We start from the raw sequence: 57,671 nt of genomic DNA on the forward strand, positions 1-57,671 counted from the left end.
GAAAGCCAAGCCCCCTGCGCCGCCAGCCAGCAAGCCGACTGCACCGGCGGCTAAAAAGCCACCGGCGCCGAAGAAGCCCAAACCTTAGGCGGTCACGCCTGTTGAGCCCCCTTGCGATGCCGTCGCAAGGGGGCTATTTCATGACTCATCTCTTCAGCTGAACCTTCATCAGCACGGCCGCGTTCGGCCCGGAAAAAGACCTTTGCAGGAGCAGCACCATGAGCAAACCGGATAAAACCCCATCGACGCCGAGCCACGAGCCGTCGCGGATACGTGAAGGTTTGCCCTTCCCCCTCGGCGCTACCTGGGATGGCCTGGGGGTCAACTTTGCGTTGTTTTCGGCCAACGCCACCAAGGTAGAACTGTGCCTGTTCGATGACGCCGGCGAAGTGGAGCTCGAACGCATCGAACTGCCCGAATACACCGACGAAACCTTCCACGGCTACCTGCCCGACGCCCATCCCGGCCTGATCTATGGCTATCGCGTCTACGGTGCTTACGACCCGGCCAATGGTCATCGTTTCAACCACAACAAGCTGCTGATCGACCCCTATGCCAAGCAACTGGTGGGCGAGCTCAAATGGTCGGAAGCGTTGTTTGGCTACACCATCGGCCACCCCGATGATGACCTCAGCTTCGACGAGCGCGACAGCGCCCCGTTCGTGCCCAAATGCAAGGTGATCGACCCGGCCCACACCTGGGGCAACGACCAGCCAGTGCGCGTGCCCTGGGACCGTACGATCATTTACGAAACCCACCTGCGCGGCATCAGCATGCGTCACCCTTCGGTCGGCGAGTCGGTGCGCGGTACCTGTGCCGGGTTGATGGAGGACGATGTGCTCAAGCACATTCGCCAGTTGGGTATTTCATCGGTGGAACTGCTGCCGGTGCACGCCTTCGTCAACGACCAGCATCTGCTGGAAAAGGGCATGACCAACTACTGGGGCTACAACAGCATCGCGTTTTTCGCCCCCGACCCTCGTTACTTGGCCAGCGGCAAGATCGCCGAATTCAAGGAAATGGTCGCGCACCTGCATGAGCAGAAACTCGAAGTGATCCTCGATGTGGTCTACAACCACACCGCCGAGGGCAACGAGCGCGGCCCTACCCTGTCGATGCGCGGCATCGACAACGCCTCCTACTATCGGCTGATGCCTGACGACAAGCGCTTCTATATCAACGATTCGGGCACCGGCAATACGCTGGATCTGAGCCACCCGTGCGTGCTGCAGATGGTCACCGACTCCCTGCGCTACTGGGCCACGGAAATGCACGTCGATGGGTTCCGCTTCGACCTGGCGACCATCCTGGGGCGTTACCGTGACGGCTTTGATGAGCGCCACAGCTTCCTCGTGGCCTGCCGCCAGGACCCGGTGCTGCGCCAGCTCAAGCTCATCGCCGAGCCCTGGGACTGCGGCCCCGGCGGCTATCAGGTGGGCAACTTTCCGCCGGGCTGGGTGGAATGGAACGACCGCTTCCGCGATACCGTACGTGCCTTCTGGAAAGGCGACGACGGGCAGTTGGCAGACTTTGCCGCACGCATGACCGCCTCGGGCGAGATGTTCAACCACCGTGGGCGCAGGCCCTACAGCTCGGTGAACTTCATCACCGCCCACGACGGTTTCACCTTGCACGACCTGGTGTCGTACAACGACAAGCACAACGAAGCCAACGACGAGAACAATCAGGACGGCAGCAACAACAACCTGTCCTGGAACCATGGCGTCGAAGGCCCCACTGACGACCCGGAAATCAATGCGCTGCGCCTGCGCCAGATGCGCAACTTCTTCGCCACCCTGTTGCTGGCCCAGGGCACGCCCATGCTGGTGGCAGGTGACGAATTCGCCCGCACCCAGCACGGCAACAACAACGCTTACTGCCAGGACAGCGAAATCGGTTGGGTCAACTGGGACCTGGATGAGGACGGCAAGGCCCTGCTCAAGTTTGTAAAGCGCCTGATCAAGCTACGCTTGGCCTATCCGATCCTGCGCCGTGGCCGCTTCCTGGTGGGCGACTACAACGAGGACATCGGGGTTAAAGACGTGACGTGGCTGGCGCCAGACGGCAACGAAATGACCACCGAACAGTGGCAGGACAGCCATGGGCGCTGCCTGGGCATGCTGATGGATGGCCGCGCGCAGGAAACCGGGATCCGCCGACCTGGGGCGGATGCCACCCTGTTGCTGGTGGTGAATGCGCACCACGACATGGTCAATTTCCGTCTGCCACCGGTACCTGAGGGTGGGTTCTGGACCTGCATGGTCGACACCAATCAAACCTCGGTGCGCGGCCAGGAACGGTTTGAATTCGATCACGAATACGCCGTCACCGGCCGTTCACTGTTGCTGTTCGAGTTGCAATACGAGGAAGAGGTGTGACATGGCACTGCATGGATTCCTTCAAGGCTACCGGGGTTACGCGGACACGCAGGCCTTGGGCGCGGCCCTGAGGGCACTTCAGGAAGAAGGCCTGGACCAACTGCCATTGCCAGGTAGCGGCCAGACGCTGGAGCGGTTCAGCGGGCTGGCCCAAGTTGCCGGCCATGACCTGCGCCTGTGCAAGCTGTTCGAGGGGCACACGGACGCCTTGGCGATCATTGCTGAGCTTGATCATGCCTTGCCGCCCCACGGCAGTACGTGGGGCATGTGGGCCGCTGAACCGCCCCAAGCCAAAGTGCGCGTGCGCCACGACGGTGAGTGGTTGGTGGTGGAGGGTCGCAAGGCATGGTGCTCCGGCGCGGCGGTGGTGAGCCACGGATTGTTGACCGCCTGGGACGAGGAGGATCGCCAGCAACTGGTGGCAGTGCAGATGCAGCAGCCGGGTATCAAGGTCACGAGCGAGGGCTGGAATGCCGTGGGAATGGCGGCTACCGGCAGTGTCGAGGTGGTGTTCAAAGAGGCACGCGGGCTGGCGGTGGGTGGGCCAGGGGATTACCTGTCCCGCCCAGGCTTCTGGCACGGCGGGATCGGTATTGCCGCCTGCTGGTACGGCGGGGCGCAACGCCTGGGGGAAATGCTGCGCGCGCAGTGCAGCAAGCGGCCGGAGCCCCACGCGCTGGCGCATCTGGGTGCAGTGGACAGTGCCTTGAACAGCGCCGCGTGCGTGCTGCGCGCCAGTGCGCAGCGAGTTGATCGCGAGCCTTTCGCCGATGCCCGGCAGTGGGCCCAACAAGCGCGCGCCTGCATTGAGGATACGGTGGAACAGGTGATTCATCACGTGGGCCGGGCTGTGGGTGCGGGGCCGTTTTGCAAGGACCCGCACTTTGCCCAGTTGATGGCCGACCTGCCGGTGTATGTGCGCCAAAGCCACGCCGAACGTGACCTTGCGGCCCTCGGCGAGCAGGTGGCGAGCCAGCCTAACGGGAGGTGGCAGTTATGAAACCCAACCCGATCATTGGCCAAGGCACGCCGGTACAGCATTGGCAGTCCTCGACCCGACTGGCCGAAATGGAGCAGGTAAGCGTCGCGCAGTTGGTGCCCGAAGGGTGTCGCGCGGTGATTATCGCGCCGCACCCGGACGATGAAGTGCTCGGTTGCGGTGGCCTGCTGCAAGGCCTGGCAGCGTTGGGCCGGGCCGTCCAGCTGATCTCCGTCACCGATGGCAGCGCCAGTCACCCAGGCTCGCGACGCTGGCCGGTCGAGCGCCTGAGCGTGGTGCGTCCGCAGGAGTCGGCCCAGGCCCTGCACCGCCTGGGCTTGCCATTGCACAGCCTGAAGTGGTTACGCGCAGGCTTCGCCGACAGCCAAGTGGCTGCGCGGGAGGCTGAACTTGCAGCGTTTATCCAGCGTCACCTCAAACCCACCGACAAGGTGTTCACCACCTGGCGCGAAGACGGCCATTGCGACCATGAAGCCGTCGGCCGTGCTAGTGCCAAAGCCGCAGAAGCCGTGGGCGCAACGCTGTATGAGCTACCCGTGTGGACCTGGCATTGGGCAACCGCCGAAGACAGCCAGGTGCCCTGGCACCGTGCGCGCAAAATCCCGCTTAACTGCGCTGCCATCGCACGCAAGCGTCATGCGATTCATGCCTTCGCCAGCCAGCTGGAAGGCGACCCGCAGATTGGCCTGCCCCCGGTACTGGCGCCCTATGTCGTGGAGCGCTTGTTGCTGCCGTTTGAAGTGGTGTTTGTATGAGTGTGAGCACGCCGTATTTCGATGAACTGTTTGCCGGCAACGATGACCCCTGGGCTTTTCGTCAGCGCTGGTATGAACGGCGTAAACGCGCGCTGACCCTGGCTTTGCTGACCCGCCCGCGCTATGCCTCGGTGTTCGAACCCGGCTGTGCCAACGGTGAGTTGAGCGCAGAATTGGCCCCCCGCTGTGACCGTCTGCTGTGCTGTGACACCGCCAGCGCCGCCGTCTCCCTGGCCAAGACGCGTTTAGTCGGGTTTACCCATGCCCAGGTCCAGCAATGGCGGTTGCCTGAACAATGGCCTGCGGGGCCCTTCGACCTGATTGTCTTGAGCGAGTTGTGTTACTACCTCGACGCCAATGACTTCAACCGCCTGATCGACCTGGCCCTCGCCTCCTTGAGCGATGACGGCCAACTGCTCGCCTGCCACTGGCGCCCCACCATCGAGGGCTGCCCGCAAAACGCCGAGCAGATACACGCGTTGCTCCAGCAGCGTCTGGAGATGCCACGCGTGGCAAGCCTTCATGAACACGACTTTCTTCTCGACCTGTGGAGCCGTGACGGCACCTCGGTTGCCACCCTTGAGGGCTTGCGATGATCGGTATCCTGATCCCGGCACACAACGAAGAGGCACTGCTTGGCGAGTGCCTTGAAGCGGCCATAATCGCCGCCCAGCACCCGGGCCTGTTGGCTGAAACCGTGCACATCCTGGTCATACTCGACAGTTGCAGCGATCGCAGCGCCGCAATCGCCCAAGCCTATGGCGTGCAGTCCTTGGAGGTACAGGCGCGCAATGTGGGGCATGTGCGTGGCGTGGGTGCGCGGCACCTGCTTAACCAGGGTGCACGCTGGATCTCCTGCACAGACGCCGACAGCCGCGTGGCCCCGGATTGGTTGGTGGCACAACTTGCGCTGGGCACCGACGCGGTATGTGGCACCGTAACCGTCGATGGCTGGAGCGAAGGCTTCGACGGGGCAGCGCAAATTCGCTATCACCAGGCGTATCAGGCACGCGATGGGCACCGGCATATTCACGGCGCCAACCTGGGGGTGAGCGCGGGGGCATATGTGCAAGCCGGCGGCTTCGAACCGCTGGCGTGTCATGAGGATGTGCAGTTGGTGCGTAACCTGGAACGCTGCGGTGCGTCCATCGCCTGGAGCCACGCGCCGCAAGTGACGACCAGCGCCCGCCTGGACTGCCGCGCGGCAGGTGGATTTGGTGATTACCTGAAAGGCTTGATGCAGGCGCTGTGAATTTTCCACATTTCAAGATGTGAAAGCGCCGATTCCTTGACTATGCTGATCACGCCTTGCCGGTAATCCAGGGTTGGAATGCCGTGCAGTCACCATGGCGGAGTCTGTGGTGAAAAAAAGAGTGTCGTCCCGTCCTCGGGGTACGACCCAGCATCAATTGACAAGGATGTGTCATCCATGAAACCTGCCTCCTTAGGCGAAGGCCGTCGCGGCCCCGCGCAAGTCTGGAACAGCGCCCCGCAGATGGCGCAAATACCGGTTATCCACCCAAACACGCTGGTACTTCCGGGTGCACGCGTGGTAATCATTGCCCCGCACCCAGGCGATGAAGTATTGGCTTGTGGCGGTCTGCTGCAAGTGCTGAGCACCTTGGATCACCCGTTGAAACTGATTTCCGTGACTGACGGCAGCGCCAGCCACCCCGGCTCCAACGTGTGGCCGGCCAGCCGCTTGAGCGTGGTGCGGCCCCAGGAAAGCGTCGAAGCGCTGCGTCGCCTGGGCATGCCGTTGCACAGCCTGAAGTGGATCCGAGGGGGCTTTTGTGACAACGCCCTGGCCGCTCGCGAACAACCCTTGAGCCAATTCATAGCGCGTTACCTGCAACCGGGGGATGTGGTGTTTACCACCTGGCGCAACGACGGCAACGACGACCATGATGCCGTCGGCCGCGCCAGCGCCAAAGCCTGCGACCTGGTGGGTGCGCGCCTGTATGAGCTGCCGATCTGGGCGTGGCACTGGCCGGCGCGGGACGCTGCGATCATCCCGTGGCAGCGCGCACGCAAGGTACGCCTCGACACCTGGAGCGTCGCACGCAAGCTGCACGCCGCCCACGCCTATGCCAGCCAATTGGTGGGCGACCCCGAGATCGGCCTGCCACCGATGCTTGCCCAAGTGTTGCTGGAGCGCATGCGCGACCCGTACGAGATCGTGTTTTTCTAAGCTTCAACTCGTCTATACCTGTTAGTTCTGACAGTGGCGCCCAGGATCATCTGCAACTAAGGTGCAAAAAGTGCTGCGCAGGTTGATGTGCAGTCGAGAAAGCCATGCCAACCCTTTGCATTGGCCGATGTTTTCCGAAATAGGTTACTGCTGTCCCTGATCCGTATCGCGCATCACGTTGTCATGGTCTGGTCCGCGCCTGCCGTTGCAGGCACCGGACACTCTCCCCCTTGTTAGAGGACGGATCATGCGCACACGGATCAAACCCACTCTCCTGCTGGGTGTCGCCTGCTCGTTGGTAGTGGTTGTATGGCCTGCCATCAGCCGAGGCGCTTGTGTCATCGTCCCCACTGCCGGGGACGACACGTACACCTGCGATAGCGGTATCGCGGCCGGGTTCACGGACCCCGGCGGCAATAACACACTGAACATGAGCGGAACCGGCACCATCGCAGGGAATGCCACGTTTGGCGCGGGGATCGATGTGGTGACCATCCTTGACTCCAGCAGCAGCGGCATGCAAGTGAACGGCTCAGTCAACCAGGGTGATGGAAACAACATCTTCCAGATGAACAACGGCACTATTACCGGCGCGCTGACCCAGGGTACGGGTAGCGATATTGCGCAGATCAGTGGTGGCACCCTGGGTTCAGTGTCCCAAGGGGCGGGGGTCGATAGCTTCAGCATGAGCGGCGGCACGATCCTCGGCGATGTGGACCAGGGTGACGGGTTGGACGACTTCACCCTGAATGCAGGGACCATCGTTGGCGCCTTTTTATCAGGCGACCGTGCCACCATGACCGGCGGCAGCATTGGCCGGGTCAATATGTTGCTCGATGACAACCTGTTCGATATGCGCGGGGGTACCATCATCGCCAACCTGGTGACCGGTTTTGGCAACGACACCATTCTGGTCTCAGGCACCAGTTATATCGGCGGCAATATCAGCGTCAGCGGCGGCGCTGACCTTGTACGCATCACCGGCGGCACCGTGAATGGCCAGATTCTCATGAGCGTGGGCGCGGATCGACTTGAGTGGCTGGGCGGCGGGCAGGTCAATAATTTCATCTCGATGGGGGGCGACGATGACACTGCGCTCCTGCAAAACTTGACCGAAACCGCGGTTGCACCCACCCCGTTGATAGATGGCGGCCTGGGCGTCGACACACTGACCCTGGACAACAGCCAGCTAGGAACGCCAGGCAGGTATACGAACTGGGAGGTGGTGAACCTGGACAACAATGCACAGTTCACCCTCGGGGGCACCTTCACCCTCGGCGATACCGGTACGGGAACCGGCACCATGAATGTCAAGGGTTCCAGCGCGCTGCGGGTGGATACCGGGGTGATCACTGCGTTTGACGCTGCCCAGCTGACGACACTGAACAACCTTGGCACCATCGACATGACCACCGGCAGCTCGATCGCCACCGACAGCCTGACGGTCAACGGCACCTACAACGGCACCGGTGGTAAGTTGGCCCTGCAAAGCGTGCTGGGCCCCGATGGTTCGGCCAGCGACAAACTGGTGGTCAGCCAGGGCACGATCCAGGGGACTACGGGCATCAATATCACCAACCTGGGGGGTGCGGGGGCGGCCACGCTGCAGGATGGGATACAAGTGGTACAGGCCATCAACGGCGCCACCGGCGGGGCCAGCGCCTTCACCCTGGCCGCGCCCGTATCGGCGGGTGCGTTCGACTACTACTTGTTCAAGGGCGGGGTCACCGCCGGTACCGCAGAAAACTACTACCTGCGCTCCACCGTACCGGTCGTGCCACCACCGGACCCGGACCCGACGATTATCGTGCCACTGCCAACCCCCGTGGAGGGCACGCCGCCCCTTCCGCCCAATCCAGGGGTGACGCCGCTGCCGATCTACCGCCCCGAAGTCCCTGTCTACGCCGCGCTGTTCCCGGCAACCCAGCAAGTCGTCCAGGCCATGCTGGGCACTTACCATGAGCGCATGGGCGACCAACGCCAGCAGCCACCGACCGGCTCGCGCCCGGCAGGCTGGGGACGGGTGTACGGCAACAGCACTCGTCAAAGCTTCGAAGGAACGGTCAGCCCTACGCTCAACAGCTCCACCCTAGGGTTTCAAGTAGGTACCGACCTGTTTGCCCTCCCCCTGGGCGAAAACCTGACGCAACACCTGGGACTGTTCGTCGGCCATAGCCGCTTGACCGGCGACATCAAGGGCTTCAATGGCGGCTGGCAGAACAAGGACGCCGGCAGCACCACCTTGCGTAGCGACAGCGTTGGCGTGTACTGGACGCTGATCAACCCTAGCCATGCCTACCTGGACCTGGTGGTGATGGGCACACGCTTCAACGGTAATAACGAATCCGACCGAGGCGTGAAAATGAAGACCCGCGGGCACAACGTGGCCGCCTCGGCGGAGGTGGGTTGGCCGATCCCGCTCACACCAACGTTGAGCATTGAACCCCAGGCCCAGGTGATCGTCAGCAAGACCACGCTGGACAGTCAGAACGATGGTATTTCCGACGTGTCCTACGACGCCGACACTAACCTCATCACTCGCCTGGGCGTGCGCCTGAGCGGCGATTACCTGCTCGGCGGCCTGGCGCTGCAACCCTATGCACGCGCTAATGTGTGGCACAGCCGTGGCGGCAAGAACACGGTGACCTTCGCGGATGTCACCGACATCGAGACCGAGCAAAAAGCCACCACGATGAACCTGAGTCTTGGCGCCACCCTCAAGGTGGCACCGGGTATCAGCCTGTACAGCGAAGTCGGCTATAACCGCAACCTCGACAGCAACGCCTTTAACGGCCGCCAGGGCACCGTGGGTGTGAGGATGGAGTTTTGACCCAGGCTTTGTATCGCAGTGTGTACAGGGGGCATTGCGATACAGAGCCTTTAACTCAAGGACGTTCCTGAAACAGAGCAGATACAGCACCGCGTTCAACTGTGAGCCAGGCACACATCAAGCCACAGGAGGCTCGCCATGCACGCTCAGTTGAATCGCCGCTCCAAACGCCCACTCTTTTTGGCCTTTGCTTTGTCGCAGTTCGGTCTCATGGGCATGGCACACGCCGAGATGCCGGAGGTCAACCTCCCCATGCCGGTCAGCCAATCTGCCTTCGGTGCGCTCAAACATGTCAAGGCAGGCCTGTTGGATGTGGCCTACGCCGAAACCGGTCCGGCGAATGGCCAAGTGGTGATCCTGCTGCACGGCTGGCCCTACGATATCGACAGCTACGCTCAGGTTGCGCCGCTGCTCGCAGCCAAGGGGTATCGCGTGCTGATCCCCTATGCCCGTGGCTATGGCGGCACCCAATTCCTCTCGGACAAAACCTTGCGCAACGGCCAACCGGCGGCGCTGGCCAGCGATGTGATCGACTTCATGGACGCGCTGAAGATCAAACAGGCGGTGCTCGGTGGTTATGACTGGGGCGCGCGTTCGGCAGACATCGTTTCGGCACTGTGGCCGGAGCGGGTCAAGGCGTTGGTGTCGGTCAGTGGTTACCTGATCGGCAACCAGGCGGCCGGCAAGAACCCGCTGCCACCCAAGGCCGAACTGCAGTGGTGGTACCAGTTCTACTTCGCCACCGAGCGCGGCGCCGCCGGCTACCAGAAAAACACCCATGACTTTGCCAAGCTGATCTGGCAAACCGCGTCACCCCAGTGGAAGTTCGACGACGCCACCTTCGACCGCAGCGCCAAGGGCCTGCAGAACCCGGACCATGTCGCCATCACCGTGTTCAATTACCGCTGGCGCCTGGGGCTGGTCCAGGGCGAAAGCAAGTACGAGCCGCTGGAACAAAAACTCGCCCAGGCCCCCTCCATCGGCGTGCCCACCATCACCCTGGAAGGCGATGCCAACGGTGCCCCGCATCCAGCGCCTGAGGACTACGCCAAGCGCTTTACCGGCAAGTATGAGTTCCGCCTGATCAACGGCGGCATCGGTCACAACCTGCCACAAGAAGCGCCCGAGGCGTTCGCCAAGGCCGTTATCGACGCGGATCACTTGTGATGAAGCGCCTGTGCATGGCCGTTATGGCGCTGGCCAGTTCAACCAGCGCTGTGGTCTTCGCCGACAACGCGGCCTCGCCCATCTACGGCGTGACCATTCCCGACGGCTACCGCCAATGGGAACTGGTGGCACCCGCCCAGGAGGCCGACCCGCTGAACGAACTGCGTGTGGTGCTGGGCAACAGCGCCGCCCTCAAGGCCTACCGTGAAGGCAAGCTGCCCTTCCCCGACGGCACCGTATTGGCGAAGCTGGCGTGGAAGCATGAACAATCGCCGGAGTTCAAGACCGCTTCCATCCCCGGCGCCGCCACTACGGTGCAGTTCATGGTCAAGGATTCGAAAAAATACGCCTCCACCGGGGGCTGGGGTTTTGGGCGCTTTATCAATGGCAAACCGGCAGATGAGGCCCAGCACCAGACGTGTTTTGCCTGTCACCAGGCATTGGTGAAGGATCGGGATTACGTGTTCACCAAACTGGCACCCTGAACGCCACACTCTCAATCCACAACAATAGCGGGCCAACGGGGCGTAATCACCAATGATTACGTCCCTTTTCCCACAGGTGTGGCAAAAAGCCCTTACCTGCGATGTGAAAATTTCGTTAACCAATTCTCCCCAAAGGCTTTTTTGCCTTGAAACCTTCTGTCACACTGACGCGAATAATTATCAACAACTTTATTATTCGCCATGGAAGGTGTTCGGGGAGCGTCAGTTCAATGTCTGTGCAACAACACGGCGGCAAAGGTTTTTCACCCAGTCTGATGGCCATGGCGATCTGTCTTGCAGGTTCACAAGCGGCCTTTGCCGCCGACGCTGATCAGCCAGCGGCAACCCTGGAATTGGGCGCCACAGAAATTTCCGGCCAGCAATTGGGCGAGACCACCGAGGGTACGCAGTCCTACACCACTGGCGAGATGGCCACTGCCACCAAACTGCCGCTGACCATGCGCGAAACGCCCCAGGCCGTGACGGTAATTACCCGCCAGCGCATGGACGACCAGGCCATGACCAGCGTCAACGACGTGGTCAAGAACACCCCCGGCCTGTTCCTCAGCCAATCCAGCGGCCCTGGCAGGCAGACCTACAGCTCCCGTGGCTTCGACATCGACAACATGATGTTCGACGGCATCCCCAGCGCCTATTCCGGCTACTCCAATAGCGTGCAGCCAAACCTGGCCATGTTCGACCGCGTAGAAGTGATTCGCGGCGCCACCGGGCTGGTCACCGGCGCGGGCAACCCTTCGGCGGCGATCAACTTTGTGCGCAAGCGGCCCACGGCGACGCCTCAGGTTTCCATCACCGGCGCCGCTGGCAGTTGGGATGATTATCGCGGTGAATTCGACGCATCCAGCGCCCTGAATGACAGCGGCACCGTGCGCGGCCGCGTGGTGGGCTCGTACCGCGACGCCAACAGTTTCCGCGACGGCGAAGAAAGCGACCACGGCCTGTTCTACGCCATTGGCGAAGCCGACCTGAACGACGCCACCACCGCCACCCTGGGCTTCTCGCGCCAGGAAGACCAGACCAACTTTTTCTGGGGCGGCTTGCCCATCGGCACCAACGGCCACCACCTGAACCTACCCCGCTCCACCAACCCCGGCACCGATTGGGAAAACAAGAAACTGACCATCGACACCGTGTTCGGTGATATCGAGCACCGCTTCGAAAACGGCTGGAAACTGCACGTGGCCGGCACCTCGTCCCAACTGGACGGCGTGTTCACCGGCACCTACCAGTCACGTTGGGAGACGCGACTGGCGCGTACCGCCTACCAATCGCACCAGGACGATAAACAGTACGGCCTGGATACCTTCGCCAGCGGCCCGTTCGAGGCCTTCGGCCGCACCCATGAAGTGGTGGTGGGCACCAGCAAGCGCATCTACGACGCCACCTCCAAGGAATACAGCCCGTACGAACAGGATTACCCGCTCAACGGCGGTAAACCCAACTTTACCCGCGATGGCAAAGGCCACAGCATCACCACCCAGGATGGCGTATACCTGACCACCCGCCTGAACCTGGCCGACCCGCTCAAGGTGATTCTCGGTGCCCGCGTGGACTGGTACGACTACGATGACCGCCAGGGCGACGGCGACTACAAAGTCACTCGCAACCTCACGCGCTACGCCGGGGTGATCTACGACCTCGACGAGCATCACTCGGTCTACGCCAGCTACACCGACATCTTCACACCGCAAACCAGCCGGGACTTCTCCGATAAACCGCTCAAGCCCATCGTTGGCGAAAACTACGAAGTGGGCATCAAGGGCGAATACTTCAACGGCGCACTCAACGCCAGCCTGGCGGTGTTCCAGATCGACCAGAAAAACCGCGCCACAATGCCGGACAGCCAGGCGGGATGCCCGATCACCGCCTGCTATGAAGCATCTGGCCTGGTCCGCAGCCAAGGTATCGACCTGGAACTGCAAGGCGGCCTCACCGAAAACTGGCAAGTCGGCGCCGGATTCACCTACACCCGTGCGCATTACATCAAGGACACCGACGCGGCCAACAACAACCAGCGCTTTGACACCGACACCCCCGAGCGCCTGTTCAAGCTCACCACCTCGTACCGCTTCCAGGGCCCGCTGGAAAAACTGCGCATCGGTGGCAACGTCTACTGGCAAAGCCGCATGTACAACGATGTGGTGCTCGCCGACAGCAGCACCTATCGCCTGGAACAAGGCAGCTATGCGGTGGCGGACGTGATGGCGGGCTATCAGGTGAACAAACACCTGGACCTGCAATTGAACGTCAACAATATCTTCGACCGCACCTATTACTCGGCAATCGCCACCAGCCCGATCTGGGGTTCTACCGACACCTACGGCAACCCACGCAGCTTTGGCGTCACGGCCAAGTACACGTTCTGATCATCCTCTGAGCAACGGCTGCCCGCCTTGGGTAGCCGTAAACGGGGCGAAGCACATGGGACTGATACCAGGGAGACATAAGTGCGCCTATCGCACATCACTCGCGTATCATCCCAGGCCTCACGAACACTGCGTCACACTTATCAAGGAATAGATCAGCCTTATGGCATGGACATCCATTAAAGCCATTGTTGCCACTGTCGCCCTCTGCAGCCTGCTGGCGGGCTGCACCACGGGGCGCTTCGACGGTTCCCGCGCACCCGACCCCGGCAAAGCCCTCATCGTGGGCTCCATTACCGAAGGCTACCTGACCCAACCCCACGGCCTGATGGTGCACATCCGCAAGGTCGCAGAGCGTTACACCACCGTCCCCCTGGCCACCCTGGGGGCCGAAGACGATGAACCCTCGCCGAACCGCCTGGGCAACCTGTTCATGTATGAAGTACCCGCCGGCAGCTATGAAATCTACCAGTGGAACTACCGGTTTTACCGTGGCGAGACCCAGCCCCGGCCGAACCCGATCATTTTCAAAGTGAAGGCCGGCGAAACGGCGTATATCGGCGACTTCTCCGCCAATGCCCTGACCTTCTGCCTGTACAACGTCAACAACGCCGACACCACAGTGCCTGCCTTGAAGCACAAATACCCAGTGCTCGAAGGGCGCATCGTCGAGAACCTCTCGGCACAAACAGCGTTTGAGCCCTGGCCGGATTCGGATGCTCGGGACAATGGCCGTGGACTGTGCAAGTTCTAAGGCACACACAACGTTTTAACGTGGAAAACCCACCGAGCCCCCCATGACCCTTCACTCACCCCCCAGCACGTTTAAAAAAATAGCGGTCGTGAGCATGGCTGCGTTGATGATTGGCGCGCTGTTTTTTTACATGCTGTGGGCCCTGCGTATTTCACGACAAACCGTTTTGATGGCGTGGATACCTGAGTGGACGATCTACGTGGCCGTCAGCGTGCTGATCGGGCTTGTCTTTGCAGGCAGGCGGCTTTTTCGTCGCGCTCATGAGCGTAGGTTGGAGCAGATTGCCGATTCTTTTATGAGCGGTGCGTGCGTAGGTTTTGTTCTTGCGATGAATAGCTGCAACGTCGGCGCCTATCTGCTCCCAGGCGAGAGCGTGCAGTACGTATCCGACTACGAAATCCGCATGCCCGGCCCGTCCCTGGGCAGATCCAACCGTTGCGAGGCAGGCGTGTGGATCAAGGACCTGAACACTCAGCAGCGCATTCAACTGTGTGCGTCCAAAGCTGACTTGGATAATCAAATCCAGCCCGGCATGGATGCGGTTTGGGTTACCGCGCACAGCAACGAAATAGGCTCCTATATTTCCGGGTATCAGTTCGTCTATAAACACGCTCTGGCACCTACGGGTTTGTAGTCTTCGAGCCCGTCCCCTTCCACGGAGCAACCATGAACCTCACCACCCTCGCCCTCTTCCTCCCTGCCTGCTTCGCCCTGAACATGGCACCCGGCCCGAACAACCTGCTGTCTGTCAGCAACTCAACCCGCTATGGCTACCGCACTGCGTGCCTGGCCGGTATCGGTCGGCTGCTGGCGTTCGCCGGCATGATCGCCCTCGCTTCGGCCGGGCTGGCGGTGGTATTGCAAACCTCGGAGGTGTTGTTCTACGGGATCAAGATTCTGGGGGCGGCGTATCTGGTGTATCTGGCGGTTCAGTTGTGGCGTGCCGATGCGGCAGCAGAAGCGGAGTCGGTCACGGCAAAGGTGGGGTTGTGGGCGTTGGCGCGGCAGGAGTTTTTGGTGGCGGCAGGCAACCCTAAGGCCATCCTGATTTTCACGGCCTTCCTTCCGCAATTCGTGGTACCCGGTCAGCCCATCGCACCGCAGTTCGCCTTGCTGGGTACGATGTTCCTGGTGCTGGAATGGGTTGCCATCAGCGCCTACGCCTATATGGGCCTGCATATGCGCCGCTGGTTCGCCGAGCCCCGTGGCAAGCGGATTTTCAACCGTTGCTGCGCGGGGTTGCTGTCGGCGGCGGCGACGGTGTTGTTGATGGCCCGCAGGGCTTGAGGAGGTACACATGACCCGCAATGACCTGGCCGACCTGTATCACGGCTATATCGCCTGCCTGAACCACCAGGACTGGGCGCACCTGAGCCACTTCGTCCACCCAAACGTCACCTACAACGGCACCCGCGTCGGCCTCGCGGGCTACCGCGCCATGCTGGAGCGGGACTTCCAGGAAATCCCCGACCTGGTGTTTCACATCCAACTGCTGGTCGCCGACCCGCCCACCGTGGCCAGCCGCTTGAATTTCAATGTCACGCCACGGGGCGAGTTCTTCGGGTTGCCCATCAATGGCCGCAAGGTCAGGTTCGATGAAAACGTGTTCTACGAATGCATCGATGGCAAATTCGCTCACGTCTGGTCGGTGATCGACAAGGCGGCTATCGAACAGCAGCTGGTTGACCAAACTCCACACACCCACGACCAAGATCGACATTGCGACGATTGAAAGCGCCATTGCCGGGGCTTGACACATTCGCTGACATCCCCTGAAGATGAGCACCTCATTCAGGGTGTGACAATTCATGTCTACTTCGTCGCTGCTTAACCTTTGCGCTATTGGCTCGATTGCCAAGGCCCAAGGTTGCGTGGCGCACGCCCTCAAATCGAAGAAACAGTCGCTCATGTGACCGGGGCGCGCTGTCCCGTCAGATGAGCTGACAGGACATTGAGCGCGACGGTCTCCCCCCTTGCACAATTGCCTCTGCCCTTCTGACGGTGACTCAAGCGGTCAATCATCAGGAGAAAGTGCATGTCATCGTTTCAAGGTATCTGGGTTCCCGTGGTCACGCCGTTTCATGACGGCGCCATCGACTTTATCGGCCTGCACCAACTGGTCAGCCACCTGCTGGAAAAGCACGTCGCCGGGATCATGGTCTGCACCACCACTGGGGAGGCTGCGTCACTGAGCCGTCAGGAGCAACTGCAGGTGCTGGACGCGGTGCTGCAATGGGTGCCAGCCCACCGCGTGGTGATGGGGTTGGCGGGCAATAACCAGATCGAAGTGCTGCAGTTCCAGCGCGAAATCCTGCAACGCCCCGTGGCGGGTTTGCTGGTGCCGGCACCGAGTTATATCCGCCCGTCCCAGGCCGGCCTTGAAGCGTTTTTTCGTACAGTGGCCGACGCCTCCAGCGTGCCGATCATTCTGTACGACATCCCCTACCGCACCGGTGCGACCTTTGAGCAGGCCACGTTGTTAAGCATTGTCGGCCATGAGCGAATCACTGCGATCAAGGACTGCGGCGGCAACCTGGGCAATACCCTGGCACTGCTGGCCAGCGGCAAGGTGGACGTGTTGTGTGGCGAGGATATCCAGATTTTCAACGCCCTGTGCCTGGGTGCATCCGGGGCGATTGCAGCGTCGGCCCATGTGCACACCGAGCAATTTGTGATGTTGTGGCAGCAGGTGCGGGATAACCAATTGGCGCAGGCGCGTGCCACGTTCTTCGGGTTGATGCCCTTGATCAACACCCTGTTCATGGAACCGAACCCGGCGCCCGTCAAAGCCGCGCTGGCCCTGGAGGGGTTGATCGGCAGCGAGTTGCGCGCGCCGATGCAGCGTGCCAGCGCAGCGGTGGTCTCGCGGTTGAAGCATTTACAGGAAGGCTGCAACAGAGGCGCTCAACGCATCGCCTGATCGCCGCCGACGACCGTTACCAATGGTCATATATTGGCGCACCGCTGGGTCACTTGCCCCTTGGATACCGTGCGAGCAGCCACGTAAGGTCGGCTGCACGCCGCGTTCCCCCCACGAGGACAGTTGATGAACCCACTGCGTTTACTGGTGCTGCTCAGCCTGGTCGGTTGTGCCGACCGCTCGACGGCTGTGTCCTCGCCCTCTCCCAACAGCTTCGACCTCTACCGCGCACAAACCCTGCAGCACCTTGAGCGTGACCGACGCTTCCAGAGCCCAGACCACACGCTGGAGCTGGCCTGGAACGCACCGCGCGAATGGCTCGCGCCAGCCCCCAACGGCCACGGCGTGTTGCTGGTACATGGGCTGGGGGACTCACCGGGCTCCTTCACCGACATCGGCGCGCAACTGGCCTCACAGGGTTATCGAGTGCGTACCTTGCTCCTACCGGGGCATGGCACGCAGCCGGCCGACATGCTGGGTGTCAATATCGAGGACTGGCGCAGGACGGTGGCACAGCAGGTGGCCTTGCTGCGCCAGGACGTCGATCAGGTGTACCTGGGCGGTTTTTCCACCGGCGCCAACCTGGTGTTGGAATACGCCATGGACGAACCAGACATCCGCGGGCTGCTGCTGTTCTCTCCGGCATTCAAGGCGCGCAACCGTTTTATCTGGCTGCTGCCGTGGCTGGCGCCCGTCAAACCCTGGCTGCGCGACCCCGCCGGCCCACGCCAACAACAGACCGCATTGCGCTACCAGAATGTGCCCACCAACGGCTTCGTCCAGTTCTACCAAACCAGTGAAAGGGTGCGCGACAAGCTCACCACGGCCACCTTTGACCGCCCGGTATTGATCGTCAGTGCCGCACATGACTCGGTGGTGGATGTGCAGTTTGTGAAAGCGACGTTCGCCGAGCGCTTCACCCACCCGGCTTCACGCATGATCTGGTACGGCGACCTGCCCGCTGCGCAACAATCACCGCGCGTGCTGGTGCGCAGCGACCACTTGCCGGCCGAGCGCATCAGCCAGTTTTCCCATATGGGCGTGCTGTTTGCCCCAGACAACCCGCTGTACGGGCGCCGGGGCAGCCAGCCTGTGTGCTTGAACGGGCAAACCGATGAAGACTTCGCGCGGTGCAAGGCCGGCGAACCGCTCTGGTATTCCGCCTGGGGCTACCGCGAACCGGGCAAGGTGCATGCACGGTTAACGTTCAACCCCTACTTCGACTGGCAAGCACAGATCATGGACCAAGTGATGCAGGCCGCTTGTAGTGAATGTTGATCAACCGCGCCTGGCCAGTTGCAACCGGTGCAAAGTGATCTCGCGCACCGCGTGTTTGCTCGCTTCAATATGCTGCTGGAGTAACTGCTGAGCCCGCTCAGTGTCGCGCCGCACAATAGCCTCCAGGATCTGCCCATGCTCCTCATAGGTCGCGGCGATCCGCGCGGGTTCAGTAAAGTCGAGCCGACGGATAATGCGGATTTTCTCGGTTATGGCGTAGTGCATGCGCGCCATTTCCCGGTTGCCGGTGGCTTCCACCAGGGCGCAGTGAAAGCGCTCATCCAGCTCCGACACGCGCTGAGTGTCGCGCAGACGCTTACCCTTATCCACCCACCAGACCGCCTGCAAGGTTTGCAGCACCGCGTTACCGGTTTCATCCGAGCGGCATAAACGGGCGACCGCCGCCAGCTCCAGCACGATGCGCACGTCGTACAGCTCTTCGAAGTCATCGAAGTCGAAGGGTTTAACCTGCCAACCACTGCGGAAATACACCTGCAGGTAACCTTCCTTCTCCAAACGGTAAAGCGCCTGCCGCACCGGTGTACGGCTGGCGTTCATGCGTTCAGCCACCTCCCCCTCGGTGAAGCGATCCCCCGGCAGCAGGCGAAAGTCGAAGATATCCGCCTTGAGCTGTTCATACACCTGCTCGGCCAGGCTGTGGGGACGCGCTTTGGTTTTTCTTGCCTGGGCCAGTTGCATGCTTACCCCCGGCTCGCAATAAAGGCGCGCCAGCCGCCGAATTCGGTGATGTCCAACGCATCGGCCAAGGCCCATGGCTCGCAGATAAAGCCTTTGACGCTGCGCCCATCCGCCAGCAGCAGGTTACCGATGCCCAATGGCGCGGGGATCTCGGCGACAAACTCGCCAAAGCGCGCAATCGGCATGTCCCACAGTTCGACGATGATCGGCCGGCCGCTGTCCGCCTTGGCCAGCCCCGGCTTGGGCGGCACGGTGCCCGGCAGTGCGTAGAGCCGGTACGCATCTGCCGTCCGGGTTTGTTCCACCAGGACGGCATTGCGGGTGGTCAGTTGGAAGTTCAACGGCATGCCGCTGAGATGAGCGCCCACCACGGCGACGCGCACGCAGCCGGGGGCTTGCACCGTCGAGGTCGGTGCGGGCAGATAGCGCTCGGTAGCACCCAATGGCAGGTCGAGACTGGCCTGCCAGCGCTTGCCCAGATGGGCCAACGCTGTGTCATGCCAGGCCGGTGCGAGCAAGGTGATTCCGCTGGGCAAGCCGTCGGTGCGCAAGCCTGCGGGCAGCGCCAAGGCTGACAGGTCGGCGAGGTTGGTGAAGTTGGTGTAGTAGCCAAATTGCGAGTTGTAGCGCACCGGCTCCAGCGCCATGTCCGCCAGGCTGCGCAGGGTCGGTGAAGTGGGCACCAGCAAGGCATCGAAGCCTGCCAGGCTATCGTTGATGCGACGGCTCAGCTCGGCGCGCAGGTATTCGGCCTTGTAGGCGTCGCAGGCGGTGTAGTTCAGGCCATTTTCGACAATGCCACGCACCACCGGGTTGATGGCCTCGGGCCGGGTGGTGAGCATGCCTTCCAAGGCGACTGTGCGTTCGGCAACCCAGGGCCCGAAGTACAACTGATCGGCCAGTTCCTTGAACGGACTGAAATCCACCGCAGTGATTACTGCGCCCAGGGCCTTGAAACGCTCAACCGCCTGCTCGAACACCGCCTGGTTCTGGCTATCGCCAAAAAACTCCAAGGTGGCCGGGACCGCCAGTTTAAAAGCCGCGCCCACGGCCACCGGCGCCGTGTTGGGGTTGGCGCGGGAATACGCATCGCTGGCGTCATAGCCCGCCGCTACCTGGGCCACGGCCTCGGCGGCGTCCACGGTGAGTGCAAACACCGAGATGCAATCCACGCTGCGACATGCCGGTACCAGCCCTGTATTGGAAAACCGCCCCTTGGTCGGCTTCAACCCGACGATGTTGTTGAACCCCGCCGGCACCCGACCCGACCCCGCCGTATCGGTACCCAACGCAAACGCCACCTGCCCCCGCGCCACCACCGACGCCGAACCCGAGCTGGAACCGCCGCTGACGTAATCGGCATTGAAACTGTTGGCTACCGCGCCATAGGGTGAGCGCGTGCCCACAAGGCCGGTGGCGAACTGATCCATATTGGTCTTGCCCATCAAAATTGCACCGGCGGCCCGTAGCTTTTGGACCACAGACGCATCCTGCGTTGCCACGTAGGCATATTCCGGGCAGGCGGCGGTGGTTTCCCAGCCTGCGGCGTCGATATTGTCCTTGACCGCAAACGGCACGCCGTACAACGGCAGCTTGGTCATATCACCCCCTGCCGCCGCCAGGCGCTCGCTCAACTGCGCCAACTGCGCGGCCAATTGCTGCGGCTGTACGCGGGCGATCCAAGCGTTGTCGTCGGCCGGGTATTGGGTGGCCAGGGTGAGCAACAGATCCGGGGTGATGGTGCCGCTACGGTAAGCAGCCAACCATTCACCGAGGGTCCAGCCAAAAGCGTTGTGCATGGGAAACTCCATCTTGTATCCAAGTTGGGATTCTCTAAAGCAAACCCCAGGCCAACCTGTTGGGCCAATAAACACTGGGCAAGCGCACAAGGTTGTGCGCGCAGATGGCGCATCCGCTCATCGCCCATGCGCCAAAAAATGACATTCAGCGGACCGCCTGGTTGCGACCCACGCCATACCGGCCTATGTTCCAAACCATGCTTTGCCGTTTGCTGTCCCCCCTCTTTCCAAAGGTGACGACATGCCCACACTGCCCCGCCCCGCCGTCCTCGAACTGATCGGTAACACACCACTGGTTCGGGTCAGCCGTTTCGATACCGGCCTTTGCACCCTGTTTCTCAAACTCGAATCCCAGAACCCCGGCGGCTCCATCAAGGACCGTATCGGGCTGGCCATGATCGACGCCGCCGAACGCGACGGCCGCCTGCGACCGGGCGGCACCATCATCGAAGCCACCGCCGGCAACACCGGCCTGGGCCTGGCCCTGGTGGGCCGCGCCAAAGGCTACCGCGTGGTGTTGGTGGTGCCCGACAAGATGTCCACGGAAAAGGTATTGCACCTCAAGGCCATGGGCGCCGAGGTGCACATCACCCGCTCCGACGTGGGCAAGGGCCACCCCGAGTACTACCAGGACGTGGCCGCGCGGCTGGCCAAGGACATTCCGGACTCGTTCTTCGCCGACCAATTCAATAACCCGGCCAACCCCTTGGCCCATGAAACCAGCACCGCCCCGGAGATCTGGGCGCAGACCCAGCACGATGTGGACGCCATTGTGGTGGGCGTTGGCTCGGCCGGCACCCTCACCGGTTTGACCCGTTTCTTCAAGCGTGTGCAACCGGAACTGGCCATGGTGCTCGCCGATCCCGTGGGCTCGGTGATGGCCGAGTACAGCCGCAGCGGGCGCCTGGACACCCCCGGTTCATGGGCGGTGGAAGGCATCGGCGAGGACTTCATTCCATCCATTGCCGACCTGTCCAGCGTGCGCCACGCCTACTCCATCAGCGATGAAGAAAGCTTCGACCACGCCCGCCAACTGCTGCGTGCCGAAGGCATCCTGGGCGGCTCGTCCACCGGCACCCTGCTGGCCGCTGCCCTGCGTTATTGCCGCGAGCAGACCACGCCCAAGCGGGTGGTCACCTTTGTGTGCGACACCGGTACGCGCTACCTGTCGAAGGTCTACAACGACCAGTGGATGAACGATGCAGGCCTGCTGCAATACAAACATTACGACGACCTGCGCGACCTGATTGCCCGCCGCTTTGAAGACGGCCGCGTGATCAGCGTAAGCCCCGACGACACCCTGCTGACCGCCTTCCAACGCATGCGCCTGGCGGATGTGTCCCAACTGCCGGTACTGGTAGACGGCCGCGAGCTGGTGGGCGTGATCGATGAATCCGACATCCTGCTGGGCCTGCACCACGATGCGGCGGACTTCAAGATGGTGGTCGCCAGCGCCATGACCAACACCCTGCAAACCCTTGACCCCGGCGCCAGCTTGGCCGAACTGCAGGCCGAACTCGATCGCGGCCTGGTCGCCATCATCGCCGACGCCTCGGGTTTCCATGGCCTGATCACCCGCGTCGACCTGCTTAACCACCTACGGAGATCCCTTGCATGAGTCAGCCTGATAAAAGCGCCTTTGCCACCCGCGTGATCCATGCCGGGCAATCCCCCGACCCGACCACGGGCGCGTTGATGCCGCCGATCTACGCCAACTCCACCTACCTGCAAGACAGCCCCGGCGTGCACAAGGGCTTCGACTACGGCCGCTCCCACAACCCCACGCGTTTTGCCTTGGAACGTTGCGTGGCCGACCTGGAAGGCGGCAGCCAGGCGTTTGCGTTCGCCTCCGGCCTGGCAGCCATCTCAACGGTGCTGGAGTTGCTGGACGCGGGCGCCCATATCGTCTCGGGCAATGATTTGTATGGCGGCACCTTTCGCCTGTTCGACAAGGTGCGGCAACGCAGCGCCGGGCATCGTTTCAGCTTTGTGGATTTAAGTGACCTGTCGGCGTTTGAAGCCAGCTTGCAGGACGACACCCGCATGGTCTGGGTCGAGACGCCAAGCAATCCCCTGCTAAGCCTCACTGACCTCAGCGCCGTTGCCCGTATCTGCCAGGCCCGCGGAGTTATCTGCGTGGCCGACAACACCTTCGCCAGCCCCTGGATCCAGCGGCCGTTGGAGTTGGGGTTTGATGTGGTGGTGCACTCCACCACCAAATACCTCAATGGCCATTCGGACGTGATCGGCGGCATCGCCATTGTTGGTCACAACCCTGAATTGGCTGAACGCCTGGGCTTCCTGCAAAACTCCGTCGGCGCCATCGCCGGGCCATTCGATGCGTTCCTCACCTTGCGCGGGGTTAAAACCCTGGCCCTGCGCATGGAGCGCCATTGCAGCAACGCGCTGGAGCTGGCCACCTGGCTGGAGCAGCAGCCGCAGGTGTCACGGGTGTACTACCCAGGCCTGCCCTCCCACCCCCAGCACGAACTGGCCCGCCGGCAAATGCACGGGTTTGGCGGGATGATCTCGATTGATCTGAATACCGACCTGGCGGGCGCCCGGCGATTCCTTGAAAACGTGAAGATTTTTGCCTTGGCCGAAAGCCTGGGCGGCGTGGAAAGCCTGATTGAACACCCGGCGATCATGACCCACGCGACGATTCCGGCCGCTACACGAGCGCAGCTTGGGATTGGTGATGGGCTAGTGCGATTGTCGGTGGGGGTTGAGGATGTGGAAGACTTGAGGGCCGATCTGGCCCAAGCCCTGACGAAAATCTAGCGACTTGCACCGGACAAAATGTGGGAGCGGGCTTGCTCGCGAATACGGTGGGTCAGATACATATCATCGACTGACACACCGCGTTCGCGAGCAAGCCCGCTCCCACAGGGGATTGCGCTAAATTGAGATAATGTTGGCCCGTGCCGCGTGCAGCTTTTTGTAGCTCTCGATCAACCGCTGATGCCGCTCCAGCCCTTCCAACTTCATGCTGGTCGGGGTCAAGCCATAAAAGCGTACATCACCGCTCACCGAACCAATCACTGCATCCATGCGCTCGTTGCCAAACATGCGGCGGAAGTTGGCTTCGTAGTCGGCCAGTTCCAGGTCGTCGTCCAGTTCCATCTCCAGCACGGCGTTCATCGCCTGGTAGAACAGGCCGCGTTCAGCGGTGTTGTCGTTGTACTGCAGGAACATCTCCACGCACTCCTTGGCTTCTTCATATTGCTTCAAGGCCAGGAAGATCAGCAGCTTCAACTCTAGGATGGTCAACTGACCCCAGGCGGTGTTGTCGTCGAACTCGATGCCGATCAGGGTGGTGATGTCGGTGTAGTCGTCCAGCTCGCTTTCGATCAGGCGATCCACCAGGGCCTGCAGTGCGTCCTCATCCAGGCTGTGCAGGTTGAGGATGTCGGCACGGAAAAACAGGGCCTTGTTGGTGTTGTCCCAGATCAGGTCGTCCACCGGGTAGATTTCCGAGTAATCCGGCACCAGGATGCGGCAGGCGGTGGCGCCGAGGTGCTCGTACACCGCCATATAGGCCTCTTTGCCCATGCCTTCCAGAATGCCGAACAGGGTCGCGGCCTCTTGGGCATTGGAGTCTTCGCCCTCGCCGGTAAAGTCCCACTCGACAAACTCATAGTCCGACTGGGCACTGAAGAAGCGCCACGACACCACGCCGCTGGAGTCGATAAAGTGCTCGACAAAGTTATTGGGCTCGGTCACCGCCTGAGCCTCGAACGTCGGCTGCGGCAGGTCGTTCAGGCCTTCGAAACTGCGGCCTTGCAGCAATTCGGTGAGGCTGCGCTCCAACGCCACTTCCAGGCTTGGGTGGGCGCCGAACGAGGCGAATACACCGCCGGTACGAGGGTTCATCAGGGTCACGCACATCACCGGGAATTCACCGCCCAGGGACGCGTCTTTGACCAACACCGGGAAGCCCTGGGCTTCCAGGCCCTGGATGCCGGCCAGGATGCTTGGGTACTTGGCCAGCACTTCGGCCGGCACGTCCGGCAGGGCAAACTCACCTTCGATGATTTCGCGTTTCACCGCCCGTTCGAAAATCTCCGACAAGCATTGCACCTGGGCTTCGGCCAGAGTGTTACCGGCGCTCATGCCGTTGCTCAGGTAGAGGTTTTCGATCAGGTTGGAGGGGAAGTACACCACCTGTCCATCGGACTGGCGCACGAACGGCAGCGAGACAATGCCGCGTTCTTCATTACCGGAGTTGGTGTCGAACAGGTGCGAGCCGCGCAGTTCGCCCTCGCGGTTGTAGACCTTCAGGCAATAGGCGTCGAGGATTTCACTCGGCAGTTCATCCTTGGGGCCCGGCTGGAACCAGCGCTCGTCCGGGTAGTGCACGAACGGCGCGTTAGCCAGTTCCTCGCCCCAGAACTGGTCGTTGTAGAAGAAATTACAGTTGAGCCGCTCGATAAACTCGCCCAACGCCGACGCCAGGGCGCCTTCCTTGGTCGCGCCCTTGCCGTTGGTAAAACACATCGGCGACTGGGCATCGCGGATATGCAGCGACCACACGTTTGGCACGATATTGCGCCACGATGCGATCTCGATCTTCATGCCCAGCCCGGCAAGAATGCCGGACATATTGGCAATGGTCTGTTCCAGCGGCAGGTCTTTGCCCGCGATGTAGGTGCCACCCTCGGAGGTCGAGTTGGGCATCAACAATGCCTGGGCGTCCGCATCGAGGTTCTCGACTTCTTCGATGATGAACTCAGGACCGGCCTGCACCACTTTCTTGACCGTGCACCGGTCGATGGAACGCAGAATCCCCTGGCGGTCTTTCTCGGAAATATCCGCCGGCAACTCCACCTGGATCTTGAAGATCTGGTTGTAGCGGTTTTCCGGATCGACAATATTGTTCTGTGACAGACGGATATTTTCCGTGGGGATATTGCGCGTCTGGCAATACAACTTGACGAAGTACGCCGCACACAACGCCGACGAGGCCAGGAAGTAATCGAACGGCCCGGGTGCCGAGCCATCGCCTTTATAGCGAATCGGCTGGTCGGCAATCACCGTGAAGTCGTCGAACTTGGCTTCAAGTCGAAGGTTGTCGAGAAAGTTGACCTTGATTTCCATGCGGGCACACCAGAATAACGGGCTAAACAAAAATGGCCGCCATTATGGGGTTTTTCAGCGGGAAGTTTCAGGCTTTTGACCAATGGCTGGCGAAATATCAAATGTGCATTAATCTTTTCGAAGTTGAGGCCGATTGGCTGAGTGCAACCAGGGAGTAGTCGGAATGCGCAACAACCAGCCAGTGACACAGCGCGAGATTTCCCTCGCGCCTCAGCAGAAACTTATCTCCGCCACCGATGTTCGCGGTGTCATCACTTACTGCAACGATGCTTTTGTCGAGATCAGCGGCTTTGAGCGCGCCGACTTGATCGGCGCGCCGCAGAACATCGTGCGTCACCCCGACGTTCCACCCGCCGTGTTCGCGCATATGTGGAGCGCGCTCAAGCAAGGCCTGCCCTGGATGGGCATCGTCAAGAACCGTTCGAAAAATGGCGATCACTATTGGGTCAATGCCTACGTCACGCCGATCTTCGACGGCAGCAAGGTGGTCGGCTTCGAGTCGGTCAGGGTCAAGCCCACGGCGGATGAAATCCGCCGCGCCCAAGCCTTGTATCAACGCATCAGCAGTGGCAAGCCGAGCGTGCCGCGCCAGGATGCCTGGCTGCCGGCCGTATTGAGTTGCGTGCCGTATGTGGCCACCGCAATCGCCGGTAGCCTCGCCGGGCTTTACCTCAGTGCACCGCTGGCCCTGGCAGTGGCCGTGGTGGTTGCCCTTCCAGTGGGCGTGCTCTGCTCGCGCGTGCGCCAAAGCAGCACCTTGCGCCTGCTCGAAGGGGTGGAGCCGTCCACATCGGACGCCCTGATTGCCCAGATGTACAGCGACGCTCGCGGCCCTCAGGCCCGCCTGGAAACCGCGTTCCTCAGCCAGACCGCACGCCTGAAAACCTGCCTCACGCGCTTGCAGGACAGCGCCGAACAACTCAGCGCCCTGGCCGGGCAGTCCGACCAGTTGGCCACTGCCAGCGCCAAAGGCCTGGACCGCCAGCGCGTTGAAACCGAACAGGTCTCGGCAGCCGTCAACCAGATGGCCGCCACCACCCAGGAAGTGGCCAGCCACGTCCAACGCACCGCCGACGCCACCCAGCAAGCCAACGCCTTGACCGGCCGCGGCCGTGACGTGGCGCGCGACACCCGCGAAGCCATCGAGCGCCTGTCTGCCGTGGTGGGCGAAACCGGCGTGACCGTCGCGCAACTGGCCCGCGACAGCGACGAGATCGGCAGCGTGGTCGATGTGATCAAGGGCATCGCCGACCAGACCAACCTGCTGGCCCTCAACGCCGCCATCGAAGCCGCCCGCGCGGGCGAGCAAGGTCGTGGCTTTGCCGTGGTGGCCGACGAAGTGCGCCAGTTAGCGCAACGTACCTCCCAATCCACCACCCAGATCCACGCCCTGATCACCAAGCTGCAAGCTTCCTCCAACAATGCCGTGCACAGCATGGAGCACGGCCAACGCCAGGCCCAGGAAGGCGTGGCCTGGGTACTGGAAGCCGACCAGGCGCTGGTGGGCATCAGTGAAGCGGTGTCCCACATCACCGACATGACCACCCAGATCGCCGCCGCCACCGAGGAACAAAGCGCGGTGGCCGAAGAGATCAGCCGCAACATCACCACCATCGCCGAACTGGCAGACCAGACCTCTATCCAGGCCCATCAATCCACCGACCTGAGCAAAGAACTGACCAATACCGCGTCCACCCAATATGCGTTGGTTGAACGGTTCAATCGCTGATAAGCCCCATCGCGCGCGTCATGGACATGGCGCGCGCTCAAAGACTTTTTTCGACGAATCCCAAAGCATGTCCTAACCTTGCTAGGCGCCTCGGCGGCTCTGACCGCTGTTGCCGAAATCATGGATGAGAGAAGGACCCGCCGTACCGGAAACTGGTCACCGTCCCAAGTCGTAGCACACGCCGTTGTGTGCAAGGCGCAACCTGCATTACTCCCGCGACAGTCCCACGCATTACCCTCCGCTTAATGGCTTTGGCTTGGGCGAGTTTTTTTGACTCTCTCTGTTAAAGGAATAAACCTATGAGCGATACATCAGCACCTGCTCCAGACGACCAACCCTTCGAACCCGAAGGCAAGCCCCTCGCTTCACGCAGCGGCAGCCAGGCTTTCCCGGACGGCGAGTGGTTCAACCTCCAACTCGACTATGTCAACGACAAGGGGCAAACCGTCACCAGCTATGCCTACTTCGTTGGCACCAACGCCACATGGAGTTTCTGGGACTACATCAGCGCAACCGCCTCCAACGGCCCCAAGGCCAAGTTCAAAAAAGACTCCAGCGATGGTGACTTTGCGGTGCTCAAGCTTCAGGACGACAACTACCTGTCCTGCCGGGCAAACCCACGCCGCTGGGTCTACCGCTCCTTGGCGTATCCGTTGGGCTGGCAGATCGTGGATGGGAAGTTGTACACCAACTATCATGACGGCCCGGTAGGCACCGTCCATCAGCGGGTGGCCGTACCGGACGCGTTCTACTTGAAGGTAGACGGCGGTGACACGCTGACCAACTGCAAGTGGGTCAAGGCTGATAACTGATCGCTGCGCAACCCGCAAGGCCACTTGTTTGCACAGTGGCCTTTATTGGCGGCACAGCTCACGGGCTGTCGCCGCCAATTCCCCGCCCACTCGCTCCTTGAGCGTCTCGATAAACCGCGTGATCTTCGCATCCACAAACTGACGCGAGGTATACACCGCATACACGTTGCGCTCATGGGTGTGATAGTCCGGTAACACCCGCACCAGCTTGCCACTGCGCAAATCGTCGATGGCCGAAAAACCCGCCAGCAAGCCGATGCCAGCGCCTTCCTTGACTGCCACCGCCATGGCCTCCATGTCGTTCACACTGAAGCTCGGCCCGGTCGGCACGAACGTGACGTCGCCCTTTGCACGCTTGAGTTGCCATTCATCGCGCACGTAATCGACGGTGCCCAGCAGCAGGCATTGATGGTCGCGCAGGTCTTCGGGCTCCTGGGGAGGCGCATGTTTGGCCAGGTACTCCGGGGAGGCCACCAGCACGCAATGGCTCACGCCGATTTTCTGGCTGACATAGGCGGAGTCTGGCAGGGTCCTGGCAATGAGTATCGACACGTCCAATTGGTCTTCCAGCAGGTTGGGCATGCGCTGGGAGAGCAGCAGGTCCACCGTCACGTCGGGGAATACCCTGCGATAGTCCAGCACCGCACGGGTCACCAACTGGCGCGCCAGGCCCGGCACGCAGTGCACCCGCAAGGTGCCACGCGGTTCCAACAGTGCATCACTGGCTTCGGCTTCGGCGCTCTCCAAGTCTGACAGGATGCTCTTGCAACGCTCGTAATAACGACGGCCCGCATCCGTGACCGACAGGCGCCGGGTGGAGCGCTGCAGCAGGCGCGCATCGAGGTTTTTTTCCAGGGCGGACACCGCCCGCGAGACGTTCCCGACGGTAGAGTCCAGGTGGTTGGCCACTGCCGTGAAGCTGCCCATCTCGACCACTTTGACATACACCGACATATTCGAAAGTTTGTCCATCTCTACCGTCCGCAGCCCCTGTTTACGCAGCAGGCCGCATGATCGCCGCTGGTTAGAACCTGCGCAAGCCAGGGATTGTGCGATCTCATACAACACTCATTCCCTCGCCGCCGGCTAAATCCAACGTACCGCCGTCCCTAGACTTGGCTCCAGTTCAACCGACTCCCCCATACCCTAGAGGGCCTTACCCGTGAACGTAACCTACGACCCGCTTTACCTGTTTATCGGTGGCGAATGGATCAGCGCCGAAGGGCGTGCCACCGCCGCCGTGGTCAACCCAGCCACCGAGCGCGAGATCGGCCGCGTCCCCCTGGCCACCGCCGCCGACCTGGACCACGCCCTTGGCGTTGCCCGCGCAACGTTCGATACCTGGCGTCGCACCGTGCCAGACCAACGCGCCAAGATCCTCAAGCGCGCGGCTGACCTGATCCTGGAACGCGCACCGCACATCGCTGCACAAATGACCCTGGAAGAAGGCAAACCGCTGGGCGAAAGCCTCGACGAAGTGACCCGCGCCGCCGAGTATTTCGAGTGGTTTGCCGAGAGCGCGCGGCGTATCGACGGGCGTGTGGTGCCTGCCAATCGCCCCGGCGTCTTGCAACTGGTCAAGCGTCAGGCGATCGGCCCGGTGGCGGCCTTCACCCCCTGGAACTTCCCCGCGATTACCCCGGCACGCAAACTGTCCGCCGCGCTGGCCGCAGGCTGTAGCGTGATCCTCAAGCCTGGTGAGGAAAGCCCCTCCACGGCCCTGGCACTGGCCCGTGCGCTGGACGATGCCGGTTTGCCCAAAGGTGTGCTGCAAGTCGTGTTCGGTGTGCCTGACCACGTCTCGAGCCACTTGATCGCCTCGCCGATCATTCGCAAGGTCACGTTCACCGGCTCCGTGCCCATTGGCCGCCTGCTGTCAGCCCGTGCGGCCGAAGGGGTCAAGCCCATTACCCTGGAACTGGGCGGCCACGGGCCCGTGCTGGTGTTTGAAGATGGCGACGTGGCCAAAGCCGCCAGCGAAGGCGCGGCCAACCGCTTCCGTGGTACCGGGCAGGTGTGCATTTCATCCACCCGTTTCCTGATCCAGCGCGGTGCGTACGAGGCCTTTGTCACGCAGTTCGTCGCCGCCACCCAGGCCCTGCGCATCGGCAATGGCTTGCACCCGCATACCCAAGTCGGCCCGCTGGCCAACCCCCGGCAACTGGCCAAGATGGAAGAGCTGGTCGCAGACGCCGTCGATAAAGGCGCACGGGTTTTGACCGGTGGCGAACGCATGCCAGGGCAAGGTTATTTCTTTGCGCCAACGGTGCTGGTGGATGTGCCGATGACCGCACGGGTGATGCATGAAGAACCCTTCGGCCCCATTGCCGTATTGATGCCCTTCGACACCTTGGCCGACGGCCTCAAGGAGGCCAACCGCCTGCCCTACGGGCTCTCGGCCTACGCCTTCACCTCCAATGCGCGCACCGCCATCGACGTGGCTGACGGTTTCGAGGCCGGCATGATCGGTATCAACCAGTACCGCATCGTCGCCACCGAACTGCCCTTTGGTGGGATGAAAGAGAGCGGCCACGGCTCAGAAGGCGGCATTGAAGGCATCGAACACTACCTCACCCACAAATTCATCAGCCAGGTTTAACGGAGCCCCCCCATGAAAGCCATTACCCTTGAAACCTTCGGCAACGCCGACGTGCTCGAACTGGGCGACGCGCCCACCCCGCAAGTTCGCCCCACCGACCTGTTGGTGCGGGTCTATGCGGCCGGCGTCAACCGCGCCGACCTCACCCATCGCAACGGCGGCTACGGCCGCCCGGACTTTGGCGACTCACCCATCATCGGCCTGGAGATCGCTGGCGAAGTCATCGCCCTGGGCGCAGCCGTCGTTGGCTATGCAGTAGGTGATCGCGTCATGGGCGTGGTCGGCGGAGGCGCCTACGCCGAAATCGCGCGCATCGATTACCGCATGGCCATGCCCATCCCGGCACAACTGGACTATGTGCACGCGGCGGCCATTCCCGAAGTGTTCGTCACCGCACACGAAGCGATGATGCACCTGGGGCGGCTGAAAGCCGGCGATTCGGTATTGATTCATGCAGCCGCCGGCGGCGTGGGTTCGGCGGCGGTGCAACTGGCTTACGCCACCGGCGCCACCGTGTATGCAACCACCGAGGGCAGCAAGTCAGCGCGTGTCGAGCACTTGGGCGCCGATGTGGCCATCAATTACAAAACCGAGGATTTTGCTGAAGTCATCGCCCAAAGAACCCAGGGCCGAGGTGTGGATGTGATCATCGACTTTGTCGGTGCGCCTTACTTCAGCCGCAACATTGCGTCGCTGGCAAACGGAGGGCGGTTGATCCAGGTGGGCATCCTGGGCGGCGGCGGCGACGTCAGCCTGAAACTGGAACATATCCTGTACCGCCATCTGCAAATCATCGGCACGGTCATGAAGTCGCGCACCCAACCTGAGAAGCACGCGATGATCCACCGTTTTCGCGAGCACTGGCTGGAGCGTTTCGAGGGCGGCGGCAGCCTGGAACCGGTGGTTGACAGCACCTACCCGCTTGCCCGCGCCGCCGATGCGCACCGGCGCATGGAGAGCGCGGAAAATGTGGGCAAGATCATCCTGACGATGCAACCCCAAGACCTGCTCTGATCAAACCTGACCGTCTGCACGCTTGCGCCTGCAGACGGTGTCGATCCAGCCTCCCCCACTATGCGCTAACATCCCAGCTCGCCTTCCCGGATGCCCGTGCCATGTCCATCGCCGACAACCTCATCGCCTTCACCTTCGCCGCCACCCTGCTGACACTGACACCCGGCCTCGATACCGCCTTGGTCCTCAGGACCGCCACGGTGGAAGGCAAACGCCAGGCGTTGCAGGCCACCCTCGGTATCAATGCAGGTTGCCTGATATGGGGCGCTGGTGTGGCCTTCGGCCTGGGGGCGTTGATTGCGGTGTCGGAAGTAGCCTTTAACCTGCTCAAGTACTGCGGCGCTGCGTATCTCGCCTGGCTTGGCTTGAACATGCTGCTGAGCCCACGTCGTTCCCTCGCACCTGCGGGATCCGACGCCAAGCCCGCCGGCAATTGGTTTATCAAGGGCATGCTGGGCAATGTGCTCAACCCCAAGGTGGGGATCTTCTATGTGTCGTTCCTGCCCCAGTTCATTCCCCAGGGCCACTCGCTGATTGCCTGGACGTTTGGGCTGGTGAGCATTCATGTGGTGCTGGGGCTGTTGTGGTCGCTGGTGTTGATCGCTGCCACGCAGCCGCTGTCGGGGTTCTTGCGCAGGGAAAAGGTCATCCAATGGATGGACCGCACCACTGGAATGATCTTTGTGTTGTTTGCAGCGCGATTGGCGTTGAGCAAGCGCTGATAGTTCAAGGCAGTGAGCAGGTCGCAGGCTCGCGCAGTAACTCAGGCCAGCGTTGCGCCCAGTCGCTGTCATGCCCCATGCCCGGCACCAGACGCACTTGGGTGCAACGCCCGCCCACCGCGCGGGCGAACCCTTGTGCAATGCTTGCCGGTACGACCGTGTCTTCACTGCCAACATAGTGAATTTGCGGCAAATGGCTGAGCCGTGGCGCGAGGTCGATGGGGTTGAGTGAGCCCGGCATCGGCGTCACCCGGTGCAGGCGATTGACTTCGGCCACATCCAGGTTGCCCGCCACCGTGCGCAGGCTGGCAACGTCCGTGCGACGCGCAGCAAGCAAGGCGGCAATCGTGCCACCGCCTGAATACCCCACCAGGTTCAGCGGCTGGCCAGGCACCCGGGCCGCGTACTGCCCGACGGCCTGGTTCATGGCCATCACCACGGCTTCGGCAAAGCGCTTGCTGGTCCAGTCGCTCATGTCACAACCGGGGTTAGCGGCCATGGGCGTGAACTGGCACGGACGCGCCAGGTAGACCACATTCGCCGCCGGGTCCTTGGCAGCCAACGCCAAGCCCAGCGCCTTGATGGGTGTGGGGTTAAGCGACGGCTGGCTACGCGTGCGCCAGGCAAAACCATCGCCTTCGATATACACCGTCAGCGGCTGATCGAGCCGGGTTATCCGATAAAAACTGGTGAGCACAAAGCCCTCAGTCTGCACCTGCGCTCTCACCAGCCCCCCAGCCTGCGCGAGGGACTGCGCATGCCTGTTCAGCTCGCCCTGCTCCGGCACCACGGCGCACCCGCCCAGCCACAGGCTGAGCAGGCACGCCAATGCCAGCGGCTTAGAACGCCCAGCGCGCTTCAACGGAGCCGGTTTGGTTGAGGTAGTCAGTTCGTTTCTCCAGGTCATAACGCACACCCAGCTGCAGCTGGCCGTTGACCTGGTAGTTTAACCCCGTACCGCCGCGCACCAGCCAGCGCTGAGGGTCACCCGAGTAGGTGGTGAAACTGGCGCCCGGTGCACCGGCAAAGCTGCTGCTGATGGAATCACGTTCGGCAAGGAAGTCATAACCCACACCCAGGTTGGCGCTCACATTGAGCTGCTGGGTCAGGTCATGGCTGAGCTTGCCGTCCACGCCCAGGATGAACTGGTCGGTGCTGCGGCTCTTGGCACTCAGGTTCAGGTCTTCGGCGCCCTTCTCACGGTAGGCCTCGTCTTTGATCCAGGTGTAGTCGGCGCGTACCGAAGGGATGAAGCGCGTCTGCTCGGTCAGGGTGAACGTACGGTCCAGGGAAACACCCGCGTGCGCGGTCCACGAGTCGTAGTTGGACTTGGCCTGCAACCCGGCAAAGTCGATATCCCGCGTGCCCTTGTTATGGTTCTGGCCGGCGTCAAGCTGGAAGTTCAGGTCGGTGCGGTCATCCAGGTGATAGCTGCCGTAGCCGACCAACTGATACACATCGGTCTTGAGCTGCTGACGCGCGGTGTCGCCGCTGTTGCGCGTGTTCACATTGGCATAGATGAACGCGGTGCCCAGCAGCCAGCGGTCGTTGAGGCTGGCATCCAGGCCGAACGCCAAGCCACCTACCGAGGTATTCACCCCGGCGACGCCGCCACGGCTTTCCTGGTCGGCCCAGCTGCCGAACGGCTTGATCCAGCCATGCTGGTCGGTAAAGGTCGCGTCACCGGAAGACAGCCCGCGCACCGCTTCGCTGCGGCCCTGGATCACCCCGTTGATGCCGCTCAATGCGGTACGTGCAGACTCCGTGGAACCGCCCGCCATCAACGGCAAGGTTTCAGACACCGCCTGGGACACTTCGCCCTGGGTACTCAACGGCACGAAATAACCGGCCAGGCGCCCGCTGGGGTTGCCGGCGATCACCCCGTCCAGCACCCGTGCAGCGCCGCGGCCTGGCGTATTGCCCAGGGCCTGGACGCTGCCCTGCACCGTGTTGCCATTGCCTGCGTTGCCAACGCCGCCTCCGTTGCCTCCGGAATCCGCGACAATATTCAGGCTCACGCTGTTGTTGGTGTAGGTCGGAGTGAAGTTGAACAGCAGGCTGTTGTCGCTCACGGTGTCGAACGTGCCGCTGATGTGACCGGTGGCGGTGACCACATCCAGCAGTTGCTGACTGATTACCAGGGTGTTGCCACTTTTCACATCCACATCAAGGGCGCCAGCCAGGAACGCGTTGCCCGTGATGGCAAGCTTGCCGTACTGGGCTGTACTCAGCGCGCCGATACTCAAGGTGCCATGGCTGCCTTGGGTGTAACTACTGCCCAGCGACAGCGTCGCGCCGTCAGCGATGTTCAGGTGACCGGCGTTGATCAAGCCACCGCCAATAGACGCGGTGCCCGAACTTAGGGTGCCGTCATTGCGGATACCCAGTGCGCCTGCCAGCTGGGTGTTGTTTTCCAGCACCAGCGTGCCGGCCTGCACATCCCAGATCCGGCTGACGGTATCGGTGCCGGTCAGCGTCCAGGTGCTGGTGCCGAGCTTCTGAAAACTGTCGAAGCCCTGGTACTGCGTGCCCAGGTCAGAGAGATTAAAACCGTTGCTCAGCGCATTGACATTGCCACCAAAGGCCAGCGTGTCGGTGCCGCCGGAGGTGCTGACGACGTTACCGAGTATTTCGGAGCCGGCTTCGAGAATGAGGGTGTTGCCGCCGCCGGAGAATTCGATGGCGTTTGCCTGTGTGCCTGTGCTCTGGTTGGCGAGACCGCCCGCGATGGCACCTGCGTTGCGGATCGTTGAGTTACCGGTCGAGACAATACCCACACCGCCCGCACCCGCGCTGCCGGCAGAACCGCCGCTGCCGTTGGCGCCGGGCAGGTTCAAACCAAAGTCAGAGTCACCCGCGTTACCGCCCAGGCCACCGGCACCCGCGTTCCCTGCCCGCCCACCATCGCCGCCCACGATCATGCCCGTGTTGAAGACCTGCATGGCATAGCCGGAAACACCAGCACCGCCAGCGCCGCCGTTGCCGCCGTTGCCTCCGTTCCCTCCACGGCCGCCAGCGCCACCCTCGTCACTAAAACCCCCACCGTAGTCGCCTCCTGTACCTCCCGCCCCCCCTGCACCACCATTTGTGCCACTCGCGCCGATACCGCCATAAATCGTATCGTTGTTGGTCAACGTAAAATTATTACCCGAAACACCTGCACCACCCGCAGCCCCATTGCCGCCGTTGGCTCCCGCCCCACCGCTGCCACCTGTACCACCGGGTGATCCGAGATTACCTCTGGCGCCTACCCCACCCGCTCCGCCATTACCGGCCGACAGCACGGACATGCCATAGCCTCCCGACACCAAGCGGTTATTGGTAAGGTCAAAGAAACTCCCGCTGACCCCACTGGACGCGCCGGCGACGGGCGCCAGTAACGTACCGTTCCCACCTGCACCACCTGCGCCACCCGGGCCCACGCCAGCGGTTCCGGCCACGCCATTGGTCGCCGACCCGACGTCTGAGTTCCGGCCTTTGAACTGGCCGGCAATCGCGATGGTCAGCGTGCCAGCGCTGGTCCCGTTCAATACCAAGGCAGAGCCGCTACCGGCCAGGCTAGCGCCGGTAACGGTCAAAGGTCCGGTCACATTCAAGGTCGTGCTGTTGAGCACCGTCGCATCTGAACTGAGGGCAATGCGGGTGATGCTCGGGTCAACCATCAGGTATCCCCCTAAGGCCAACCCTTCACGCAGCGACCCCGTGCCCGAGTTCGCGTCGGTGGTGACCCCATAACCGGGCGCCGCCACTGCGCAGGTCGCCATGCTCAGCGACAGCAACGCCAGGGGCCAGACAGTGGCTTTACGCAGCCCGGTCGAGGCGCGCGCGCCGGAGCCTGAGCAGGTTTTCGATTTTGCGGTCTCGGACACTACCTGCAACGCACCTTGGCTGTTGTTCCATACCAGCCGATAAATGCCCTTGTTCATCGATACCGCTCCATTTTTTCAAGTCGTACAGGGCCGATCACAGGATCCGGAACCCTAGCGTGCAGTGGGTGTTGCCAGAAGGCATCGTGGGGAGCGGGCAGTTAGGTGATACCCGCCCGCCAGATGATGTCACATTGATATCAACTGGCGCCAGCGTTCAGAGGCAAAGGTATCTACATAGCTTTGAGTGTTGCGCTGGACCTGTGCCGAGGGAGCTTGCTCCCGTGACGGCCTGGCGGTCGGGCGATTTTTCCGGGTGCAAATCGGTTCAAGTGTGGGAGCGGGCTTGCTCGCGAAGGCGGTGCATCATGCGACTAGGTTTTCTTGGATGTACATCGCTCTAATGTGGGAGCTGGATTGCCTGCGATGGCTATGTATTGGGCACTGGAGCTAGTTGGTCGGAGTGAATATCCATTGTTTAGGTGATGGCTGATATGGGTTCCGCCCTTACGGCGGGTCACTTTTGGAAAAGAGCCCGGAATGCCGGCCCAGCCAAAAGTAACCAAAAGGGCTCTTGCCCCACCACTCGGTGCCTCGACTAGGCTCGGCATGCCCGAACGAAGGCTTGAATCCGTGGGCCGCCGCACTGGGCCATCCATGGCCCAGTGCGGCTAACCCGGCGTCCTGCCGGGTTACCCACGGATTCAAGCCTGCGTTCGGCCAACGTGGTTAACGGGGCGCCTAAGATCAAGATCAAAAGCCAGAGCCAGAGCCAGAGCCAGAGTTTGGGGTTGGGTCAACAGCCCCGTCACTGCTTGCGATACATCCCCGTCAAGAACGCCTGATTATCCGGCGCCGAGTTGTGCTCGATCACCGCAAATCCCTTCACCAATTGAATGTGATACGGTCCGTTCCCCTTGGGTGCCAACGGCTCGCGCACGATGATCAGGTTTTCAGTTTCCATGGGTAGTGTGTGCTGCGCGGTCACAAGCGGTTTGCCGGTCTTGGTGTCTTTGAGCGTCACGGTGAACTCGGCCACTTCCCTGCCCTCGGCGTCGCGCTCGGGGAGCACCTTGATGTCGAGGTCGCCGTCGCGGCCGAGGAAGTCATCGCGCATCTGGTAGTGGCCGTTACGCTGGTCGCGCTCCACTTCGCTGAGTTTGTCGTAGTCGGGTTCGCGCTCATCGGCGTGCAGCAGGATCGCCAGCTCCGGGTGATCGCCCTTGGCACTGCTGACCCAGGTGCCGGTGTAGTTATAGGGTTCGGTGGTTTCCCGCGTGATACGCCAGATGCCGGTCTGATGGCCGTCGTCGGCGTATTCGTGCAGGTAGACGAAGGGCTTGTCGTCGTAGTCGCTGCGGTCGCCCACCAGTTTGATCGGCTTGCCACTGCCGCTCTGGGTGTAGCGCAATTCGCCAATCAGCACGGCGCCCTGCTGCTGGTACCAGAGCTCAACCGGCAGCTTGCCGTCGAGGGTGCCGGCGAGCATCTGCGGGTCCTCATTGACCGGGCCTTCGAGCCGTGGCGTTTCCAGCCACTGGCCGTCTTTCCATTCGCCGGTGGTGCGCAGCATGTAGCCGCTGGGCATGCTGGAGTTTTCGCCGAACTCGGTCGGCGGGACTTCTTCCTGGGTGTACGAGCTCACCCGCACCAGTTGACCGTCGCGCATTTGCCACCGGGACGCACGCGTCCAGCAGCAGCCACGGTCGGTTTGTGAGTGGATCACGCCGTCATTGGGGGTAACCGAAAACATGCCGCCGCTGGTGTCGTTGGCCAGTTCGGTCAGTGCGGCGTTGAGTACCCAGTGAGGTTTCTGCCGGTCTTGCAGGTACACGTCATAGTTGGACTGAAACCCCGCCGCAGGGCCATCGCCATTGCGGATCGCCAGGTCCATGCGGCCATCGTGGTCGATGTCGGCGAAGTACAGCACGCCGCTCTCGCCCACCAGGCGCCAGTCCAGGGTCTTGCCGTTTGGGTCCAACGGCACCGGGGCGGCCGGGGTTTGCAATTGCTGGAGGATCTCGAGGGTGGTTTTGTCACGCACGGTGACCAGCGCACGCGTCTGTTGCTCAAGGTCTTGCGGCGCATCCGGGAACAGCACTTCCACCAGAAACTGACCGCTGGGGTCGTTGACCGAGAACGAACGGGGTTCGGCCAAGGCTGGGGCAGCCATGGCCAGGGACAGGAGTACACCGCTGACGAGCGAACGCATCCAAAGCATCCTTGCTGAAATTCGGGGCGGCAGTGTAAAAGCAAATGGCCTGCCATTTCGCACAAATCTTTGTTTGGCCCCACAGGTGGCTGGTATGTTCTATCCCCCCACGCACAAAAGGACCGGCCATGGAGCGCTTAGCGGTTAACACTGCATTGATCATCATCGACATGCAGCAAGGCATGAACCAGCCAACGCTGGGGCGACGCAACAACCCTGTCGCCGAGCTGCACATGCAGCACCTGCTGGATACGTGGCGCCAATCCGCTCGGCCGGTCGTGCATGTGCGGCACATCTCTCGCACCCCCGGCTCGGTATTCTGGCCTGGGCAACCCGGTTGTGAGTTCCAGCCAGCCTTGTCCCCCCAGCCCCATGAGCATGTGGTGGAGAAGAACATCCCTTGCGCCTTCACAGCCACGGGCCTGGAGCGCTGGCTGCATGCGCGCTCGATCCGCCAGTTGGTGATTGTCGGGGTGATCACCAACAACTCCGTCGAGGCGACCGCGCGCTCCGCCGGCAACCTCGGCTTTGATGTCAGCGTGGTTGGGGATGCCTGTTATACGTTTGATCAAACCGACCTGTCGGGGCGCCTCTGGCCGGCGGAGGATGTGCATGCGTTGTCGCTAAGTAATCTGGCGATGGACTATGCCAAGGTGGTGGCGGCTGATGAAATCCTGAGTCACTTCGCGGCGGCTTGATGCTCGGCCAATACCGCTGCGATCTTTTTACGCAGGGCTCCATGCACCTCTTCTGCATACGGCACTGCACTTTTCCAATCATAAAACCACGCAGGCATCCGGCGTTTGTCGTCTGGCTCGTTGGCGTAGCGCGGGAAGATATGGCAGTGCAGCTCAGGCTCCGAATTGCCGAGGATCTCGTAGTTCATGCGCAATGCATCGGTGGCCTGCAGCACGGCGTCACCGATCCGGGCCATGTCCTGCAGGTAGACGGCGCGGGCTTCGGCATCCAGGTCGTTGAGGCTGGCCACCACCGGGTCGGGGAGCAGCAGGCAGTAGCCCGGCAGGAATTGCACATCGCCCATCACAGCCCAACCTGAGGGCATGCGGCAGATGACTTTGTCGTTGCCGCCATTGCGGGCCAGTGCTACGCGTTCCGTGATGAGCGCCATGGGTTCTCCTTGATGGGCGTAAAGGGCAGGCGCCATAGTAAGCTTTACTCGGTTCAAAATGTGGGAGCGGGCTTGCCTGCGAAAGCGGTGGGTCTGCCAGTATTTGTGGCGACTGGCACACCGCCTTCGCGAGCAAGCCCGCTCCCACAGGGGATTTGCGGTGTACTCAGTTTCCCGGCCAGGCATAGCTCCTAATGTGGGAGCGGGCTTGCTCGCGAAAGCGGTGTGTCAGTTAACTGATTCATAGACTGACCCACCGCTTTCGCGAGCAAGTCGAATGGTCGCACCGCCGCTCCCACAGTTGATCATTAGTGAGTTTTGCCCACCCTCTTCAATGCTGGATATCGCCCATGCGCATTGCCTGCCTTCATACCGCCGTCAGTAACATCGCCGTCTTTGACGCGGCAGCCGTTGCACTTGGGATTCGCCCCAGCGTACTGCTGCACGACGTGCGCGCGGATCTGCTGGCGGCGGCGGAGCTGGCCGGGCAGTTGACGGCCGAAATCGCCGAGGCTACCGCGTCGGCGCTGCTTGCGCTTGCAGAGCAGGCGGATGTGGTGGTGCTCACGTGCTCGACCCTGGGGCCGGTGGTTGAAAGCCTTCGTACCCCACGTGTTCCCATCCTGCGAACCGATGAAGCCCTCGCCGCCACCGCGCTCAAGTGCAGCGGCAACGTCGTGGTGCTGTGCGCGGTACAGACGACCATCGAGCCTACCTCGCGGCTGTTCCACACGGCAGAGGTGCAACTGGTTCCGGGCGCTTGGGATTTATTCAAGGCCGCTGACATCGACGGTTACCTGGCGACCATCGCACACGCTGCCGACCACGCCTATGCCAACGGCGCGTCAATGGTGGTACTGGCCCAGGCCTCAATGAGTGGTGCGGCCTCACGCGTCACCGCAGGCCCACCTCCCCTTACCAGCGCATCCGCCGGGTTGACCGCTGCCTTGCAGGCCATCACCCCACCGCCAACTCCACCACCCCACCCTTGAACCGCACCGGCCACACCCGCAGCCGCTGGTGCGGCGACTCCAGGCATTGGCCATCTTGCAGGCGGTAATGCTGCTTGTAGATCGGTGCGGCCACCACCAGGTCGCCCTTGATGCTGCCGATCAGCCCGCGGCCGATTACATTGGCGCCCGATTCCGGGTCGTGGTTGTCGATGGCATACAGTGTCTGTTCCTGCGCGCCCGGCAGGTAGAACAGCGCCACTTGCGCGCCGTCCAGCCACACCACCACGCCGGAGTTGGTCACCAGGTCCTGCTTGTTGCACACGGTTTTCCAAGTGGGCTGGTTCATCAGGCAATCTCCTCGGCGACGGCAATCAGGTTGAGTTCGGTGGCCATGATCGGCCGACGTTGCCCACGTTCCTCGACGAACTGGATATCCGGGTCGGGGCGCTGGTCGTTGACGAAGGTGCGAAAGCGCTTGAGTTTGTCCGGATCCTTCAGCGCGTTGGCCCATTCGCACTCATAGCGGTCCACCACCAGTTGCATCTGCGTTTCCAGCTCGGCGCCCAGGCCCAGGCTGTCGTGGATGATCACGTCCTTGAGGAAATCGAGGCCGCCCTCCAGGCTCTCGCGCCATACCGAGGTGCGTTGCAACTTGTCGGCGGTACGGATGTAGAACATAAGGAAGCGGTCGATGTACTGGATCAGCGTGGCGTCATCCAGGTCAGTGGCGAACAGTTCGGCGTGGCGTGGACGCATACCGCCGTTGCCGGCGATATAGAGGTTCCAGCCCTTCTCGGTGGCGATCACGCCCACGTCCTTGCTCTGGGCTTCGGCACACTCGCGGGTGCAACCCGATACCGCGAACTTGAGTTTGTGGGGCGAGCGCAGGCCCTTGTAGCGGTCTTCGATCAGCAGGGCCATTTTCACGCTGTCTTGCACCCCGTAGCGGCACCAGGTGCTGCCCACGCAAGACTTCACCGTGCGCGTGGACTTGCCATAGGCGTGCCCGGTTTCAAACCCAGCGGCGATCAACTCGCCCCAGATCGCTGGCAGCTCATGCAGTTGCGCACCAAACAGGTCAATGCGCTGGCCACCCGTGATCTTGGTGTAAAGGTCGTATTTCTTCGCCACCTCGCCAATCACAATCAGTTTGTCGGCCGTGATCTCGCCGCCCGGAATACGCGGCACCACCGAATAGGTACCGTTTTTCTGCATGTTGGCCATGAAGGTGTCGTTGGTGTCCTGCAACGGCACCAGGGACGCATCCATGATCGGCTGGTTCCAGCACGACGCCAGGATCGAGCCCACCGCCGGCTTGCACACATCGCAGCCAACATGGCCACGGCCGTGTTTGGCCAGCAGTTCATCGAAGGTGGTGAGCCCTTCCACGCGCACCAGGGCGTAGAGTTCCTGGCGCGTGTAGTGGAAGTGTTCGCACAGGCTTTTGTCCACGCTGACGCCACGGGCGATCAGCTCATGCTCGAACACTTGCTTGAGCAGCCCTGCGCAGCCGCCGCAACCGGTGCACGCCTTGGTCTGCGCCTTGAGCGCGCCAAGGTCGCTGCAACCGCCGTCGATGGCCGAGCAGATCGCGCCTTTGGTCACGTTGTGGCAGGAACACACAGTGGCAGACTGCGGCAACGCGCCAGGGCCGAGTGCGGGTGCGCCAGCGGACGACGGCAGGATCAGGCTGGCCGGTTCTGGCGGCAGCGCGATGCTGTTCTGCATGTATTGCAGCAAGGTGTCGTAGTAGCTGTTATCGCCCACCAACACGGCGCCGATCACATGCTTCCCGCAGGCATCCACCACCAGGCGTCGATAGCTGGCGCTGGCCTCGTCGATAAATTGATAGCTGCGTGCACCGGGCGTGTGGGCGTGGGCATCGCCGATGGAGCCGACGTCCACCCCCAACAGCTTGAGCTTGGTGGACATGTCCGCGCCCACAAAGGGCTCAGCGGTCTGGCCGCACAACAATGCGGCCACACCACGGGCCATCTGGTAACCGGGCGCGACCAGGCCGAACAGGCTGCCGTTCCAGGAGGCGCACTCGCCAATCGCGTAGATATTCGGATCGCAACTCAAGCATTCGTCGTTGATCACCACACCGCCACGCGGGCCGATCTCCAGCCCAGCCTCACGGGCCAATGCGTCCTGGGCGCGGATACCGGCAGAGAACACGATAAGGTCGGTTTCGAGAAATTCGTCGTTGGCAAAGTTCATGCGGTAACGGTAATGCTCGCCTGCACTGATGGACTGGGTGGCACGGGACAGGTGCACACCCACGCCCAAGCGTTCGATCTGCGCCTTGAGGGCCAGGCCGCCGAAGTCATCCAACTGCACCGGCATCAAGCGCGGTGCAAACTCCACCACATGGGCTTCCAGGCCCAGGCTTTTGAGTGCGTTGGCGGCCTCCAGCCCCAGCAGCCCACCGCCGACCACCACGCCACACCGGGCATTGCCGGCAGCGGCGCGAATGGCATCCAGGTCTTGCAGGGTGCGATACACCAACCGCGAGTCGCCCTCGGCCCCTTCAATCGGTGGCACGAACGGATACGACCCGGTGGCCAGCACCAGCTTGTCGTAGGCTACGCAGCCATCAGCGGTAATCACTTCATTGCGGGCGCGATCGATTTCCAGCACCGGCACGCCCAGGTGCAGGGTCACGCCCAGCGTCTGGTACAACGAGGCTTCGGACAACGCCAACGACTCGGCATCGCGGCCGGTGAAGTACTCCGACAGGTGCACACGGTCATAGGCGCGCATCGGCTCCTCGCTGAACACATGCAGCCGATAGTGATCCAGCGCACCGCGCTCGATCAGTTGCGCTACGCAGTGGTGGCCGACCATGCCATTGCCGACGACGATCAGGGTTTTGAGACTGTTCATATTTAGCACCCGACGAAGCTCATCACGGTTTTTAAAAAGCAAAAAAAAACGCCTGAAACCTTTCGGTTCCAGGCGTCTTTGCCTGTTCTTATGCGGTCTTGCCGCTTATGCCCTAGACCTGTGTTGGCCTGTCGATCGTCGTTGACCGAGCTGGGATGAGTGGGGAGCTTGCAGGTGGCGTGCCAATTGGCCAAGGTCCCGATGGCTGCGGCCTCATGCCTAAATCATCCCCACGCGCCCTCAGCATTTCGCCTCCCACTGGTGCGCAACGCCCCATAACCGTGCGCCGCAGTGAGCGGGCTCGTCCTGCGCTGGGTGGCGAGGCCGCCCTCAATCCAGGCACCTCGGTCTGTCTGAAACACCGAGGCGGCCTTATTGGGGCGGCTTCGCCACCCAGCGCGGGGCAAGCCTGCTCACGACAGGCCAACCTGGTGAAGCTGGCACATGATTTGCCAGTGACATCCCATCGAGCAGTCAACGCAGACTGCCCTCTCACGACAAAGGCGCCGTGCGATCCCCGTTTTCAACGGAGGGTCGCAGGGCGCCTTTTTTTGTCTACAGGATTTCGGATGGCAAGCCAGAGCATACGCAGCGTGTGTCCTTATTGTGGTGTGGGCTGCGGCATCGTCATGCAGGTTGAACACAATAAAGTGGTCAAGGTCACGGGCGACAAGACCCACCCCACCAACTTCGGGCGCCTGTGCACCAAGGGCACTACCTGCGGGCAGGCCATAGCCGACGCCGGGCGCATGCACAGCGCCTATCTGCGCCAGGCCCGGGACCACGACCCGGTACGCATCGCCATGGACAAGGCCATCAGCGAGACCGCCTCGCGCTTGCGCCAGATCCTCGACAGCCACGGGCCCGACGCGTTGTCTTTTTACGTGTCGGGGCAGATGTCACTGGAAGCCCAGTACCTGGCCAACAAATTGGCCAAGGGGTTTGTGCGCACCGCCCATATCGAATCCAACTCGCGCCTGTGCATGGCCAGTGCCGGCAGTGGCTACAAACTCTCGCTGGGTTCAGACGGGCCGCCAGGCTCCTATGAGGACTTCGACCGCGCCGACCTGTTCTTCGTGATCGGCGCGAACATGGCCGACTGTCACCCGATCCTGTTCCTGCGCATGATGGACCGGGTCAAGGCCGGGGCGAAGCTGATCGTGGTCGACCCGCGCCGCAGCGCCACGGCGGACAAAGCCCACCTGTACCTGCCGATCAAGCCCGGCACCGACCTCGCACTGCTTAACGGCCTGCTGCACCTGCTGGTGAAAAACGGCCACACCGATCCTGCCTTTATCGCCGCCTTCACCGAAGGCTGGGAGGCCATGCCGGGTTTTCTCGAAGACTACCCACCGCACACCGTCGCCGCACTCACCGGCCTTGCCGAAACCGATATCCGCCAGGCCGCCGCCATGATCGGCCAGGCCGCCGAGTGGATGAGCTGCTGGACCATGGGCCTCAACCAAAGCACCCACGGCACCTGGAACACCAACGCACTGTGCAATCTGCACCTGGCCACCGGCGCCCTGTGCCGCCCTGGTAGCGGGCCGTTTTCCCTCACCGGCCAGCCCAACGCCATGGGCGGCCGCGAGATGGGCTATATGGGCCCAGGGTTGCCGGGCCAGCGCTCGGTGCTGGTGGACGCAGACCGCAGTTTTATCGAAGACCTGTGGCAACTGCCCCACGACAGCCTGCCGCGCCAGGCCGGCAGCGGCACCGTGGCGATGTTCGAACAGATGGCCGCCGGGCAGATCAAGGCCTGCTGGATCATCTGCACCAACCCGGTGGCCAGTGCGCCCAACCGCCGCACCGTCATCCAAGGCCTGCAAGCGGCCGAGTTGGTGATTACCCAGGATGCGTTCCTCGACACCGAAACCAACCGCTATGCCGACATCCTGCTGCCCGGCGCCCTGTGGGCCGAGGCCGAAGGGGTGATGATCAACTCCGAGCGCAACCTGACGCTGATGCAAAAGGCGGTCGATGCCCCCGGCGAAACCCTGCCGGACTGGCAAATCATCGCCAGGGTGGCCTGCGAGATGGGCTTTGCCGAGGCCTTCACGTATGCATCCGCCGCCGACGTGTTCGACGAGATCAAACGCGCCTGGAACCCCAAGACCGGCTATGACATTCGCGGCGCCAGCCATGCACGCCTGCGCGAGCAACCGCTGCAATGGCCGTGCGCATCCAGCGATGGCGCCGACCGCAACCCGATTCGCTACCTGCATGAAGGCACCCTGCGATTCGCCACCGAAACCGGCAAAGCCCAATTCCTCCCTCGGCCCCACATGCCGCCGGCGGAAATGCCCGATGACAGCTTCCCCTTCGTGCTCAATACCGGCCGCCTGCAACACCAGTGGCACACCCTGACCAAGACCGGCAAGGTCGCCACCCTGAACAAGCTCAACCCCGGCCCGTTCGTGGAGCTGCACCCCGAGGACGCCAAACGCCTGGGCATCAAGGACAAGGATGCGGTAGAGATTCGCTCCCAGCGCGGCCGCGCCGTACTGCCTGCGGTGGTCACCGACCGGGTACGCCCAGGCAACTGTTTTGCGCCGTTCCACTGGAACGATGTGTTCGGCGAAAACCTGGCCATCAACGCGGTGACCAACGACGCCGTGGACCCGATTTCGTTGCAGCCCGAGTTCAAGTTCTGCGCCGTGGCCCTGGCGCGCATCGAGCTGATCGACCACCGCTTTCTCGACCTCCCTACCCCACACGCTGAGGACCCCACCATGTCGCGCCTCGACGCCTTCGCCGCTATCACCGGCATCCGCAACCTGGCACCACCGCCATTGAACGACAGTGAGCGCATCTACCTCGCAGGCTTCCTCAGCGGCCTGCAATCGGGTGCTGCGACGCTGGGCGTGCCGGTCATGCCGGCCAGCGCACCGCTGACCAACGATTCGCGCTTGTGGCTGGACGGTGTGCTCGGCGGCTTGTTCAGCCGTGGCGGGGAGACCACGGCGGCGCCCTCCCCGGCGGTCACCCTGTTGTGGGCCTCGCAAACCGGTAACGCCGAAGCCTTGGCCGAGCGCTTTGCCAAACGCCTGGGCGATGCCGGTATTGCAGTGGAGCTTTGTGCCATGGCCGACTTCCCGCCCAGCAGACTGGCGACCACCCAGACCCTGGCGCTTATCAGCAGCACCTTTGGCGACGGCGACCCGCCGGACAATGGCGAAGGGTTCTGGCACAGCTTGAACACCAGCGACCTGCGCCTGGAGTCTTTGCGTTACGCGGTACTGGCCTTGGGTGACCCCAACTACGACCAGTTCTGCAAACACGGCAAGCAACTCGACCAGCGCCTCCAGGCACTGGGCGCCACGCGCCTGCTGGAGCGGGTTGACTGCGACACCGAGTTCCAAGCGCCTGCCGATGCCTGGCTGGCGAAGTTCCAACACAGCCTCAACCCTGCCAAAGCCATCGTGCCGGCCACTCCCGCCGGCAAAACCAAACTGCATAACTCACGCCTGTTGCTCAACCGGCACTTGAACCCGCAAAGCCCCCACAAGGAAACCCGCCAATTCGCCCTGGACCTGGCCGACTCCGGCCTGAACTACGAAGCCGGCGACGCCCTGGGGGTGATGCCGCGCAACTGCCCGGAACTGGTGGGCGAACTGCTCGACCTCACGCGGCTGGCGGGCGATACCCGCGTGAACATCGACACCTTCGGCGAAGTACCGCTGCAACAGGCCCTGACCCAACACTTCGAAATCGCCCGACCCAGCCATGACACCCTGGCATTCATCGCCGAGCGCAGCCGTAACCCCAACCTCAAGCACCTGCTGGAACCCGAGCGCAAGGCCGACCTCAAGGACTGGCTGTGGGGCCGCCAACTGGCAGACGTGCTGCACGACTACCCCATCGACTGCTCGGCGGATGAATTGCTCGGCACCCTCAAGCGCCTGCAGCCGCGCCTGTATTCGATTGCCTCCAGCGCCAAGGCGCATCCCCATCAAGTGCACCTCACGGTGGCGGCCGTACGTTATGGCAAGCGCAAGGGAGTGTCCTCGACCTTCCTCGCCGACCGCGCGGGCGACAGTGAAGTACCGGTGTTTGTACAGCCGTCCCGGCATTTCCGTACGCCAGCCGATGGCGACGTGCCGATGATCATGATCGGCCCCGGCACCGGTGTAGCCCCCTTCCGTGCGTTCTTGCAGGAACGTCGTGCGATGGGCCATCAAGGCCGTAACTGGCTGTTCTTTGGTGAGCAGCATGCCGCCAGCGATTTTTACTACCAGGACGAACTGCAAGGCTTGCAGCACGACGGCTTGCTCACCCACCTGAGCCTGGCGTTTTCCCGTGACCAGGCGCAGAAAATCTACGTGCAAGACCGCATTCGTGAGCACGGCGCCGAGGTGTGGCGCTGGTTGCAGGACGGTGCTCAGTTGTATATCTGCGGCGATGCCAGCCAGATGGCCAAAGACGTTGACCTGGCCTTGCGCGAAGTGGCGCAACACCACGGCGGGCTTGGTGTTGAAGGCGCCGTGGAGTACTGGCGCCAGTTGAGTGAGCAAAAGCGTTATCTGCGTGATGTGTACTGATTGGATACAGAACAATCACCCATTTGTATTGTGTACAAAAAACCCTAAAGATTTACCGGCATCGGGCCGAAACAGCAGTGATAGCAGATCGCCAAGCCTTTGGCGGTCTGGTCGCCCTCTAGCTGATGGTTGTCTCGATGAAAATAAAAAATAAGCTGGTCCTGGCTTTTGTATCTGTCGCGTTTATCCCGGTAACCCTGGTGGCAGTGATCTCCGTCATGAATACACGGACCCAGGCGGTGGATCAGTTCATCGACGGCAGCACCCGGGAAATACGCCAGATCGACGGCAATATTCGCCAGTTCTTCGATGGCACCTTGCAGAACGTCGATCAGATGGCCGCTGATCCTGTATACACATCGGTGAGCACGCTCAAGGATTATCAACCTGCCAATGCCGCCAGCCAACCGATGCCGACGCAGGCGCAGCAGGTCATCGACCAGTTTGCGCGCTATGGCGCCACGCACCCGGCAGCGGCGATTTTGTCCATCGGCCTGGAAGACGGCACCTACGCCAAGTGGCCGGATGACCCGCAACTGTCCAAGTACGACCCGCGCACCCGCCCCTGGTACAAGGCGGCCATGGCCAGCCCCGGCAAGACGGTGCGCACCCCTGCTTACTATTACGACAAAGACGACGTGGCCCTGGTGGGCACCGCCCGCGCATTGCTGGACAGCACCGGCAAGGCCAAGGGCGTGTTCGTGGTCAGTGTGTCGCTCAAGAACCTCACCGAACTGGTCAAAAGCATCAAGCTGGGGGAAAGCGGTTACGTGATGCTGATCGAGGACGGCGTGGTGCTGGTAGACCCGCGTGAGGCCAGCCACAACTTCAAGCCGCTCAAGGACCTCGGCGAACCCTATGCGCAATTGGCCAACACCGCCCAGGGCTCCACCGAGGTGGTGATCGATGGGGTGCGCTACATGGCCAATATCTGGACCTCCCCCGGCCTGGGCTGGCGTTACGTAGGGCTGATCGAATACAACGAAGTCATGGCCCAAGCTACACGCATGACCTACCTCACCAGCGGCATCGTCGCGGTGCTGGTGCTGATCTTCGGGCTGGTCGCGGCCGCCTTCTCCAAAGTCATCGTCAAACCCATCGGCCAGGTCAGCACCGGCTTGCAGTCCATCGCCCAGGGCGAAGGCGACCTGCGCCACGAACTGACGGTGCAAGGCAAGGATGAAACCGCCGAACTGGCCGGTTGGTTCAACAAATTCCTCGCGGCGATTCGCCAATTGATCCAGCACATCGGCGCGGCCTCCACCAACTTGCAGAACGCCTCCAAGGTCAACAGCGAAGTGGCCCACAACATGAACGAGGCCGCCGGGCGCCAGCGAGAGGCCGTGGAATTGGTGTCCACCGCGTTCAATGAGATGGTCGCCACCGCCAACGAAGTGGCGCGCTCTTGCAGCGGTGCGGCAGAGTCCGCCGAAAATGGCCACCGGCGCGTGGCCGAGGGCAAGCAGCAGATCGAAGTCACCACCGATAACGTCAACCGCCTGGGCCGCCGTTTGACCGAATCGTCCCAGGCCATGGTGGAGTTGGAAGCCGGCAGCCGCAGCATCAACCAGATCCTCGGCACCATCCGCGCCATTGCCGAACAGACCAACCTGCTGGCACTCAACGCAGCCATCGAGGCGGCTCGCGCGGGCGACCAGGGCCGTGGTTTTGCGGTGGTCGCCGATGAAGTCCGGGCACTGGCCAAGCGCACCTCCGACTCCACCGGCGAGATCGAGCAATTGCTGGGGACCCTGGAAAACAAGACCCAGGAAGTCACGCAAAAGATGGGCAGTTGCCTGGACCTGTCACGGGCCAGCGTGTCGTCCATCGAAAACGCGCGGGACAGCTTCGAAGGCATCCAACTGTCGGTCAACGAGATCCGCGACCAGAACCTGCAAATCTCCGCCGCCGCCGAGGAGCAACACAGCGTGGCCGAAGAGATCAACCGGCATATCCAGCAGATCTACGACGAAGCGCGTTTGGTGGAAAGCCTGGCCAATTCGGCCCAGGACGATTCGGGGCGGTTGGCCAACCTGTCGGATGAGCTGAATGGGTTGGTGGGGCGATTCAAGTCCTGAATGCTACAGCCCCACCCGTGCGCCGCGCAGTGTTGCCCGCAACAGCGGTTCAGCCCTGGCGGCGCTGCCAGTGCTCATAAAACGCCAGGGACGCCACGTTCTTGTCCTTGGCCTCCAGCATGATGTCGAAGCGGTCGAGAAACTGCAGGGCGTAGTCGTTGGTCCAGCGGTTCCACATCTGCGCGCTGTGGGCGTACAGGTCGCGCTTGGCCACCACCGCCAGCAGCGCGTCCATTTCCAGTTTGTGTTCGGCGTCAAAACCCAGTTCCTGCAGCACTTCCTGGGGCTGGGAGTAATGCAAGGTCGGTCGTACCCCGCGCCAACTGTCGATCACGCGGGCGACCCGTTCCGAGTGCGGGTCGATGTAGTCGTTTTCGTTGATCCAGCAATGGTGGATGTCCAGCACCACCGGCGCCAGGTCGGCGACTTGCAGGCAGTGATCCAGGCCGTAGGTCTTCTCGTCGTTCTCGAAGGTGATGCAATTGCGCGCCACCTGCGACAGCCGCGCCCATACGGCGCGAGTGCCTTCCACCCCCAGGCGCCCGGCGATGTGCACGTTGCACTTGAGGTCCTGGAAGCGTCGGCCATAACCCATCATGCGGATCATGTCGGCGTGGTATTCGAACTCCGCCAGGCTGTTTTCCACCACGCCAGGGTTCTCCGAGCCCAGTACGCAGTATTGGCCGGGGTGGAACGACAGGCGGATATCCGAGGCGCGGGCCCGTTCGCCAATGGCAGCAAAGCCCTCTATCAACTGTTGCTCGATGGCCGGGTCTTTGTACACGGCGGCGACTTTGGGGTGGCTGTAGAACGGCAGCAGGTCGCTGCTCAGACGCAGCATGCGCAAGGTCGGGGGCAACCCGGCAACGTACGCCAGTAGGCGCAATTGGGCGGCCAGGTTGTGGGTGACCACCTCCACCAACTTGTCGCGGGCCACTTGCGGCGTGACGCTGTCCATCCAGCGCAACGTGGTGGTGCGGGGGTTGAACGGCCCTTCGATCAACTTGAGGGCGCTGGCCGAGAGCAGGCGCTCGGGATGCTTGTACTGGCACGCAAAGCCGATGCGAGGGTGGGTCATGGGAACGCCTGGCGAGAGAAAGTGCAGGATGATACGGCGTTAGTCCCGGTGCCACACAGGGGGTTCATAATATTTCGACACGTATAATGCTGAACTTTCTGACATGCGGTGCGTTCATTTCCTATGCGCTGCCCCCGCTCAGGGGGCGTTGTACAACAAGGAGACGCCGTCCACATGACCACCCTTCCCGTCTACCAAACCGGCCCGGGGCCGCTGCATGCGACCTTGATCGCCGGCACCGTGCCGCTGTTTCTCGGTGCCTTGCTCAGCGACATCGCCTACACCCAGACCTACCAGATCCAATGGGCCAACTTCGCCGCGTGGCTGATCGCCGGAGCCCTGGTGTTCGGCGGGTTCGCGTTCTTGTTTGCACTGGTCAATCTGTTCCGCACCGGGCTGCGGGCCGGGCGACCGGCACGTTATGTGGTGCTGTTGTTGGCCGCCTGGGTGTTGGGCCTGGTCAACGCGTTCCAGCATGCCAAGGACGCCTACGCCTCGATGCCCACCAGCCTGGTGCTGTCGGCCATTGTCTTGCTGCTGGCGTTGGCAGCCACCTGGACCGGCCTGCGCAGCGGAGGTGTGAAATGAAAACCTCAAGCACCCTCACCCTGTTGAGCACCGCCCTGCTGCTGACGGCCTGCGGCGGCGAAGGCGACAAAACCCAGATCCACGGCCCCGACCCCAAGCTGGCCGAGCAACAAAGCAGCCTGCTGCCGAGCATGAAAATCGCCGAACCTGCGCCCTGGGGCGAGCAGAAACCCAAAGTGCCCGACGGCTACAGCGTGACCGCCATTGCCACCGACCTGGCGATTCCACGGCAGACACTGGTATTGCCCAACGGCGACATCCTGGTCGCCGAAGGCCGTGGCGGCAGCGCGGCCAAGCTCAAGCCCAAGGACGTGATCGCCAGCCTGATCAAGGCCGAGGGCAACACCAAGGTCAAGGGCGGCAACCGCCTGACCCTGTTGCGTGACGCCGACGGTGACGGCACTTATGAACTGAAAACGGTCTTTGCCGACAACCTCAACGCGCCCTACGGCCTGGCCTTTGCCAACAACAAGCTCTACGTGGCCAACCAGGATGCCCTGGTGAGCTTCGACTATGCCGACGGCCAGACCAAGGCCAGCGGCCCGCCCTCCAAGGTCACCGACCTGCCGGCGCAGATCAACCATCACTGGACCAAATCCCTGGCCGTGAGCGCCGATGGCAGCCAGCTCTACGTGGGTATCGGCTCCAATAGCAACGTTACCGAGCGCGGAATGGAAGTGGAGATCGACCGGGCGATGGTGTGGCAGATCGACGCCGCTACCGGCGCTCACAAGCCTTACGCCACGGGCCTGCGCAACCCCACCGCGCTGACGATCCAACCTGACTCCGGGCAACTGTGGACAGTGGTCAACGAACGTGACGAATTAGGGCCAGACCTGGTGCCGGATTACCTGACCTCAGTGCGTGAAGGCGCGTTTTACGGCTGGCCCTATAGCTATTGGGGCCAGAACGTCGACCCGCGCGCCCAACCGCAAAACCCGGCCAAAGTCGCGGCCGCGATCAAACCTGACTACAGCCTGGGCTCCCACGTAGCGGCGCTGGGGGTGGATTTTTCCATCCCGCAAATGGGTGAGCAATTCGCCGACGGCGTGTTCGTGGGTGAACACGGCAGCTGGAATCGCGAGAACCCGGTCGGCTACAAGGTAATCTTCGTGCCCTTCAACAATGGCAAGCCCTCCGGTGAGCCCATCGATTTCGCCACCGGTTTTCGCGGCGACGATGGCAAGACACGCGGCCGCCCGGTGGGCGTGACCGTGGACCCTAAAGGCGCGTTGATCATTGCCGATGATTTGGCCAATACAATTTGGCGGGTGACGCGTAACCGCTGAGCAAAGTATTTGACATGCTTGCCTGAGGCAACAATATAATTGCCTCAGGCAACCATATCGAGCATCCACTATGTCTACTCCCCTGCTTGTCGAACGCGCTGGCATCGTGCGCGGCTTCAATCGCTTTTATACCCACCAGATCGGCGTGCTGCAGGAACACCTGCTGCAAAGCGGCTATTCCCTTACCGAAATCCGTGTGATGTACGAGTTGTCCTCCCGTGGCGACCTGACGAGTGTCGAGCTTTGCCAGATGCTCGGGCTGGATGCAGGCTACTTGAGTCGCTTGATCAGCGGCTTAGAGAAAAAAGGCCTGATCCAGAAAGTCCGCTCCACTACCGATGGGCGAGCCGTGCAATTGCACCTCAGTGAGCTGGGCCGCTCAGTGCTGGCCCCGCTGGAGCAAAGGACCCAGGAAGAAGTCATCGCCCTGCTGCAAGCCCTGCCGCAAGCGCAGCAGCAACAGCTGACGGCGTCCATGCAACGCATCCAGGCGTTGTTGCAAGGCACACCCCCCAGCTACCTGTTGCGAGACCCGCAGCCGGGGGATATGGGCCTAGTGGTGCAACAGCAATCGGCGCTGTATACCCGCGAGTACGGCTGGAATTGGGAGTTCGAGGCGCTGGTAGCGGAGATTGTTGCCAAATACCTGAGGGAATTCGACCCGACCTGCGAGCGCTGCTGGATCGCCGAGAAGGATGGCATGGTGGTGGGTTCGGTGTTCGTGATCCGCCATGACGCCACCACCGCCAAGTTACGCATGCTCTACGTAGACGCCAGCGCCCGGGGCATGGGCATCGGCCAGCGCCTGGTGGATGAGTGCGTACGTTTTGCCCGTCAAGCCGGCTACACCCGCATGCTGCTGTGGACCGTGGATATCCTTACCGATGCACGCAAGCTCTATCAAAAAGCCGGATTTGAACTGATAGAGGAAGAGCCCATGGTCAGCTTTGGCAAATCCCTGGTCAGCCAGACCTGGGCCCGCACGTTGTAAAGCCGTCCCGCGCCGTTGCAGCGCGGGACGTTGCGCCTTAAAGGTCAGTGATTTCCTTGTGACGCGGCACCAGCGTCTTCATCACGCTCCACGCCACCAGGTAAGCCAGCGCACAGATCGCGAACATGATCATGTAGCCGGTATGGATATCGTTGATGGACTTGTAGTAGTCGAACACCCAGCCGCCGATCTTGGTCATCACCACGCCGCCCAGGCCACCGGCCATGCCGCCGATACCCACCACCGAGGCCACGGTTTTCTGCGGGAACATGTCGGACACCGTGGTGAAGATATTGCACGACCACGCCTGGTGCGCTGAGGCGCCTACGCCGATCAGCAACACCGGCACCCAGAAGCTGATGTAGCCCAGAGGTTGTGCCAGCAGTACCACTAGCGGGAACAGCGCGATCACCAGCATGGCTTTCATGCGCCCGTCATACGGCGCGTCACCGCGTGCCATGAAGTAGCTGGGGAACCAGCCGCCGCCGATACTGCCAACCATGGTCATGCTGTACAGCACCGCCAGCGGCATCACGATATCCGCGCCTTTCATGCCGTATTGCGCCGACAGGTAGGTGGGTAGCCAGAACAGGAAGAACCACCACACGCCGTCAGTCATGAACTTGCCAAACGCGAAGGCCCAGGTCTGGCGGTAGGTGAGCAACTTGAACCACGAGACTTTCTTTTGCACCGCACCAGCAGGTGCCGGGGTGAACGGCTGCACCGTGGAATCGCTGCGGATGTAGGCCAGCTCGTCCGCCGACAGACGCTTTTGTTGCTCGGGCTTTTCATAGATGGCCGCCCATACCGCGACCCACAAGAAGCCCAGCATGCCGATCACCATAAAGGCTGCTTCCCAACCCCACATCCCCGCAATCAGCGGCACGCAGATCGGTGCCAGAATCGCCCCCACGTTGGCACCCGAGTTGAAGATGCCGGTGGCCAACGAGCGTTCTTTCTTGGGGAAGTATTCGGCGGTGGCCTTGATCGCAATCGGGAAATTACCCGCCTCGCCAATCGCCAACACTGCACGCGACAGCATGAAACCGGCAATCGACACCGGAATTACCGCCAGGCCCACCGCAGTACTCACGGCCGCGATCCCCTCGCCCATCTGCACCGAGAACGCATGCATGATCGCGCCCGTGGACCAGATGCCAATCGCAACCACATAGGCCGCCTTGATACCGATCTTGTCGACAAAGCGCCCGGCAAACAGCATGGAAATGGCGTAGACAAACTGGAACACGGCGGCAATGTTGGCGTAGTCGGTGTTGCTCCAGCCAAATTGCGTGGACAACTGCGGCGCCAACAGGCTGAGCACCTGGCGGTCGAGGTAGTTGACGGTGGTGGCGAAGAACAGCATCGCGCAGATGGTCCAGCGATAGTTGCCTACCGCCTGGCCAACGCGATGGGCGTTGATGGGCTCGTTCAAGTTCATGGCATCACTTTTTATTTTTGTTAGGTAGGACATATGTAACGTCATATGTCGTCGTACAACTACGGCTTTTATAGCGAGGTGCTCGAACGGTGTCAATCTGAAATGTTAGGGTTTATGGGGTGATCGCAATTCAGGTTGTAGGACGACAACGCCCGTAGCCTGGCGACTAGGAAAAAAAACAAATAGCGGTGAATTATTTGGTGTCTGCTTGTATCTGAACTGACAGAGCGGTGCCATCGCGGCGATGGCACTTCCCCTGTTCAGCTTTAGAGTAGTCCCCATGAAATCTCGCAAGAAACGCGTCAATCCCATCGGATTGAACGACATCACCATTGTCGACGACGCCAAGATGCGCAAGGCGATCACCGCCGCCGCACTGGGCAATGCCATGGAATGGTTCGACTTTGGTGTGTATGGCTTCGTCGCCTACGTGTTGGGCAAGGTGTTCTTCCCGGACGCCTCCCCCAGCGTACAAATGATCGCCGCCCTGGCGACCTTCTCCGTGCCCTTCCTGATTCGCCCCCTGGGCGGCCTGTTCTTCGGCGCGCTGGGCGATAAATACGGGCGGCAAAAAGTCCTCGCTGCCACCATCGTGATCATGTCCCTGAGCACCTTTGCCATCGGCCTGATCCCCGGTTATGCCTCCATTGGTATCTGGGCCCCGATCCTGTTGCTGCTGTGCAAAATGGCCCAGGGCTTCTCGGTGGGTGGTGAGTACACCGGTGCTTCGATCTTCGTTGCCGAATATGCACCCGACCGCAAGCGCGGCTTCCTTGGCAGCTGGCTGGACTTCGGCTCCATCGCCGGTTTCGTGCTGGGTGCCGGTGTGGTGGTGCTGATCTCCAGCGTCATGGGCGAAGAGCAGTTCGAGGCCTGGGGCTGGCGCCTGCCGTTCTTCCTCGCCCTGCCCCTGGGCATCATCGGCCTGTACTTGCGCCACGCCCTGGAAGAAACCCCGGCGTTCCAACAGCATGTCGACAAGCTCGAACAAGGCGACCGCGAAGGCCTGAGCCACGGCCCCAAAGTGTCGTTCAAAGAGATTGCCACCAAGCATTGGCGTAGCCTGTTGACCTGCATCGGGATCGTCGCGGCCACCAACGTGACCTACTACATGCTGCTCACATACATGCCGAGCTACCTGTCCCACAACCTGCATTACAAAGAAAACAGCGGCGTACTGATCATCATCGCGATCATGGTCGGCATGCTGTTCGTGCAGCCGTTCATTGGTTTTGTCAGCGACAAGATCGGCCGCAAGCCCTTCATCATCGCGGGCAGCATTGGCTTGTTGGTGCTGTCGATCCCGGCGTTCATGCTGATCACCAGCGGCAAGATCGGCCTGATCTTCGCGGGTTTGCTGATCCTTGCGGTGGTACTGAACTTCTTTATCGGCGTAATGGCATCCACCCTGCCCGCCATGTTCCCAACCCACCTGCGCTACAGCGCGCTGGCCAGTGCATTCAACGTGTCGGTATTGATCGCCGGTGTCACCCCCACGGCCGTGGCCTGGCTGGTGGAGAGCACCAATGACCTGTACATGCCCGCCTACTACTTGATGGTGTTTGCCGTGGTCGGCCTGATCACCGGCCTGACCATGAAGGAAACCGCCAACAAACCCCTGCGCGGTGCCGCGCCGGCGGCGTCGGACATGGAAGAGGCCAAGGAACTGCTGCAAGAGCATCACGACAATATCGAGCAGAAGATCGAAGACATCGATGCCGAGATTGCCGAGTTGGAAGCCAAGCGCCAAAACCTGGTGCAGCAGCATCCCCGTATCAACTAAAGCTTGAGCGTGCGTGGCGACCAGAGTCGCCACGCCTTTGGAGTGTTCAGCATGGTTCCAAGCGTTACCGCAGCACAATCGCTACTTACCCCCGAAGAACGCGCCGCCATCGCCGAAATCGAAGCCACTACGAGCATCCTGCATCTGGTCACCCGCCTGACCGACATGCGCTTTGCCGGTATCGCCAAGTTCACTGACCAGGAGTGGGTGGTGTGTTCGG

45 protein-coding genes and 2 pseudogenes (2 of these 47 cut by a window edge) are annotated in these 57,671 nt (G+C 61.9%); 35 read left to right on the forward strand and 12 right to left on the reverse strand.

Going from position 1 to position 57,671, the window contains the following annotated elements; translation table 11 throughout:
- The 17 genes from DYL59_RS13010 to DYL59_RS13090 all read left to right on the forward strand — a co-directional run.
- Positions 1 to 88, forward strand: the 3' end of a protein-coding gene (locus DYL59_RS13010) for a DUF2934 domain-containing protein (protein WP_135289543.1). It extends 182 nt beyond the left edge of the window; the window shows 88 of its 270 coding nt (coding positions 183–270); the start codon falls outside the window, past its left edge; it ends in the stop codon at positions 86 to 88.
- Positions 89 to 218: 130 nt separating this feature from the next.
- Positions 219 to 2,378 carry a glycogen debranching protein GlgX gene (glgX, locus tag DYL59_RS13015; protein ID WP_135289544.1) on the forward strand — a complete coding sequence of 720 codons (2,160 nt, stop codon included), beginning with the start codon at positions 219 to 221 and terminating at the stop codon, positions 2,376 to 2,378.
- Position 2,379: 1 nt separating this feature from the next.
- Positions 2,380 to 3,378 (forward strand): acyl-CoA dehydrogenase family protein, encoded by a 999-nt coding sequence (locus DYL59_RS13020; protein WP_135289545.1) that lies wholly within the window; start codon positions 2,380 to 2,382, stop codon positions 3,376 to 3,378.
- A complete protein-coding gene (locus DYL59_RS13025; RefSeq protein ID WP_135289546.1) occupies positions 3,375 to 4,133 on the forward strand; it encodes a PIG-L deacetylase family protein in 759 nt (252 codons plus the stop codon). The genes DYL59_RS13020 and DYL59_RS13025 overlap by 4 nt, the downstream gene beginning before the upstream one ends.
- Complete coding sequence (locus DYL59_RS13030) at positions 4,130 to 4,729, forward strand: SAM-dependent methyltransferase (RefSeq protein ID WP_135289547.1); 600 nt, start codon at positions 4,130 to 4,132, stop codon at positions 4,727 to 4,729. The genes DYL59_RS13025 and DYL59_RS13030 overlap by 4 nt, the downstream gene beginning before the upstream one ends.
- The gene (locus DYL59_RS13035) at positions 4,726 to 5,385 is read left to right on the forward strand and encodes a glycosyltransferase family 2 protein (protein ID WP_135289548.1); all 660 of its coding nucleotides are present in this window, start codon (positions 4,726 to 4,728) and stop codon (positions 5,383 to 5,385) included. Before DYL59_RS13030 ends, DYL59_RS13035 begins: the two co-directional genes overlap by 4 nt.
- A 177-nt stretch (positions 5,386 to 5,562) precedes the next feature.
- Entirely contained in the window at positions 5,563 to 6,324 is a 762-nt protein-coding gene (locus DYL59_RS13040) for a PIG-L deacetylase family protein (RefSeq protein ID WP_135289549.1), read from the forward strand.
- 247 nt (positions 6,325 to 6,571) lie between these two features.
- Positions 6,572 to 9,154: an autotransporter family protein gene (locus tag DYL59_RS13045; protein ID WP_135289550.1), complete on the forward strand. Its 2,583-nt coding sequence runs from the start codon at positions 6,572 to 6,574 to the stop codon at positions 9,152 to 9,154.
- 138 nt (positions 9,155 to 9,292) lie between these two features.
- The gene (locus DYL59_RS13050) at positions 9,293 to 10,321 is read left to right on the forward strand and encodes an alpha/beta fold hydrolase (RefSeq protein WP_135289551.1); all 1,029 of its coding nucleotides are present in this window, start codon (positions 9,293 to 9,295) and stop codon (positions 10,319 to 10,321) included.
- A 14-nt stretch (positions 10,322 to 10,335) separates the two neighbouring features.
- Complete coding sequence (locus DYL59_RS13055; protein ID WP_420359282.1) at positions 10,336 to 10,806, forward strand: cytochrome P460 family protein; 471 nt, start codon at positions 10,336 to 10,338, stop codon at positions 10,804 to 10,806.
- Between the two features lie 230 nt (positions 10,807 to 11,036).
- On the forward strand, positions 11,037 to 13,193 hold the full coding sequence (locus DYL59_RS13060) for a TonB-dependent siderophore receptor (protein WP_135289553.1): 2,157 nt from the start codon (positions 11,037 to 11,039) through the stop codon (positions 13,191 to 13,193).
- Positions 13,194 to 13,356: 163 nt separating this feature from the next.
- Positions 13,357 to 13,947 (forward strand): hypothetical protein, encoded by a 591-nt coding sequence (locus DYL59_RS13065; protein WP_135289554.1) that lies wholly within the window; start codon positions 13,357 to 13,359, stop codon positions 13,945 to 13,947.
- Positions 13,948 to 14,041: 94 nt separating this feature from the next.
- Positions 14,042 to 14,581: a hypothetical protein gene (locus DYL59_RS13070; protein ID WP_135289610.1), complete on the forward strand. Its 540-nt coding sequence runs from the start codon at positions 14,042 to 14,044 to the stop codon at positions 14,579 to 14,581.
- Positions 14,582 to 14,613: 32 nt separating this feature from the next.
- A complete protein-coding gene (locus DYL59_RS13075) occupies positions 14,614 to 15,234 on the forward strand; it encodes a LysE family translocator (RefSeq protein WP_135289555.1) in 621 nt (206 codons plus the stop codon).
- A 10-nt stretch (positions 15,235 to 15,244) separates the two neighbouring features.
- Positions 15,245 to 15,679 (forward strand): ester cyclase, encoded by a 435-nt coding sequence (locus DYL59_RS13080; protein ID WP_135289556.1) that lies wholly within the window; start codon positions 15,245 to 15,247, stop codon positions 15,677 to 15,679.
- A gap of 303 nt (positions 15,680 to 15,982) precedes the next feature.
- Positions 15,983 to 16,867: a 4-hydroxy-tetrahydrodipicolinate synthase gene (dapA, locus tag DYL59_RS13085; RefSeq protein WP_135289557.1), complete on the forward strand. Its 885-nt coding sequence runs from the start codon at positions 15,983 to 15,985 to the stop codon at positions 16,865 to 16,867.
- Positions 16,868 to 16,993: 126 nt separating this feature from the next.
- Complete coding sequence (locus tag DYL59_RS13090; protein WP_135289558.1) at positions 16,994 to 18,145, forward strand: alpha/beta hydrolase; 1,152 nt, start codon at positions 16,994 to 16,996, stop codon at positions 18,143 to 18,145.
- Here DYL59_RS13090 and DYL59_RS13095 read toward each other — a convergent pair whose 3' ends face one another.
- Positions 18,146 to 18,844, reverse strand: a complete 699-nt coding sequence (locus tag DYL59_RS13095; protein ID WP_135289559.1) for a GntR family transcriptional regulator — start codon at positions 18,842 to 18,844, stop codon at positions 18,146 to 18,148.
- A 2-nt stretch (positions 18,845 to 18,846) separates the two neighbouring features.
- Positions 18,847 to 20,643 carry an allophanate hydrolase gene (gene atzF / locus DYL59_RS13100; protein WP_135289560.1) on the reverse strand — a complete coding sequence of 599 codons (1,797 nt, stop codon included), beginning with the start codon at positions 20,641 to 20,643 and terminating at the stop codon, positions 18,847 to 18,849.
- Between the two features lie 241 nt (positions 20,644 to 20,884).
- Here atzF and DYL59_RS13105 point away from each other — a divergent pair, with 241 nt between their 5' ends.
- Positions 20,885 to 22,261 carry a pyridoxal-phosphate dependent enzyme gene (locus DYL59_RS13105; RefSeq protein WP_135289561.1) on the forward strand — a complete coding sequence of 459 codons (1,377 nt, stop codon included), beginning with the start codon at positions 20,885 to 20,887 and terminating at the stop codon, positions 22,259 to 22,261.
- Positions 22,258 to 23,424, forward strand: coding sequence for a cystathionine gamma-synthase (locus DYL59_RS13110; protein ID WP_135289562.1), 1,167 nt, complete (start codon positions 22,258 to 22,260; stop codon positions 23,422 to 23,424). Before DYL59_RS13105 ends, DYL59_RS13110 begins: the two co-directional genes overlap by 4 nt.
- 117 nt (positions 23,425 to 23,541) lie before the next feature.
- Here DYL59_RS13110 and DYL59_RS13115 read toward each other — a convergent pair whose 3' ends face one another.
- Positions 23,542 to 25,740: an OsmC domain/YcaO domain-containing protein gene (locus tag DYL59_RS13115; protein WP_135289563.1), complete on the reverse strand. Its 2,199-nt coding sequence runs from the start codon at positions 25,738 to 25,740 to the stop codon at positions 23,542 to 23,544.
- Between the two features lie 163 nt (positions 25,741 to 25,903).
- Between DYL59_RS13115 and DYL59_RS32060 the strand changes: the two are divergent.
- The 3 genes and pseudogenes from DYL59_RS32060 to DYL59_RS13125 all read left to right on the forward strand — a co-directional run.
- Positions 25,904 to 26,176, forward strand: a pseudogene (locus DYL59_RS32060) (PAS domain-containing protein); the annotation flags it as partial.
- Between the two features lie 258 nt (positions 26,177 to 26,434).
- The gene (locus DYL59_RS13120; protein WP_420359283.1) at positions 26,435 to 27,469 is read left to right on the forward strand and encodes a methyl-accepting chemotaxis protein; all 1,035 of its coding nucleotides are present in this window, start codon (positions 26,435 to 26,437) and stop codon (positions 27,467 to 27,469) included.
- A gap of 299 nt (positions 27,470 to 27,768) precedes the next feature.
- On the forward strand, positions 27,769 to 28,281 hold the full coding sequence (locus DYL59_RS13125; RefSeq protein WP_135289565.1) for a hypothetical protein: 513 nt from the start codon (positions 27,769 to 27,771) through the stop codon (positions 28,279 to 28,281).
- A gap of 42 nt (positions 28,282 to 28,323) precedes the next feature.
- Here the strand turns inward: DYL59_RS13125 and DYL59_RS13130 are convergent, their stop codons facing one another.
- Positions 28,324 to 29,253, reverse strand: coding sequence for a LysR family transcriptional regulator (locus tag DYL59_RS13130; protein ID WP_135289566.1), 930 nt, complete (start codon positions 29,251 to 29,253; stop codon positions 28,324 to 28,326).
- 190 nt (positions 29,254 to 29,443) lie between these two features.
- Between DYL59_RS13130 and DYL59_RS13135 the strand changes: the two genes are divergently transcribed.
- From DYL59_RS13135 to DYL59_RS13145, 3 genes are all read left to right on the forward strand, one after another.
- Positions 29,444 to 30,880, forward strand: a complete 1,437-nt coding sequence (locus tag DYL59_RS13135; RefSeq protein ID WP_135289567.1) for an NAD-dependent succinate-semialdehyde dehydrogenase — start codon at positions 29,444 to 29,446, stop codon at positions 30,878 to 30,880.
- Between the two features lie 12 nt (positions 30,881 to 30,892).
- Entirely contained in the window at positions 30,893 to 31,894 is a 1,002-nt protein-coding gene (locus DYL59_RS13140) for an NAD(P)H-quinone oxidoreductase (protein WP_135289568.1), read from the forward strand.
- 101 nt (positions 31,895 to 31,995) lie between these two features.
- Positions 31,996 to 32,616, forward strand: coding sequence for a LysE family translocator (locus DYL59_RS13145; protein ID WP_135289569.1), 621 nt, complete (start codon positions 31,996 to 31,998; stop codon positions 32,614 to 32,616).
- 4 nt (positions 32,617 to 32,620) lie between these two features.
- Here the strand turns inward: DYL59_RS13145 and DYL59_RS13150 are convergent, their stop codons facing one another.
- From DYL59_RS13150 to DYL59_RS13165, 3 genes are all read right to left on the reverse strand, one after another.
- Positions 32,621 to 33,523: an alpha/beta hydrolase gene (locus DYL59_RS13150; protein ID WP_238340677.1), complete on the reverse strand. Its 903-nt coding sequence runs from the start codon at positions 33,521 to 33,523 to the stop codon at positions 32,621 to 32,623.
- A complete protein-coding gene (locus DYL59_RS13155; protein WP_135289570.1) occupies positions 33,456 to 36,542 on the reverse strand; it encodes an autotransporter domain-containing protein in 3,087 nt (1,028 codons plus the stop codon). The genes DYL59_RS13150 and DYL59_RS13155 overlap by 68 nt, the downstream gene beginning before the upstream one ends.
- A gap of 748 nt (positions 36,543 to 37,290) precedes the next feature.
- Positions 37,291 to 38,694, reverse strand: a complete 1,404-nt coding sequence (locus DYL59_RS13165) for an XAC2610-related protein (protein WP_135289571.1) — start codon at positions 38,692 to 38,694, stop codon at positions 37,291 to 37,293.
- A gap of 128 nt (positions 38,695 to 38,822) precedes the next feature.
- Here DYL59_RS13165 and DYL59_RS13170 point away from each other — a divergent pair, with 128 nt between their 5' ends.
- On the forward strand, positions 38,823 to 39,392 hold the full coding sequence (locus DYL59_RS13170; RefSeq protein ID WP_135289572.1) for a cysteine hydrolase family protein: 570 nt from the start codon (positions 38,823 to 38,825) through the stop codon (positions 39,390 to 39,392).
- On the opposite strand, the gene DYL59_RS13175 is transcribed toward DYL59_RS13170, so the two are convergent.
- Positions 39,374 to 39,823, reverse strand: coding sequence for an HIT family protein (locus DYL59_RS13175; protein WP_135289573.1), 450 nt, complete (start codon positions 39,821 to 39,823; stop codon positions 39,374 to 39,376). The two genes, DYL59_RS13170 and DYL59_RS13175, sit on opposite strands and share 19 nt — an antisense overlap.
- Before the next feature lie 350 nt (positions 39,824 to 40,173).
- On the opposite strand from DYL59_RS13175, the gene DYL59_RS13185 reads away from it, so the two are divergent.
- Positions 40,174 to 40,815, forward strand: a complete 642-nt coding sequence (locus DYL59_RS13185; protein WP_135289574.1) for an aspartate/glutamate racemase family protein — start codon at positions 40,174 to 40,176, stop codon at positions 40,813 to 40,815.
- Here DYL59_RS13185 and nirD read toward each other — a convergent pair.
- Positions 40,781 to 41,122 carry a nitrite reductase small subunit NirD gene (gene nirD / locus DYL59_RS13190; RefSeq protein ID WP_135289575.1) on the reverse strand — a complete coding sequence of 114 codons (342 nt, stop codon included), beginning with the start codon at positions 41,120 to 41,122 and terminating at the stop codon, positions 40,781 to 40,783. The genes DYL59_RS13185 and nirD overlap by 35 nt on opposite strands.
- A complete protein-coding gene (gene nirB, locus DYL59_RS13195) occupies positions 41,122 to 43,662 on the reverse strand; it encodes a nitrite reductase large subunit NirB (protein WP_135289576.1) in 2,541 nt (846 codons plus the stop codon). Before nirB ends, nirD begins: the two co-directional genes overlap by 1 nt.
- A 569-nt stretch (positions 43,663 to 44,231) precedes the next feature.
- Between nirB and DYL59_RS13200 the strand changes: the two genes are divergently transcribed.
- The 3 genes and pseudogenes from DYL59_RS13200 (at position 44,232) to DYL59_RS32070 (ending at position 50,281) form a co-directional block, all read left to right on the forward strand.
- A complete protein-coding gene (locus tag DYL59_RS13200; protein ID WP_135289577.1) occupies positions 44,232 to 48,203 on the forward strand; it encodes a bifunctional nitrate reductase/sulfite reductase flavoprotein subunit alpha in 3,972 nt (1,323 codons plus the stop codon).
- 218 nt (positions 48,204 to 48,421) lie between these two features.
- A pseudogene (locus DYL59_RS32065) lies at positions 48,422 to 49,426 on the forward strand (cache domain-containing protein); the annotation flags it as partial.
- 87 nt (positions 49,427 to 49,513) lie between these two features.
- Positions 49,514 to 50,281 (forward strand): methyl-accepting chemotaxis protein, encoded by a 768-nt coding sequence (locus DYL59_RS32070; protein ID WP_420359284.1) that lies wholly within the window; start codon positions 49,514 to 49,516, stop codon positions 50,279 to 50,281.
- Between the two features lie 49 nt (positions 50,282 to 50,330).
- Here DYL59_RS32070 and DYL59_RS13210 read toward each other — a convergent pair whose 3' ends face one another.
- Complete coding sequence (locus tag DYL59_RS13210; RefSeq protein ID WP_135289579.1) at positions 50,331 to 51,359, reverse strand: apurinic/apyrimidinic endonuclease family protein; 1,029 nt, start codon at positions 51,357 to 51,359, stop codon at positions 50,331 to 50,333.
- 174 nt (positions 51,360 to 51,533) lie between these two features.
- Here DYL59_RS13210 and DYL59_RS13215 point away from each other — a divergent pair, with 174 nt between their 5' ends.
- From DYL59_RS13215 to DYL59_RS13225, 3 genes are all read left to right on the forward strand, one after another.
- Positions 51,534 to 51,947 (forward strand): DUF2231 domain-containing protein, encoded by a 414-nt coding sequence (locus DYL59_RS13215; protein ID WP_135289580.1) that lies wholly within the window; start codon positions 51,534 to 51,536, stop codon positions 51,945 to 51,947.
- On the forward strand, positions 51,944 to 53,236 hold the full coding sequence (locus DYL59_RS13220; protein ID WP_135289581.1) for a PQQ-dependent sugar dehydrogenase: 1,293 nt from the start codon (positions 51,944 to 51,946) through the stop codon (positions 53,234 to 53,236). Before DYL59_RS13215 ends, DYL59_RS13220 begins: the two co-directional genes overlap by 4 nt.
- Positions 53,237 to 53,306: 70 nt before the next feature.
- On the forward strand, positions 53,307 to 54,227 hold the full coding sequence (locus DYL59_RS13225; RefSeq protein WP_135289582.1) for a bifunctional helix-turn-helix transcriptional regulator/GNAT family N-acetyltransferase: 921 nt from the start codon (positions 53,307 to 53,309) through the stop codon (positions 54,225 to 54,227).
- Between the two features lie 37 nt (positions 54,228 to 54,264).
- On the opposite strand, the gene DYL59_RS13230 is transcribed toward DYL59_RS13225, so the two are convergent.
- Positions 54,265 to 55,668 carry an MFS transporter gene (locus DYL59_RS13230; protein ID WP_135289583.1) on the reverse strand — a complete coding sequence of 468 codons (1,404 nt, stop codon included), beginning with the start codon at positions 55,666 to 55,668 and terminating at the stop codon, positions 54,265 to 54,267.
- A gap of 280 nt (positions 55,669 to 55,948) precedes the next feature.
- Here DYL59_RS13230 and proP point away from each other — a divergent pair, with 280 nt between their 5' ends.
- Together proP and DYL59_RS13240 are read left to right on the forward strand one after the other, a co-directional pair.
- A complete protein-coding gene (gene proP / locus DYL59_RS13235) occupies positions 55,949 to 57,451 on the forward strand; it encodes a glycine betaine/L-proline transporter ProP (protein WP_135289584.1) in 1,503 nt (500 codons plus the stop codon).
- A 51-nt stretch (positions 57,452 to 57,502) separates the two neighbouring features.
- A protein-coding gene (locus DYL59_RS13240) for a GAF domain-containing protein (protein WP_135289585.1) crosses the window boundary here: on the forward strand, positions 57,503 to 57,671 show its start. It continues 350 nt past the right edge of the window; the window shows 169 of its 519 coding nt (coding positions 1–169); the start codon lies at positions 57,503 to 57,505; the stop codon falls past the right edge of the window.

Source organism: Pseudomonas kairouanensis (genome assembly GCF_004682055.1).
Lineage (GTDB): Bacteria > Pseudomonadota > Gammaproteobacteria > Pseudomonadales > Pseudomonadaceae > Aquipseudomonas > Aquipseudomonas kairouanensis.

Excerpts from the sequence above, each read along its gene's own strand:
- glgX (WP_135289544.1), top strand. The coding sequence starts at position 219 with ATGAGCAAACCGGATAAAACCCCATCGACGCCGAGCCACGAGCCGTCG.
- DYL59_RS13020 (WP_135289545.1), top strand. The coding sequence starts at position 2,380 with ATGGCACTGCATGGATTCCTTCAAGGCTACCGGGGTTACGCGGACACG.
- DYL59_RS13025 (WP_135289546.1), top strand. The coding sequence starts at position 3,375 with ATGAAACCCAACCCGATCATTGGCCAAGGCACGCCGGTACAGCATTGG.
- DYL59_RS13030 (WP_135289547.1), top strand. The coding sequence starts at position 4,130 with ATGAGTGTGAGCACGCCGTATTTCGATGAACTGTTTGCCGGCAACGAT.
- DYL59_RS13035 (WP_135289548.1), top strand. The coding sequence starts at position 4,726 with ATGATCGGTATCCTGATCCCGGCACACAACGAAGAGGCACTGCTTGGC.
- DYL59_RS13040 (WP_135289549.1), top strand. The coding sequence starts at position 5,563 with ATGAAACCTGCCTCCTTAGGCGAAGGCCGTCGCGGCCCCGCGCAAGTC.
- DYL59_RS13045 (WP_135289550.1), top strand. The coding sequence starts at position 6,572 with ATGCGCACACGGATCAAACCCACTCTCCTGCTGGGTGTCGCCTGCTCG.
- DYL59_RS13050 (WP_135289551.1), top strand. The coding sequence starts at position 9,293 with ATGCACGCTCAGTTGAATCGCCGCTCCAAACGCCCACTCTTTTTGGCC.
- DYL59_RS13055 (WP_420359282.1), top strand. The coding sequence starts at position 10,336 with ATGGCCGTTATGGCGCTGGCCAGTTCAACCAGCGCTGTGGTCTTCGCC.
- DYL59_RS13060 (WP_135289553.1), top strand. The coding sequence starts at position 11,037 with ATGTCTGTGCAACAACACGGCGGCAAAGGTTTTTCACCCAGTCTGATG.
- DYL59_RS13065 (WP_135289554.1), top strand. The coding sequence starts at position 13,357 with ATGGCATGGACATCCATTAAAGCCATTGTTGCCACTGTCGCCCTCTGC.
- DYL59_RS13070 (WP_135289610.1), top strand. The coding sequence starts at position 14,042 with ATGGCTGCGTTGATGATTGGCGCGCTGTTTTTTTACATGCTGTGGGCC.
- DYL59_RS13075 (WP_135289555.1), top strand. The coding sequence starts at position 14,614 with ATGAACCTCACCACCCTCGCCCTCTTCCTCCCTGCCTGCTTCGCCCTG.
- DYL59_RS13080 (WP_135289556.1), top strand. The coding sequence starts at position 15,245 with ATGACCCGCAATGACCTGGCCGACCTGTATCACGGCTATATCGCCTGC.
- dapA (WP_135289557.1), top strand. The coding sequence starts at position 15,983 with ATGTCATCGTTTCAAGGTATCTGGGTTCCCGTGGTCACGCCGTTTCAT.
- DYL59_RS13090 (WP_135289558.1), top strand. The coding sequence starts at position 16,994 with ATGAACCCACTGCGTTTACTGGTGCTGCTCAGCCTGGTCGGTTGTGCC.
- DYL59_RS13095 (WP_135289559.1), bottom strand. The coding sequence starts at position 18,844 with ATGCAACTGGCCCAGGCAAGAAAAACCAAAGCGCGTCCCCACAGCCTG.
- atzF (WP_135289560.1), bottom strand. The coding sequence starts at position 20,643 with ATGCACAACGCTTTTGGCTGGACCCTCGGTGAATGGTTGGCTGCTTAC.
- DYL59_RS13105 (WP_135289561.1), top strand. The coding sequence starts at position 20,885 with ATGCCCACACTGCCCCGCCCCGCCGTCCTCGAACTGATCGGTAACACA.
- DYL59_RS13110 (WP_135289562.1), top strand. The coding sequence starts at position 22,258 with ATGAGTCAGCCTGATAAAAGCGCCTTTGCCACCCGCGTGATCCATGCC.
- DYL59_RS13115 (WP_135289563.1), bottom strand. The coding sequence starts at position 25,740 with ATGGAAATCAAGGTCAACTTTCTCGACAACCTTCGACTTGAAGCCAAG.
- DYL59_RS13125 (WP_135289565.1), top strand. The coding sequence starts at position 27,769 with ATGAGCGATACATCAGCACCTGCTCCAGACGACCAACCCTTCGAACCC.
- DYL59_RS13130 (WP_135289566.1), bottom strand. The coding sequence starts at position 29,253 with ATGGACAAACTTTCGAATATGTCGGTGTATGTCAAAGTGGTCGAGATG.
- DYL59_RS13140 (WP_135289568.1), top strand. The coding sequence starts at position 30,893 with ATGAAAGCCATTACCCTTGAAACCTTCGGCAACGCCGACGTGCTCGAA.
- DYL59_RS13145 (WP_135289569.1), top strand. The coding sequence starts at position 31,996 with ATGTCCATCGCCGACAACCTCATCGCCTTCACCTTCGCCGCCACCCTG.
- DYL59_RS13150 (WP_238340677.1), bottom strand. The coding sequence starts at position 33,523 with ATGACCTGGAGAAACGAACTGACTACCTCAACCAAACCGGCTCCGTTG.
- DYL59_RS13155 (WP_135289570.1), bottom strand. The coding sequence starts at position 36,542 with ATGAACAAGGGCATTTATCGGCTGGTATGGAACAACAGCCAAGGTGCG.
- DYL59_RS13165 (WP_135289571.1), bottom strand. The coding sequence starts at position 38,694 with ATGCGTTCGCTCGTCAGCGGTGTACTCCTGTCCCTGGCCATGGCTGCC.
- DYL59_RS13170 (WP_135289572.1), top strand. The coding sequence starts at position 38,823 with ATGGAGCGCTTAGCGGTTAACACTGCATTGATCATCATCGACATGCAG.
- DYL59_RS13175 (WP_135289573.1), bottom strand. The coding sequence starts at position 39,823 with ATGGCGCTCATCACGGAACGCGTAGCACTGGCCCGCAATGGCGGCAAC.
- DYL59_RS13185 (WP_135289574.1), top strand. The coding sequence starts at position 40,174 with ATGCGCATTGCCTGCCTTCATACCGCCGTCAGTAACATCGCCGTCTTT.
- nirD (WP_135289575.1), bottom strand. The coding sequence starts at position 41,122 with ATGAACCAGCCCACTTGGAAAACCGTGTGCAACAAGCAGGACCTGGTG.
- nirB (WP_135289576.1), bottom strand. The coding sequence starts at position 43,662 with ATGAACAGTCTCAAAACCCTGATCGTCGTCGGCAATGGCATGGTCGGC.
- DYL59_RS13200 (WP_135289577.1), top strand. The coding sequence starts at position 44,232 with ATGGCAAGCCAGAGCATACGCAGCGTGTGTCCTTATTGTGGTGTGGGC.
- DYL59_RS32070 (WP_420359284.1), top strand. The coding sequence starts at position 49,514 with ATGAACGAGGCCGCCGGGCGCCAGCGAGAGGCCGTGGAATTGGTGTCC.
- DYL59_RS13210 (WP_135289579.1), bottom strand. The coding sequence starts at position 51,359 with ATGACCCACCCTCGCATCGGCTTTGCGTGCCAGTACAAGCATCCCGAG.
- DYL59_RS13215 (WP_135289580.1), top strand. The coding sequence starts at position 51,534 with ATGACCACCCTTCCCGTCTACCAAACCGGCCCGGGGCCGCTGCATGCG.
- DYL59_RS13220 (WP_135289581.1), top strand. The coding sequence starts at position 51,944 with ATGAAAACCTCAAGCACCCTCACCCTGTTGAGCACCGCCCTGCTGCTG.
- DYL59_RS13225 (WP_135289582.1), top strand. The coding sequence starts at position 53,307 with ATGTCTACTCCCCTGCTTGTCGAACGCGCTGGCATCGTGCGCGGCTTC.
- DYL59_RS13230 (WP_135289583.1), bottom strand. The coding sequence starts at position 55,668 with ATGAACTTGAACGAGCCCATCAACGCCCATCGCGTTGGCCAGGCGGTA.
- proP (WP_135289584.1), top strand. The coding sequence starts at position 55,949 with ATGAAATCTCGCAAGAAACGCGTCAATCCCATCGGATTGAACGACATC.